Origin of the sequence: Bacillus sp. 17RED48 (genome assembly GCF_019837545.1) — a bacterium.
Lineage (GTDB): Bacteria > Bacillota > Bacilli > Bacillales > Bacillaceae_G > Bacillus_A > Bacillus_A wiedmannii.
In genome coordinates, this window is sequence record NZ_JADAXG010000001.1 from 113,009 (window position 1) to 169,136 (window position 56,128).

General features: G+C 38.0%; 66 protein-coding genes, 1 riboswitch and 1 other annotated feature (2 of these 68 cut by a window edge). Of the genes, 38 read left to right on the top strand and 28 right to left on the bottom strand.

Features of this window, described 5'->3' with window-relative positions:
- Positions 1-428 carry the 5' portion of a collagen-like domain-containing protein gene (locus tag ILT06_RS00630; protein ID WP_098101753.1) on the bottom strand. Its footprint begins 454 nt before the window's first position, so 428 of the gene's 882 nt are visible here — the first part of the coding sequence; it begins with the start codon at positions 426-428; its stop codon lies beyond the left edge, outside the window.
- 210 nt (positions 429-638) lie between these two features.
- The gene (locus ILT06_RS00635) at positions 639-803 is read right to left on the bottom strand and encodes a hypothetical protein (RefSeq protein WP_081257154.1); all 165 of its coding nucleotides are present in this window, start codon (positions 801-803) and stop codon (positions 639-641) included.
- Between the two features lie 117 nt (positions 804-920).
- Between ILT06_RS00635 and ILT06_RS00640 the strand changes: the two genes are divergently transcribed.
- A complete protein-coding gene (locus ILT06_RS00640; RefSeq protein WP_064474500.1) occupies positions 921-1,244 on the top strand; it encodes an iron-sulfur cluster biosynthesis family protein in 324 nt (107 codons plus the stop codon).
- Between the two features lie 197 nt (positions 1,245-1,441).
- Positions 1,442-2,347: a DMT family transporter gene (locus ILT06_RS00645; RefSeq protein WP_098101752.1), complete on the top strand. Its 906-nt coding sequence runs from the start codon at positions 1,442-1,444 to the stop codon at positions 2,345-2,347.
- 28 nt (positions 2,348-2,375) lie between these two features.
- Here ILT06_RS00645 and ILT06_RS00650 read toward each other — a convergent pair whose 3' ends face one another.
- The gene (locus tag ILT06_RS00650; protein WP_000639042.1) at positions 2,376-2,597 is read right to left on the bottom strand and encodes a hypothetical protein; all 222 of its coding nucleotides are present in this window, start codon (positions 2,595-2,597) and stop codon (positions 2,376-2,378) included.
- Positions 2,598-2,888: 291 nt separating this feature from the next.
- Here ILT06_RS00650 and ILT06_RS00655 point away from each other — a divergent pair, with 291 nt between their 5' ends.
- Positions 2,889-3,272, top strand: coding sequence for an ATP synthase subunit I (locus ILT06_RS00655; protein ID WP_000624934.1), 384 nt, complete (start codon positions 2,889-2,891; stop codon positions 3,270-3,272).
- A gap of 115 nt (positions 3,273-3,387) precedes the next feature.
- Here the strand turns inward: ILT06_RS00655 and ILT06_RS00660 are convergent, their stop codons facing one another.
- Together ILT06_RS00660 and pckA are read right to left on the bottom strand one after the other, a co-directional pair.
- Complete coding sequence (locus ILT06_RS00660; protein WP_064474502.1) at positions 3,388-3,585, bottom strand: hypothetical protein; 198 nt, start codon at positions 3,583-3,585, stop codon at positions 3,388-3,390.
- 315 nt (positions 3,586-3,900) lie between these two features.
- A complete protein-coding gene (gene pckA, locus ILT06_RS00665; RefSeq protein WP_048540837.1) occupies positions 3,901-5,487 on the bottom strand; it encodes a phosphoenolpyruvate carboxykinase (ATP) in 1,587 nt (528 codons plus the stop codon).
- Positions 5,488-5,715: 228 nt separating this feature from the next.
- Positions 5,716-5,837, top strand: a riboswitch (SAM riboswitch).
- A 169-nt stretch (positions 5,838-6,006) separates the two neighbouring features.
- Here pckA and metK point away from each other — a divergent pair.
- A complete protein-coding gene (gene metK, locus ILT06_RS00670) occupies positions 6,007-7,206 on the top strand; it encodes a methionine adenosyltransferase (protein WP_000163111.1) in 1,200 nt (399 codons plus the stop codon).
- A gap of 40 nt (positions 7,207-7,246) precedes the next feature.
- Here metK and ILT06_RS00675 read toward each other — a convergent pair whose 3' ends face one another.
- Complete coding sequence (locus ILT06_RS00675) at positions 7,247-7,426, bottom strand: hypothetical protein (RefSeq protein ID WP_064474503.1); 180 nt, start codon at positions 7,424-7,426, stop codon at positions 7,247-7,249.
- A gap of 6 nt (positions 7,427-7,432) precedes the next feature.
- The gene (locus ILT06_RS00680; protein ID WP_000424805.1) at positions 7,433-7,612 is read right to left on the bottom strand and encodes a hypothetical protein; all 180 of its coding nucleotides are present in this window, start codon (positions 7,610-7,612) and stop codon (positions 7,433-7,435) included.
- A 331-nt stretch (positions 7,613-7,943) separates the two neighbouring features.
- Between ILT06_RS00680 and ILT06_RS00685 the strand changes: the two genes are divergently transcribed.
- Entirely contained in the window at positions 7,944-8,453 is a 510-nt protein-coding gene (locus tag ILT06_RS00685; protein ID WP_064474504.1) for a MogA/MoaB family molybdenum cofactor biosynthesis protein, read from the top strand.
- Positions 8,450-9,052: a molybdenum cofactor guanylyltransferase gene (locus tag ILT06_RS00690; RefSeq protein ID WP_064474505.1), complete on the top strand. Its 603-nt coding sequence runs from the start codon at positions 8,450-8,452 to the stop codon at positions 9,050-9,052. Before ILT06_RS00685 ends, ILT06_RS00690 begins: the two co-directional genes overlap by 4 nt.
- 282 nt (positions 9,053-9,334) lie before the next feature.
- On the opposite strand, the gene ILT06_RS00695 is transcribed toward ILT06_RS00690, so the two are convergent.
- From ILT06_RS00695 to ILT06_RS00705, 3 genes are all read right to left on the bottom strand, one after another.
- A complete protein-coding gene (locus tag ILT06_RS00695) occupies positions 9,335-10,477 on the bottom strand; it encodes a glycosyltransferase family 4 protein (RefSeq protein ID WP_064474506.1) in 1,143 nt (380 codons plus the stop codon).
- A gap of 12 nt (positions 10,478-10,489) precedes the next feature.
- Positions 10,490-11,023 carry a phosphatase PAP2 family protein gene (locus ILT06_RS00700; protein ID WP_064474507.1) on the bottom strand — a complete coding sequence of 178 codons (534 nt, stop codon included), beginning with the start codon at positions 11,021-11,023 and terminating at the stop codon, positions 10,490-10,492.
- A gap of 143 nt (positions 11,024-11,166) precedes the next feature.
- Positions 11,167-11,679 carry a gamma carbonic anhydrase gene (locus tag ILT06_RS00705; RefSeq protein WP_000640203.1) on the bottom strand — a complete coding sequence of 171 codons (513 nt, stop codon included), beginning with the start codon at positions 11,677-11,679 and terminating at the stop codon, positions 11,167-11,169.
- 74 nt (positions 11,680-11,753) lie between these two features.
- Here ILT06_RS00705 and ILT06_RS00710 point away from each other — a divergent pair, with 74 nt between their 5' ends.
- From ILT06_RS00710 to ILT06_RS00720, 3 genes are read left to right on the top strand one after another with little or no spacing between them, the layout of a single operon-like run.
- Positions 11,754-12,557: an alpha/beta hydrolase gene (locus tag ILT06_RS00710; protein ID WP_064474508.1), complete on the top strand. Its 804-nt coding sequence runs from the start codon at positions 11,754-11,756 to the stop codon at positions 12,555-12,557.
- Between the two features lie 37 nt (positions 12,558-12,594).
- Positions 12,595-13,659, top strand: a complete 1,065-nt coding sequence (locus tag ILT06_RS00715) for a tetraprenyl-beta-curcumene synthase family protein (RefSeq protein WP_001102481.1) — start codon at positions 12,595-12,597, stop codon at positions 13,657-13,659.
- Between the two features lie 41 nt (positions 13,660-13,700).
- Positions 13,701-13,934, top strand: coding sequence for a hypothetical protein (locus ILT06_RS00720; protein ID WP_222654937.1), 234 nt, complete (start codon positions 13,701-13,703; stop codon positions 13,932-13,934).
- A gap of 37 nt (positions 13,935-13,971) precedes the next feature.
- Here the strand turns inward: ILT06_RS00720 and ILT06_RS00725 are convergent, their stop codons facing one another.
- The 6 genes from ILT06_RS00725 to mnmL all read right to left on the bottom strand — a co-directional run bounded on the left by ILT06_RS00725 (position 13,972) and on the right by mnmL (position 19,325).
- The gene (locus tag ILT06_RS00725; protein ID WP_064474509.1) at positions 13,972-15,273 is read right to left on the bottom strand and encodes a PepSY-associated TM helix domain-containing protein; all 1,302 of its coding nucleotides are present in this window, start codon (positions 15,271-15,273) and stop codon (positions 13,972-13,974) included.
- Positions 15,274-15,428: 155 nt separating this feature from the next.
- Positions 15,429-16,103 carry an aspartate/glutamate racemase family protein gene (locus ILT06_RS00730; protein ID WP_064474510.1) on the bottom strand — a complete coding sequence of 225 codons (675 nt, stop codon included), beginning with the start codon at positions 16,101-16,103 and terminating at the stop codon, positions 15,429-15,431.
- A 24-nt stretch (positions 16,104-16,127) separates the two neighbouring features.
- Positions 16,128-16,808: a hypothetical protein gene (locus tag ILT06_RS00735; RefSeq protein ID WP_064474511.1), complete on the bottom strand. Its 681-nt coding sequence runs from the start codon at positions 16,806-16,808 to the stop codon at positions 16,128-16,130.
- 18 nt (positions 16,809-16,826) lie between these two features.
- Entirely contained in the window at positions 16,827-17,660 is an 834-nt protein-coding gene (locus ILT06_RS00740) for an ABC transporter ATP-binding protein (RefSeq protein WP_098101749.1), read from the bottom strand.
- A 136-nt stretch (positions 17,661-17,796) separates the two neighbouring features.
- A complete protein-coding gene (mnmM, locus tag ILT06_RS00745; protein WP_088064619.1) occupies positions 17,797-18,369 on the bottom strand; it encodes a tRNA 5-(aminomethyl)-2-thiouridylate-methyltransferase MnmM in 573 nt (190 codons plus the stop codon).
- A complete protein-coding gene (gene mnmL / locus ILT06_RS00750) occupies positions 18,366-19,325 on the bottom strand; it encodes a tRNA modification radical SAM protein MnmL/YtqA (protein ID WP_048540809.1) in 960 nt (319 codons plus the stop codon). The genes mnmM and mnmL overlap by 4 nt, the downstream gene beginning before the upstream one ends.
- 111 nt (positions 19,326-19,436) lie before the next feature.
- Between mnmL and ILT06_RS00755 the strand changes: the two genes are divergently transcribed.
- From ILT06_RS00755 to leuS, 10 genes are all read left to right on the top strand, one after another.
- Positions 19,437-19,700: a YtzC family protein gene (locus ILT06_RS00755; RefSeq protein WP_000840869.1), complete on the top strand. Its 264-nt coding sequence runs from the start codon at positions 19,437-19,439 to the stop codon at positions 19,698-19,700.
- 15 nt (positions 19,701-19,715) lie between these two features.
- Positions 19,716-19,865 carry a hypothetical protein gene (locus ILT06_RS00760; RefSeq protein WP_001129345.1) on the top strand — a complete coding sequence of 50 codons (150 nt, stop codon included), beginning with the start codon at positions 19,716-19,718 and terminating at the stop codon, positions 19,863-19,865.
- A 168-nt stretch (positions 19,866-20,033) separates the two neighbouring features.
- Entirely contained in the window at positions 20,034-21,056 is a 1,023-nt protein-coding gene (locus ILT06_RS00765) for a DUF418 domain-containing protein (RefSeq protein WP_222654764.1), read from the top strand.
- A gap of 231 nt (positions 21,057-21,287) precedes the next feature.
- Positions 21,288-22,049 (top strand): ABC transporter ATP-binding protein, encoded by a 762-nt coding sequence (locus ILT06_RS00770; protein WP_048540804.1) that lies wholly within the window; start codon positions 21,288-21,290, stop codon positions 22,047-22,049.
- A 16-nt stretch (positions 22,050-22,065) separates the two neighbouring features.
- Positions 22,066-23,925: an FtsX-like permease family protein gene (locus ILT06_RS00775; RefSeq protein WP_222654765.1), complete on the top strand. Its 1,860-nt coding sequence runs from the start codon at positions 22,066-22,068 to the stop codon at positions 23,923-23,925.
- Positions 23,926-24,268: 343 nt separating this feature from the next.
- Positions 24,269-24,835 carry a tyrosine-type recombinase/integrase gene (locus tag ILT06_RS00780; protein WP_064474516.1) on the top strand — a complete coding sequence of 189 codons (567 nt, stop codon included), beginning with the start codon at positions 24,269-24,271 and terminating at the stop codon, positions 24,833-24,835.
- 34 nt (positions 24,836-24,869) lie between these two features.
- A complete protein-coding gene (locus ILT06_RS00785; RefSeq protein WP_048540799.1) occupies positions 24,870-25,367 on the top strand; it encodes a cation:proton antiporter regulatory subunit in 498 nt (165 codons plus the stop codon).
- Between the two features lie 3 nt (positions 25,368-25,370).
- Positions 25,371-26,594: a cation:proton antiporter gene (locus ILT06_RS00790; RefSeq protein WP_048540797.1), complete on the top strand. Its 1,224-nt coding sequence runs from the start codon at positions 25,371-25,373 to the stop codon at positions 26,592-26,594.
- A 256-nt stretch (positions 26,595-26,850) separates the two neighbouring features.
- Positions 26,851-28,044, top strand: a complete 1,194-nt coding sequence (locus tag ILT06_RS00795; protein ID WP_064474517.1) for an MDR family MFS transporter — start codon at positions 26,851-26,853, stop codon at positions 28,042-28,044.
- Positions 28,045-28,232: 188 nt separating this feature from the next.
- Positions 28,233-28,452 (top strand) — a binding site (T-box leader).
- A gap of 65 nt (positions 28,453-28,517) precedes the next feature.
- Positions 28,518-30,926, top strand: coding sequence for a leucine--tRNA ligase (leuS, locus tag ILT06_RS00800; RefSeq protein ID WP_064474518.1), 2,409 nt, complete (start codon positions 28,518-28,520; stop codon positions 30,924-30,926).
- A 26-nt stretch (positions 30,927-30,952) separates the two neighbouring features.
- Here leuS and ILT06_RS00805 read toward each other — a convergent pair whose 3' ends face one another.
- On the bottom strand, positions 30,953-31,381 hold the full coding sequence (locus tag ILT06_RS00805) for a GNAT family N-acetyltransferase (RefSeq protein WP_064474519.1): 429 nt from the start codon (positions 31,379-31,381) through the stop codon (positions 30,953-30,955).
- Between the two features lie 140 nt (positions 31,382-31,521).
- Here ILT06_RS00805 and ILT06_RS00810 point away from each other — a divergent pair, with 140 nt between their 5' ends.
- Entirely contained in the window at positions 31,522-32,577 is a 1,056-nt protein-coding gene (locus ILT06_RS00810) for a hypothetical protein (RefSeq protein WP_222654766.1), read from the top strand.
- 44 nt (positions 32,578-32,621) lie between these two features.
- Here the strand turns inward: ILT06_RS00810 and ILT06_RS00815 are convergent, their stop codons facing one another.
- From ILT06_RS00815 to ILT06_RS00835, 5 genes are all read right to left on the bottom strand, one after another.
- Positions 32,622-33,044 carry a pyrophosphohydrolase domain-containing protein gene (locus tag ILT06_RS00815; RefSeq protein ID WP_048562049.1) on the bottom strand — a complete coding sequence of 141 codons (423 nt, stop codon included), beginning with the start codon at positions 33,042-33,044 and terminating at the stop codon, positions 32,622-32,624.
- A gap of 187 nt (positions 33,045-33,231) precedes the next feature.
- On the bottom strand, positions 33,232-33,417 hold the full coding sequence (locus tag ILT06_RS00820) for a hypothetical protein (protein ID WP_000038782.1): 186 nt from the start codon (positions 33,415-33,417) through the stop codon (positions 33,232-33,234).
- 90 nt (positions 33,418-33,507) lie between these two features.
- The gene (locus tag ILT06_RS00825; protein WP_088047661.1) at positions 33,508-34,587 is read right to left on the bottom strand and encodes a Ger(x)C family spore germination protein; all 1,080 of its coding nucleotides are present in this window, start codon (positions 34,585-34,587) and stop codon (positions 33,508-33,510) included.
- The gene (locus ILT06_RS00830; protein ID WP_064474522.1) at positions 34,563-35,657 is read right to left on the bottom strand and encodes a spore germination protein; all 1,095 of its coding nucleotides are present in this window, start codon (positions 35,655-35,657) and stop codon (positions 34,563-34,565) included. Before ILT06_RS00830 ends, ILT06_RS00825 begins: the two co-directional genes overlap by 25 nt.
- Positions 35,658-35,673: 16 nt before the next feature.
- Entirely contained in the window at positions 35,674-37,902 is a 2,229-nt protein-coding gene (locus ILT06_RS00835; protein ID WP_098101737.1) for a spore germination protein, read from the bottom strand.
- A gap of 152 nt (positions 37,903-38,054) precedes the next feature.
- Here ILT06_RS00835 and ILT06_RS00840 point away from each other — a divergent pair, with 152 nt between their 5' ends.
- Positions 38,055-39,179 (top strand): homoserine O-acetyltransferase family protein, encoded by a 1,125-nt coding sequence (locus ILT06_RS00840; protein WP_064474523.1) that lies wholly within the window; start codon positions 38,055-38,057, stop codon positions 39,177-39,179.
- A 49-nt stretch (positions 39,180-39,228) separates the two neighbouring features.
- Here the strand turns inward: ILT06_RS00840 and ILT06_RS00845 are convergent, their stop codons facing one another.
- The gene (locus ILT06_RS00845; protein ID WP_000171896.1) at positions 39,229-39,411 is read right to left on the bottom strand and encodes a hypothetical protein; all 183 of its coding nucleotides are present in this window, start codon (positions 39,409-39,411) and stop codon (positions 39,229-39,231) included.
- Between the two features lie 199 nt (positions 39,412-39,610).
- Here ILT06_RS00845 and ILT06_RS00850 point away from each other — a divergent pair, with 199 nt between their 5' ends.
- The 6 genes from ILT06_RS00850 to ILT06_RS00875 all read left to right on the top strand — a co-directional run bounded on the left by ILT06_RS00850 (position 39,611) and on the right by ILT06_RS00875 (position 45,820).
- Entirely contained in the window at positions 39,611-39,916 is a 306-nt protein-coding gene (locus tag ILT06_RS00850) for a rhodanese-like domain-containing protein (RefSeq protein ID WP_064474524.1), read from the top strand.
- Between the two features lie 76 nt (positions 39,917-39,992).
- Positions 39,993-40,217: a spore germination protein gene (locus tag ILT06_RS00855; protein WP_064474525.1), complete on the top strand. Its 225-nt coding sequence runs from the start codon at positions 39,993-39,995 to the stop codon at positions 40,215-40,217.
- Positions 40,218-40,237: 20 nt separating this feature from the next.
- Positions 40,238-40,561, top strand: a complete 324-nt coding sequence (locus tag ILT06_RS00860) for a hypothetical protein (RefSeq protein ID WP_064474526.1) — start codon at positions 40,238-40,240, stop codon at positions 40,559-40,561.
- 118 nt (positions 40,562-40,679) lie between these two features.
- The gene (locus ILT06_RS00865) at positions 40,680-43,544 is read left to right on the top strand and encodes a BclA-related collagen-like exosporium protein (protein WP_088047659.1); all 2,865 of its coding nucleotides are present in this window, start codon (positions 40,680-40,682) and stop codon (positions 43,542-43,544) included.
- 232 nt (positions 43,545-43,776) lie between these two features.
- Complete coding sequence (moaA, locus tag ILT06_RS00870) at positions 43,777-44,790, top strand: GTP 3',8-cyclase MoaA (protein WP_064474528.1); 1,014 nt, start codon at positions 43,777-43,779, stop codon at positions 44,788-44,790.
- Between the two features lie 16 nt (positions 44,791-44,806).
- Positions 44,807-45,820, top strand: coding sequence for a molybdopterin-synthase adenylyltransferase MoeB (locus ILT06_RS00875; protein ID WP_064474529.1), 1,014 nt, complete (start codon positions 44,807-44,809; stop codon positions 45,818-45,820).
- A gap of 37 nt (positions 45,821-45,857) precedes the next feature.
- Here ILT06_RS00875 and moaC read toward each other — a convergent pair whose 3' ends face one another.
- The gene (gene moaC / locus ILT06_RS00880; protein WP_000094144.1) at positions 45,858-46,343 is read right to left on the bottom strand and encodes a cyclic pyranopterin monophosphate synthase MoaC; all 486 of its coding nucleotides are present in this window, start codon (positions 46,341-46,343) and stop codon (positions 45,858-45,860) included.
- An 83-nt stretch (positions 46,344-46,426) separates the two neighbouring features.
- Here moaC and ILT06_RS00885 point away from each other — a divergent pair, with 83 nt between their 5' ends.
- The 7 genes from ILT06_RS00885 (at position 46,427) to ILT06_RS00915 (ending at position 51,103) form a co-directional block, all read left to right on the top strand.
- The gene (locus tag ILT06_RS00885; protein WP_064474530.1) at positions 46,427-47,716 is read left to right on the top strand and encodes a molybdopterin molybdotransferase MoeA; all 1,290 of its coding nucleotides are present in this window, start codon (positions 46,427-46,429) and stop codon (positions 47,714-47,716) included.
- Positions 47,686-48,201, top strand: coding sequence for a molybdopterin-guanine dinucleotide biosynthesis protein B (mobB, locus tag ILT06_RS00890; RefSeq protein WP_064474531.1), 516 nt, complete (start codon positions 47,686-47,688; stop codon positions 48,199-48,201). The genes ILT06_RS00885 and mobB overlap by 31 nt, the downstream gene beginning before the upstream one ends.
- Positions 48,198-48,662 carry a molybdopterin synthase catalytic subunit MoaE gene (moaE, locus tag ILT06_RS00895; RefSeq protein WP_000185929.1) on the top strand — a complete coding sequence of 155 codons (465 nt, stop codon included), beginning with the start codon at positions 48,198-48,200 and terminating at the stop codon, positions 48,660-48,662. Before mobB ends, moaE begins: the two co-directional genes overlap by 4 nt.
- Positions 48,663-48,664: 2 nt before the next feature.
- Positions 48,665-48,898 (top strand): molybdopterin converting factor subunit 1, encoded by a 234-nt coding sequence (gene moaD, locus ILT06_RS00900; RefSeq protein WP_064474532.1) that lies wholly within the window; start codon positions 48,665-48,667, stop codon positions 48,896-48,898.
- 92 nt (positions 48,899-48,990) lie between these two features.
- Positions 48,991-49,410, top strand: a complete 420-nt coding sequence (locus tag ILT06_RS00905) for a DUF3888 domain-containing protein (protein ID WP_149173682.1) — start codon at positions 48,991-48,993, stop codon at positions 49,408-49,410.
- 36 nt (positions 49,411-49,446) lie between these two features.
- On the top strand, positions 49,447-50,304 hold the full coding sequence (gene glcU / locus ILT06_RS00910; RefSeq protein WP_064474534.1) for a glucose uptake protein GlcU: 858 nt from the start codon (positions 49,447-49,449) through the stop codon (positions 50,302-50,304).
- A 13-nt stretch (positions 50,305-50,317) separates the two neighbouring features.
- The gene (locus tag ILT06_RS00915) at positions 50,318-51,103 is read left to right on the top strand and encodes a glucose 1-dehydrogenase (protein ID WP_064474535.1); all 786 of its coding nucleotides are present in this window, start codon (positions 50,318-50,320) and stop codon (positions 51,101-51,103) included.
- 196 nt (positions 51,104-51,299) lie between these two features.
- On the opposite strand, the gene ILT06_RS00920 is transcribed toward ILT06_RS00915, so the two are convergent.
- Positions 51,300-51,794, bottom strand: coding sequence for a CarD family transcriptional regulator (locus ILT06_RS00920; RefSeq protein ID WP_000451449.1), 495 nt, complete (start codon positions 51,792-51,794; stop codon positions 51,300-51,302).
- A 255-nt stretch (positions 51,795-52,049) separates the two neighbouring features.
- Here ILT06_RS00920 and ILT06_RS00925 point away from each other — a divergent pair, with 255 nt between their 5' ends.
- Both ILT06_RS00925 and ILT06_RS00930 read left to right on the top strand, forming a co-directional pair.
- Entirely contained in the window at positions 52,050-52,286 is a 237-nt protein-coding gene (locus ILT06_RS00925) for a DUF2553 family protein (RefSeq protein WP_000533808.1), read from the top strand.
- A 1-nt stretch (position 52,287) separates the two neighbouring features.
- Positions 52,288-52,470: a sporulation protein Cse60 gene (locus tag ILT06_RS00930; protein ID WP_000621752.1), complete on the top strand. Its 183-nt coding sequence runs from the start codon at positions 52,288-52,290 to the stop codon at positions 52,468-52,470.
- Between the two features lie 34 nt (positions 52,471-52,504).
- Here the strand turns inward: ILT06_RS00930 and ILT06_RS00935 are convergent, their stop codons facing one another.
- Positions 52,505-52,732: a DUF3973 domain-containing protein gene (locus tag ILT06_RS00935; protein WP_033659785.1), complete on the bottom strand. Its 228-nt coding sequence runs from the start codon at positions 52,730-52,732 to the stop codon at positions 52,505-52,507.
- A 424-nt stretch (positions 52,733-53,156) separates the two neighbouring features.
- Between ILT06_RS00935 and ILT06_RS00940 the strand changes: the two genes are divergently transcribed.
- Both ILT06_RS00940 and ILT06_RS00945 read left to right on the top strand, forming a co-directional pair.
- Entirely contained in the window at positions 53,157-53,588 is a 432-nt protein-coding gene (locus ILT06_RS00940) for an SRPBCC family protein (protein WP_064474536.1), read from the top strand.
- Entirely contained in the window at positions 53,589-53,912 is a 324-nt protein-coding gene (locus ILT06_RS00945) for an ArsR/SmtB family transcription factor (protein WP_000098837.1), read from the top strand.
- A 32-nt stretch (positions 53,913-53,944) separates the two neighbouring features.
- Here ILT06_RS00945 and ILT06_RS00950 read toward each other — a convergent pair whose 3' ends face one another.
- Positions 53,945-55,381 carry an MDR family MFS transporter gene (locus ILT06_RS00950; protein WP_064474537.1) on the bottom strand — a complete coding sequence of 479 codons (1,437 nt, stop codon included), beginning with the start codon at positions 55,379-55,381 and terminating at the stop codon, positions 53,945-53,947.
- A 242-nt stretch (positions 55,382-55,623) separates the two neighbouring features.
- Positions 55,624-56,128 carry the 3' end of a BaiN/RdsA family NAD(P)/FAD-dependent oxidoreductase gene (locus ILT06_RS00955; RefSeq protein WP_000558876.1) on the bottom strand. It continues 767 nt past the right edge of the window, so the window shows 505 of its 1,272 coding nt (coding positions 768-1,272); the start codon falls outside the window, past its right edge — the gene reads right to left on this strand; its stop codon occupies positions 55,624-55,626.

Here is a 56,128-nt window from a genome sequence, read left to right on the forward strand (position 1 = left end):
TGAAAAACAATACTTTTTGCTGAAGGACTACCTGCAGTTCCAGAAGGCCCGGTAATGCCAGAAGGCCCGGTAATGCCAGCGGGTCCGGTACTACCAGCAGGTCCGGTGTTCCCAGTAGGTCCACTTTCTACTAATACGATATAATCTGAAGATACATTTGGAAATCCTTGAGGTGCATCTTTTTTTACAACATAGCCGCTGCTCGTATAAGTGACAACTTGTCCTTTTTTATAGGTGGGAGCGGCTGCTAGACTAAAGGCCGTAGTACTTTGGAAACCAGCTCCGGAAGGCCCGGCAGAGCCAGTAGGTCCAGTACTACCAGTGGGTCCGGTGTTCCCGGCAGGTCCAGTGCTACCAGTGGGACCAGTGTTTCCGTTAGAGCCACTGTTGCGTCTGCCGTCGCAACTAAAACAATTACGTGGGTACATGTATGTTCTCCTTTCTATATTTTGGAAAATTCGTTTTAAAAATAGAACTACTATATACATATTATGAATTCTATATTTTTGTGTGTTCGATCGTATTGTGTATAGATTTCAAAAATAGAGAGGAGAGTGGAATCGTTACAACGTTTCTCTTTTGGGCCGAAAGTAACACCTAAGTCAAAATTACACTGCAAATAAATCTTAAAGTGATTTTTATTTTTTCACATCAAGATAGGAAGCGGATAGGAAACAAATAAAACCTGAAATCCAGCCAATAGAAGGAGAATAAGGAAGTATATATTGTAATACCATTCCGCTAGAAATAAAAAAGCTACCGAGTAGACCTAAGAAGATGGGGTATCGCAGTAAGTTGAACATAGTGATACAAAACCTCCTTTATCACATAGATTAGTCTTAATTTTCAGTATACTACCTTTTAGAAAAATAGTGGTACAATATAGGAAGGATACGAGAAGAGAGGATGAAGATTAACGTATGTACGTTACTGTAACAGAAGCAGCATATAAAAAGATTATGGATACGATTCCAAATGAAGCGAAATATATAAAGTTATTTTACGATAATGAAGGTTGCGGTTGTGTAATGAGCGGAATTATCGATTTAGTCGCTGTAGCAGAAAAAGATGAGCGCGATGTAGATATCGAATCTAGCGTAATGAACTTTATCGCAGATCGCACAAAGCTTGTATTTATGGATGATAAGTTAACAGTTGATTGGCATGAAAGTGGAGGAACTTTTCAGCTGAAGAGCCCGAGTCAATTTTATAATCCGAATATGAAGTTACACGTTCGAGTGTAAGAAAGAAAAGGTGATTCCAAAATATTTTTGGAGCCACCTTTTTTTATTGTATAAGTCGCTATATTTAAAAAATCGCCGATATAATTTCATGTATCAAACAAAGCAAACCTCTCCATACAATACAAAGATTTTTTCACATAATGAAATGTACATGTGATTGAATTTTCTGTATAATCTTATTTGCGGAGGGGATACGCATGAGAAAATGGGGGATGGAGTTATTAATTTTAAGTGTGGTTATTATTTGGGGGATTAATTTTACGATTGCGAAATATGGACTTTTAGAATTTACAGCAATTGAGTTTACTGCACTTCGGATGATATCAGCGGCACCGCTTATGTTACTCCTTACATTTTTTATTGAAAAGTCGGTTTATATGGAACGAAAGGATATACCTAGATTAATCATCGTTAGCGTTGTAGGTATTGTACTGTATCAAACATTATTTATGGAAACTGTCCAATATACATCCGCTACAAATGCCTCTTTACTCATTTCTATTTCACCTATTTTTACAACTGTATTTGCTATTTTTTTGAAACAAGAAAAGTATTCTTCGCGAAAGCTCATCGGTTCTATAATTGCCTTTGGTGGTGCTGTATTAGTTTTAGTAGCAGGGCATTCGCTTGCTAGTTCTTTTTATGGTAACGGAATTGGACTTATTACATCAATATGCTGGGGGCTTTATCCTGTTTTAGCAGGTCCATTAATTAAAAAATATTCAGCACTACGTGTTACCGCATGGTCAGCATTAGTTGGCGCGATTCCGCTTTTATTGTTAAGTGGACCACATGTATTTATAATGCCATTTCACATTACACACGGAATGACACTATTCGCTTTACTATATTCCATTTTCTTTGTGACAGTATTTGGTTTAGTGATGTGGTATGTTGGTATTCAAAAAATTGGCGCATCACATACGATGGTATATATGTATATAACGCCACTTGTAGCTGTTTTATTTGCAGCTGTATGGGCAAATGAATATGTATCATTTCAACAAATAATCGGTGGAATTATTATTTTCTTCGGTCTATGGTTTGTGAAATCAGAGAAAGTAAAAATTCATTCTACTGCGAGGGAATCTATATCAAAATAGGAAAACAGATCACCTATGATCTGCTTTCCTATTTTTTTATTTTTGGTAAGAAGATGAGAAATAAGATAGCAGTAATAAGTGGAATTAAGTTTAAAAATGGAATACGGAAGAGTGTGATAAGAATAATACCTGGAAGAAGAACACCGAGGACAGCGTAGAAAATACTATGATTTTTCGTGTACCAATACAATGAAAGTCCAATAAGTGCAGGGATAATGAGGTGAATGAGAGCCATTAGAAAATAAATCATTAGACGCCCCCTTTATTTGTGTACTTATTACATCATATCCGTATGTTCATAGATTGATATCACTTTTTTCATAAATGGACGAAAATTGTTTGGAAAAACGTCACAAATTATGAGAATATGATGTTTGAAATCTTGTATAATATTATTTCCTGAAAACATTTGAACAACATAAACACACTGTTTATGTTGTTTTTAATTTGAGTGAAATGAATTTTAAGTAGTATGAACTCGAAAGAAATGAGTTATACAGCTTTTGTTGGATAGATAAAAATTACTGAAGAGGAGAACAGCATGATTAGTATGTCATTAAGATCGTTTAAAATTCAATCGTATTATTTACTAGGTTTTCTTTTACTAGGATGGATGTTAACGCCATTTTCAGCTCATTTTCTAGGTGCTGGAATTGGACTGATTGTAAGTATGTATTGTGTTTGGCTTTTAGGGAGAAGAATTGAGAAGCTTGGAGATAGTATCGTAAAGAAAACGAAAGCACCGACGCTCGGTATGTTTAATCGTTTTGCAGCTGCTATTTTGGGTGCTGTTATTATGTACGAAATTGAACATCATATGGTTATGTGGGCATTTGCAGTAGGGATTCTGGGTGGCTATTTCTTAATTGTTGTGAATTTAGGCTACTATAGTATGAAAGATGAGGAAGAATTAACGAAGAGCTAAAAAGATAAAAAGCCTCTTTTTAGATGAAATAGAGGATCCGGTGGGGGGATAGTACAATTGGAAGCGTAACTTTGCATAAAATATAGGTTTCCGCTTCCAATAAGTTAACATGAAATCACTTAGTAGTATAACTCTCAGGTTCTTTAAAAAAGTTAGATACAATACAACAAACTATTCCGGTAATTAGAATAATGTATTTTATCGTTTCACTTGTATGCTCAAATAAATTAACGTTAAGCATCACAAGTCCCCAAAACATTTGAATGACTCCATAACTGAATAATATTTTTCCTGTACGAGAAAAATTATTCATAGCCCTCTTCCTTTCCTGTATATGTAAATTTTATCGTAAAAAACTATAAAACGAATGATTATAAAATGATTTTTTTGTAAATTTTTGGGTTATTAGTATGCAATTTTATGAGCTAAGTCACAGATGAAGAGATTAAAGTTGTACTTTATATAATATATAGAAAGAAGCTTACGTCAAAAACGTAAGCTTCTTTTTTATGTAAGTGTGTATAACCGTTAAGCCGCATTGGGTTTTGTCGGTGAGTACGCGAAACTTTACGGTTACACGACACTTATTCATATGAGTAAAAGGGTTATTCCAACAGAAAGTTTGTACTTAAGCGATTGGACCGCCTAAGTTAATAATATCTTCAGAAACGCTGTCGAACTTTTTGAAGTTCTCTTTGAATTCGCTTGCAAGTTCGATTGCTTTCTCTTTATAAGCAGCTTTATCAGCCCAAGTTTGTTCAGGCATTAATACTTCATCAGGTACACCTGGTACGTGAAGTGGAACTTCAAGGCCGAAGATGTCATGTTTAGCTGTTTCAGTTTTCGCAAGTTCGCCGCTTAATGCTGCTTGAATCATTGCACGAGTGTAACCTAAGTTCATACGTTTACCAATGCCGTATTCGCCACCAGTCCAGCCAGTGTTTACTAAGAATACTTTCGCATCGTGTTTCTCGATTTTTTCACCAAGCATTTCAGCATAGCGAGATGCATCAAGTGGTAAGAATGGTGAACCGAAGCAAGTTGAGAATGTTGCTTGCGGAGATGTAACGCCGCGCTCTGTTCCTGCTAGTTTACTAGTGTAACCACTTAAGAAATGATACATAGCTTGTTCTTTTGATAACTTACTGATTGGAGGCAATACGCCAGATGCATCAGCAGTTAAGAAAATGATTGTATTTGGGTGTCCAGCAACACTTGGCAGTACGATATTGTCGATCGCATGCATAGGGTATGCAGCACGAGTATTTTCTGTTAAAGTAGTATCGTTATAGTCTGCGATACGCGTTTGGTTATTAATGATAACGTTTTCTAAAACAGATCCAAATTTGATTGCATCGAAAATTTGTGGTTCTTTCTCGTGAGAAAGGTTTACACATTTTGCGTAGCAACCGCCTTCAATATTGAATACACCGTTATCAGACCAGCCATGCTCATCATCACCGATTAATTTACGGTGTGGATCAGCAGATAATGTTGTTTTACCTGTTCCAGATAAACCGAAGAATAGTGCTACGTCGCCTTCTTCACCTACGTTTGCAGAGCAATGCATAGAAAGAATATCTTGTTCAGGTAGTAAGAAGTTCATAATAGAGAAGATTGATTTTTTCATTTCTCCAGCGTATTCTGTACCACCAATTAGTACGATACGTTTTTCGAATGAAACCATAATGAATGCTTCAGAGTTTGTACCGTCAACAGCTGGATCAGCTTTGAAATTCGGTGCAGAAACAATTGTGAACTCTGATTCATGAGTTGTTAATTCTTCTTCAGTTGGACGAATGAATAATTGATGTACAAATAAATTGTGCCATGCATATTCGTTAATAACTTGAATTGGTAGGCGGTAATTGCGGTCAGCGCCTGCAAATCCATTGAAGATGAATAACTCTTCTTTTTCTTTTAAGTATTCTAAAACTTTAGTATATAATTTATTAAAATGTTCTTCAGAAATCGGTTGATTCACTGCTCCCCAAGCAATTTTGTCAGCAACCGATGCTTCTTTCACAATAAATTTATCTTTAGGAGAACGTCCTGTATATTTTCCTGTTGAAGCAGAAACGGCACCAGTAGAAGTTAATTTCCCTTCATTTCGCATTAATACTTTTTCCACTAATTGCGGAACACTTAGTTGAATCTGTGCATTGCTTCCGTTCAATAATTCGTGTAAACCAATTTGGACATTCACAGTACTCATATTTATATACCATCCTTTTCATTTAATGAAATATTTCTCGTAATCCCCAACAAGAGTATAACACAATTATATAAATAATGTATACTATTTATTTCTTTTTGTTTGTGTGAATGTATTATTTCCTTATTAATATTTCATTCCAGGCGTATTGAGAAAAACTTTCAGGAAAATGTGAATATTAATTGACAAATGAATATCATTTCTTTAGTATAGGTTGGGACGGATACTCTCTTATCCCGAGCTGGCGGAGGGACAGGCCCGATGAAGCCCAGCAACCTCATTTGTAGTGGTAAATACAGGTGAATAGGTGCTAAAACCTGTGCGAGGCTAACGGTCTCGAACGATAAGAGCAAAGGGCAAAAAGCAGTATGCAAGTAGCAAATTAAACCTTTCCTCTATGTAAAGTAGGAAAGGTTTTTCTGTATGCTTGTGTGGGAGAATAAATGTATGTCGCAGTTTGTGGCAAATTAAGGATGAGTTCCGTACAATATATACAATTACTGTAGGGAGGTTTACCACATGACAAAAAAACGTCATCTGTTCACATCTGAGTCTGTAACTGAAGGACATCCAGATAAAATTTGTGACCAAATTTCTGATTCAATTTTAGATGCGATCTTATCAAAGGACGCAAATGCACGTGTAGCTTGTGAAACAACTGTAACAACTGGTTTAGTATTGGTAGCGGGGGAAATTACGACTTCTACTTACGTAGATATTCCAAAAATCGTTCGTGAAACAATTCAAGGCATTGGTTACACACGCGCAAAATACGGATTCGATGCAGAAACTTGTGCAGTTTTAACATCTATCGATGAGCAATCTGCTGACATCGCTATGGGTGTTGACCAAGCGCTAGAAGCACGCGAAGGTCTAATGACTGACGCTGAGATTGAGGCAATTGGTGCGGGAGACCAAGGTTTAATGTTTGGCTTCGCATGTAATGAAACACAAGAATTAATGCCACTTCCAATCTCACTTGCTCACAAATTAGCTCGCCGTTTAACTGAAGTACGTAAAGATGACACATTATCATACTTACGTCCGGATGGAAAAACGCAAGTTACAGTTGAGTATGATGAAAATGGTAAACCTGTACGTGTAGATACAATCGTAATTTCTACACAGCATCATCCAGATGTTACATGGGAAGAAATCGATCGCGATTTAAAAGAGCATGTAATTAAAGCTGTAGTTCCAGCAGAATTAATGGATGGAGAAACGAAATTCTTCATTAATCCAACTGGCCGCTTCGTAATTGGTGGACCACAAGGTGATGCTGGTTTAACAGGACGTAAAATCATCGTTGATACTTACGGTGGATACGCTCGCCACGGTGGCGGTGCATTCTCTGGTAAAGATGCAACGAAAGTTGACCGTTCTGCAGCATATGCAGCTCGTTATGTTGCGAAAAACATCGTAGCAGCTGGTCTTGCTGACAAAGCAGAAGTACAACTTGCATACGCAATCGGTGTAGCACAACCAGTATCAATTTCAGTTGATACATTTGGCACTGGTAAAGTATCTGAAGACGTACTAGTAGAACTAGTTCGTAACAACTTCGATCTTCGCCCAGCTGGTATTATTAAAATGCTAGACTTACGTCGCCCAATTTACAAACAAACAGCAGCTTACGGCCACTTCGGACGTACTGATGTAGATCTATCATGGGAACGTACAGACAAAGCTGCAGCTTTAAAAGAGCAAGCTGGTCTATAATATATGAAAAAAAGCTTTGCGCGGTGAGCGCAAAGCTTTTTTATTTTGTTTTATTTACTACTTGGATGCAAGAACCACAATAAACTTCTCCATCTAGCTCAATATACTTTCTCACATTTGTCATACCACTTGCCGGAAATGGCATATGAATCCATGCTTTTTCATATGTTTGTATTTCCTTTTTACATGATTTACAAAGGATTGGTTTCTTCTTGAACATATGTAATCAACCTTTCATTTGACGTGCTTTACCCGCGCAAAAGGCACTGCTTAGTAAAAATAGGGTTGCGAATATAATGCTTACTAATGTAGCGTATGGAATTGCGCCTTTTAGAGAAAAGCCAACAGTAATGGAAGCGACGAATAAGAGGATGAATGTTGTTGTTAATTTTTTATAAAGTTCCATAATATGTAGACCTCCTTATTTAGAGATAGAACGTTTAAAAATAAAATCTATTATATAGGCAAGTACGAGAGGAATTAATGTGCTAGTCAAATAGTAAAGAATACCACCATCAGGCAAAAGTACATACAATTTTAAAAAGTTAATATCGAACCCGTAAGCGATGCATTGAAAAAGGGATAATATGATTAGGAATGGTATAATGGGTACGTATCGTTTTATGTTATAAAACATAAAAAAACTCCTGTATATGGATAAATATACTTATATTGTATCATGTTGAATTCTTTGCTTCATACATAATTTCACAAGAAAATGAAAGGGAAGATGAAAAATGAGTGTCAATGAACATAAAAAACAAGCACCAAAAGAAGTGCGTTGTAAGATCGTGACGATTTCCGATACACGTACGGAAGAGACAGATAAGAGCGGACAACTATTACATGAATTGTTAAAAGAAGCAGGTCATACAGTGACCTCTTATGAAATTGTAAAAGATGATAAAGAAAGTATTCAGCAAGCGGTGTTAGCTGGTTATCATCGGGAAGATGTTGATGTCGTATTAACAAATGGCGGTACTGGTATTACGAAACGTGATGTGACGATTGAAGCAGTGTCAGCGTTATTAGATAAAGAAATTGTCGGGTTTGGTGAGTTGTTCCGCATGATTAGCTATTTAGAAGATATCGGAAGCAGCGCGATGTTAAGTAGAGCAATCGGCGGTACAATTGGGCGCAAAGTTGTCTTTTCAATGCCAGGGTCTAGCGGAGCAGTTCGCCTTGCGATGAATAAATTAATTTTACCGGAATTAGGTCATATTACATTTGAGTTGCAACGCCAATGAGTAAGTATGCTGGAATTGTATTGGCAGGCGGTATGTCGAGTCGATTCGGTGAGCCGAAAGCGTTAGCGAGCTGGCAAGGTAGTACTTTTATTGAGCATATTTTGAAAGTGATGACAACTGCGTTACAAGAAGTTGTGGTCATTAGTAACTCCGATATAAAAGAGCGAGTAGAGCAACGCGTACAAGTTCCTGTTATAGAAGATATTCCTCATTATAAAGGAAATGGACCACTTGCTGGAATTGTATCAGGAATGGAATATATAGAAGCAGATTGGTACGCTATTATGCCTTGCGATGCGCCGAATGTTTCGCATGAATGGTTTACCATTTTGCTAGAGCAAACGAGTAATGAATATGATGCGGTTGTACCTATTATTAATGGAAGAAAACAACCGTTACTTGCAGCGTACCATAACCGTGTGAAAGAAAAAATGTATACTTTACTTCAGGAAGAAAAAAGAAGTATGGGCCAGCTTTTATCGCAATGTAATGTGAAATATATTGCTGGTGAAGATATACAAGCGAATGCGGATTGGTTTATAAATGTAAATACGAAAGAAGAATATGTGCAGGCTCAAAAAAACCTTTCAAATGAATGAAAGGTTTTTTGATATACAGAAATTGGGGAACAATTACTGTATAAAGGTATGTGAGTAAGTTGATTTTAAGGGGAATTTCTTAAAATCATTATACAGTAAAAAATACTGTATAACCATATATTTATTTTTATGGGTTTTTATTACAAGTCTGTTTAGTTATGTATCTTTTTGTTATAATGAATATAAGAATAATGTGATACTTCACCTTATGTATCATTTATTAAACTAAAATTTCCAGTTATGTAATAAACCCTCTTCATGTTATGAAGAGGGTTTTTCTGTTTAAGCGAGTAATTCTGATGCAGTGCTCTGAAGGACTTCTTCATATTGGTCAAGTAAGCCACGAAAGATTTCATCCCAGCTTTTTGATTTCGCATAAGATGAAGCTGCTATGCCCATTTGCGTAAGTTGCTCTTCATTTTGCAATAAAGAATAAATGGATGATAGAAATGCATCCGCATGTTTGGAGGGGCAAAGAACTCCCGTTTTTCCATCTGTAATAATATTTTTAACCCCGCCACTATTTGCACCAATGACAGGTGTTCCGCATGCAAGTGATTCGAGTACGACATTTCCGAACGTTTCAGTAGCGGATGGAAATACCATGATGTTAGAACAAGCATATGCTTCAGCTAAATCCTTACCTTGTAAATATCCAGTAAAAGTGACATTTGTTTTCGGAACAGCTTCACGCAAATTTGTTGCTAGAGGACCGTCTCCTGCGATGAGCCAATGAATGTCGTTTCGAGTATGTGCTGTTTGTACGATAAGGTGTTGCAACGTATCAATATCTTTTTCAGGGGCAATCCGTCCAACATAGGAAAGGACATACTTTGCTGTAATATTATATTTTTTTCGGAATAGCTCTGTATTGTAAGATGGATGAAAGAGTGTGCAATCTACACCCCGTCCCCATATGGAGAGGGCTTGAAAGCCTTTATTTTTTAGTTGGTGTAACGTTTCAAAAGAAGGAACGAAATTTTTTTGCATGTGACTATGAAACCATTTTAAATAGTTCCAAAGCATATTAGAGAGAAATTCAATTTTATAATAGCGTAAATAAGCATCGAAATCAGTATGATAAGAACCGACAACTGGGATGTTTAACTTTTTTGCATAATACAATCCACAAAGTCCCATGTTGAAAGGTGTGGCAATGTGAATAATGTCAGGTTTAAAGGAAAGAAGTTCTCGTTTAATGCGCGGAGTAGGAAAAGAAAATCGGCATTCTGGATATAATATTGTTAACGGGATACTTCTCATCTTGTTCACATTAGCTACGAAATTATCTTCAGCTGTATGCTGAGGGGCGAAAACAGAATAGGCGATCTTTTCTTTCTGAAAGTAACGTGTTAATCGTTCTAGTGTTTTCGCAACCCCGTTGACTTGTGGCGTAAAAGTATCGGTAAAAATGGCGACTCTCATCATATCACTCCTTTATGTGAAAAGTGGGATGAATTGATAAAAAGAGATGATGCCAGAGCAAGTGCCGAGGCACATACCGACGAATACATCAGACGGATAGTGAAGCCCTAAATAAATACGAGAAATACCAACGCATAATGCTAACGGTAATAGAAAAGCAAATAAGCTTGGATTATAGCAAATAAATGGAATAAGGACAGAGAAAACGGCTGTTGTATGACCAGACGGGAAAGAGTGGTCTTTTAATGGATGGACTGGATATTTCGCCTCCTGAATTGTTAAATAAGGGCGTTTTCGCGGATACCATCTTTTTAATATTTGCACAGGAATATGGCTAATTGCCAAAGAAATAGCAGTTGCGATTGCAGCTTGATGCAAAGTCCCTTTTGCAAAAATTAAAAAGAAAAGTGTGAGTGCGATTGAGAAAGTAGCACCACCGATATGAGTAATATTGCTGAAAAAGATATTTAATGTTTTTTGATCAAAGTATCGGTTAATTCCTTTGAAAATGTAACATTCTATTTTATACAGTCCACTGACCTTCATGAAAATTCTCCTCCCTCGTTTACATATATATGGAGATATTAGCTTTTATTTTAATAAGATTTTATTGAGGAAGTAATAATGTTTTGTAAAGAAAAAGTTAGTTTTTATATAAAAAGCTGCCACTTTAATGGCAGCTGGAAAAGTTACTTCTGTAATGATTTATAGTACTGACCTTTTTCAACATATTGTGTGCGAATTCGCTCCATGTCTTTACGGTCTTCCTCTGTTAACTCACGAACGACTTTCGCTGGGCGACCAAAAGCTAACGTGTTTGGCGGGATTTTCTTTCCTTGAGAAACGAGGCTTCCTGCACCGATAAAGGCTCCTTCACCAATTTCAGCACCATCTAATATAATAGATCCCATTCCAATTAAAGCATCTTTTTTAATATGACAGCTATGTAAAATAACTTGATGCCCAACTGTAACATCGTTTTCTAAAATAAGAGGGTACTGGGGGCTTTGATGAAGTGTACATTGGTCTTGTACATTTACTCGGTCTCCAATGATTGTTGGTGACACATCGCCGCGTATGACTGTATTAAACCAAATACTTGATTCCTCACCAATGGAAACATCGCCTGTAATCGTAACATAGTCAGCGATAAAAGCACTACTCGCAATTTTCGGATTTTTTTCTTTGTAAGGGTATATCATGTAAAGCCTTCCTTTCCTAGAGACTAGTTTTAGTGTATCAAATTATGAGAAAGAGTGAAATGGAGGAGAGTCGTATGTGGAATTATGAAGCAGAGGAAGCAAAGGCTGTAATCGTTATCGTGCACGGCGCAATGGAATATCACGGACGTTACGAAGCCGTTGCGGAAATGTGGAATCATATCGGCTACCACGTCGTAATGGGGGACCTTCCGTCACATGGAACGACTTCAAGAAATAGAGGACATATTGATTCATTTGATGAATACATAGAGGAAGTTAAATTATGGGTGAAAGAGGCACGAAAGTATAGGTTACCTATTTTTATATTTGGTCATAGTATGGGTGGTCTTATTGTCATTCGTATGATGCAAGAAACGAAGAGAGAAGATGTAGACGGTATTATTTTAAGTTCGCCTTGCTTAGGGGTAGTGACTGGACCTTCTGCTCCGTTTCGAGTTGCTTCAAAAATATTAAATGTTATCGCTCCAAAATTGCAATTTGCAACGAATCTTACAGTGGAAATGTCAACTCGTAATCATGAAGTTCGGGACGCGATGGAGAATGATTCATTGTTCTTGCGCAAAGTATCAGTACGTTGGTATAGTGAATTGATTAAGTCTATCGAAATTGCTCATAAAAAAATAGATGATTTTCCAGATGTTCCGCTCTTGCTAATGCAGGCGTGTGAGGATAAACTTGTAGATAAAACACGTGTCCGCATGTGGTTTGATAATGTTAAAATAAGTGATAAGGCTTTTAAAGAATGGCCGAATTGTTATCACGAGTTATTAAATGAGTATGAGCGTGATGAAATTTTGAATTATATTCAGTCATTTACTGAAATACGCATCAATAACATAATAGAAACAAATAAGTAAATTATTTGTACATTGAATAGAGGAGATGAAGGAAGAAGTGAACGTACCGAGTAATCCCATAACGCTCATGGCGAAAGTATACCGTGATGTGTTTCCGGTAGTACACCATGAGCTAGCGGTGTGGAAAGAGCGTGCCTACCATATTCCGAATGATGAGCTTCATAGTCAGGCAATCGCAAGTATTGAGAATAAAACGTTTCATTGCGAAGGCGGTGGTATTTTAGCACTGTTAGCAAATGAGCACCGAGAGGAATGCATTCGTTTTATCGTAGCGTATCAAACAATCAGCGATTATTTAGATAATTTATGTGACCGCAGTACATCACTTGACCCAAATGATTTTGCCGCACTGCATGAATCTATGTTAATGGCATTATCACCTGAAGTAGAAGGTGGCGGTAATTATTATCGCTATCGTGATGATCAAGACGATGGTGGTTATTTAGATGAACTTGTTGAAACATGCCAAGATGTTTTAAAGAAAACGAAGCACTATGACAAAATTGCTCCTGTTCTTCATGAACTTGCTTGTTATTATTGTGATTTGCAAATTCATAAACACGTGAAGTTAGAAGAAAGAGAACCACGCTTAAAAACATGGTTTGAAGCACATAAAGAAAACTTACCAGAGATGAGTTGGTTTGAATTTTCAGCATGTGCCGGTTCTACACTTGGAATCTTCTGTCTTGTCGCATATGCATTTCATGATGAATTACATGATGAAGATATTGCGAAAATTAGACAAGGGTATTTCCCTTACGTACAAGGACTTCACATTTTACTTGATTATTTCATCGATCAAGAAGAAGACCGTATAGGCGGGGATTTGAATTTCTGTAGTTATTATGAAAACGAGCAAGCGATATTGGATCGTATGAAACACTTTGTAGAAGAAGCAGAGAAGAGCATTGGTGATTTACCTCATGCGAAGTTTCATCGTCTCATAAGCCGAGGGTTACTTGGTATTTATTTATCAGATCAAAAAGTATCAGCACAAAAGAATATGCACAAAATGGCACGGCGCATTGTAAAATACGGAGGGCTTACTTCACGATTCTTCTATTGGAACGGGAAGATGTACCGAAAGAAAATGGCGCAGTGATGAATAAAACCACTCTTGTAGAGTGGTTTTATTGTTATAATATGGTAAAAGTGATGGCGGAAATGAAGAGATTGTTTCAAAAGCTATATGACCATATTGAGGTTACATTACTCGTGCTACTTTCCATTTCATTTGTAACAGGAACGTATATGATGATGAATAAAGCCGGTGGTCCTACAACGATGGATTATGTAGCCCAAGTTATTATTGCATTGATTATTATAGTAGATATTGTCTTTTTAATAAGTGGTAGAAAAAAAGCAAACAGTAAATAAAAAAGCATTTGTACACGAGAGTACAAATGCTTTTTCATTATGGTCGTATTTTTGAAAATACATATATAAGAAGTTCAATCGCGAAAATAACTAACACAGATAGTCCGAATAAAGGCATGACAGCGCCTAGTATAACCATCATGATAAAGAAAACGATTATGCTTTTCTTATCTCTTTGTTTTGGCGGTGCTGCTAATTTTCCTTTCGGCCTTCTTGCTAACCACATTTTTATTCCGTAATAAATGAGAAGCAATAAAGATAATGTCGTTAGTAAGCATAATATTTTATTTGGCCATCCGAATAAATGTCCTTCGTGAAGCGGGATACCGTAAGTGAACCATTGTGCAAATAATCCATAATCACGATAGTCCGTTTTGGAAATAAGTTCTCCGCTATATTGATCAAAATAAGCTGTTATTTCTTCATTTGGTGCGACATGCATACCCGTAATACCAGAACCGCTCGATTTCGAAACGGTGAATACACCTTTCGGATCAGCCGGTAATGAGATAACGTATGGCTTCTTTATTTCAATTCCTTTTTGTAACTCATCAATTGGAATGGCTTTTGGCTCATTTGAATTCGATTCAGGAGGAGCTTCTTTTCTTGTTGCCCACGGCAATTCCTTTACCTTTGATTCAGGCGGTGCCATATACAACTTTGGATATCCAATCGATTCATTCGACGATGCGATTTTATAAATTTGGTTACCCATAAATCCTGACCAAGGCAATCCAGATGCGACTAGCAGAACGAGTGGAATTGTAAATATAATACCGATAATAGAATGACGTCGTTTTGCTTTTTCTCGCTTATTGGATGCTGGTGTGTTTTTGAACTGGCGTATACTCATATACAAACCAGTAAAAATTAAAAAGATTGTCCAGCATGCCGCAAGCTCTACGATGTAGTTAACGACAGTGCCACCAACTAAAAGAGAACTATGTAATTCCCTCATTATATTCGCAAACGTTTCACTTGCGTTTTGATCTCCAACAATTTGATTGTTGCTATCTAAATACACATATTTTTGTTGCCCAGTATATTCATTTGCAATAGTAAGCCTCGTATTATAATCCCTGTTAAACTCACTAATTTTCGCCACACTATAATGTGGATATTTTTTCTCTGTTAAGAAAAGCGAATCAGCCATCGAAATAGACTCTGTTTGGGCGCTCTTCCCAAAATACAAATCTTTATAGATGAAATCTTCAACCTCTTCTCGAAATAAATACCCAATTCCGCTCAGTGACAAAGTAATAAGAAGCGGCGTAATAAAAAGCCCAGCATAAAAATGCCAACGCCAAAAAATGTAATGAAGCGAACGATTTACTTTCATACTTTCAGTTCCCCTAACCTTCCCTATATGAATAACTACTTATTTAATATAGCGAGATTAAGTGTGGATACTTTGAAAGAATTGTGAAGAAATTTAAAAGTTTTGGGGATTTCTAGCAAACAAAAAACACATTTTAAAAGGGCTGTTTTCTATGTTTATGAAGATCTCTTAGTATTTGATAGATACATCCTAACAACCGCCTCAGCAAGACATTGAGCAGAATCCACAAAATCCTCACTCGCCACAACATTCAAATCAGTACATGCGATGATAGCAGTATCTATTTCATCTTTTAATTGTAAAACGAGCGCGCTCCATAATTTGCGGGCTTCTTCAACTTCTCCGCTTTTAATACAAGTAATAATTTGATTAATCATTGTCTGCCATTTTTCATGATGAATGTACTCTATATTACGCTTTGTGATCCCATCTTGGTAAATACCAGCTTGAATTGTCGCTTCTGTTGCGAGAAGAGCGACTCTTTTTGTATTTTCAGGAATTGCTTGTAACGTCTCATCGACGATATTTAAAATCGGAATGGACAGAGAATGCTGTAATTCTTCAAAATAAAGATGCGCCGTATTGCACGGCATAGCGATAAATTCTACGCCAGTACTTTCAAGTTTTTGTGCCCCTTCAATAATCGCTTTTTTCATCGCTTCGTGATCAATAAGGCGATCCATGTAAAATGGTGTTGGGCACGAATAAATCATCATATGAGGAAAGTCCATATCATGCTTTGCTCCATATATTGTTTGGCACGTTGCTACAACTGTATCAACGAATGGCCCAGTTGATTTTGGCCCCATTCCTGCTAGTATTCCGATCATTGGTTTGTCTCCTTTAATATGTAATTAAAAACGTTTTTTGCGAACGACAAAAAGAAATAAAGTAAGTAATAAAAATGAATATACGATAGCCCAAGCTGTGAGCCATAGCGTGTGAGTAAGTATATTAAATTTGTATTGTCCAAGCATTAGAAAGCTTTCGACAGGTGGTAAAAACCATAGTAACTCTTTTTTAAACCGGATGGAGGCGATCGTTATAAGTAATATAAATGTCAGGCTAAGCCAAGCTGTGCTTGCTTTTGGAATAATATTTCTAGTAAATAAAGTTGCAATTGAAATTCCTAGTATAGAAAAAGACATGTGAGCGAGAAATCCGACTAAAAATAAAGAAACTGTCATTTCTTCATTAAACATTTGCAAAATAATTGGGTAGATTACGGATATAAAAGATAACATAGTACAAATGAGAAAGGCCGTAATATATTTACCAACATATAGTGCAGAAATATTATTTGTGTGAGAAATAGTAATTTGTTCTTGTACAGGATCTTCAGTATGAAAAATTGTGACCGTAATCCAGGCAGATAATAAATAAAGCGCGAGAGCTGTTTCTAAGTATGTCGGTACAATAGGAGTCGGTTTATATGTATATACAAAAAGTAAGCTCATAAAGTACATCGCAATAGGAGGGACGTATTTATACGACTTTGTATAGTCGAGAAAATGGTAACGAATAAGCGCAAACATAATGAACCTTCTTTCGATTTAAAAGTTAGGTTGTAGCAGTGTGATAGATGCTTTTTTATGTAATAAAAACTGAAGCATTTCGTTTGTATATTCTTTTTCGATTTGTAGTTGAATAAGGTTTCGATTTGAATTGTGTACAACGTGTATAAATCCTAATTGTTTCCGTAGTTCTATCGCTGAAAATGTTTCATGAACGATTGCTTCAATATAGACTTGTTCTGCCCTTTTTTGCACAGCGGTATCTTCTGCGATTGTATGATTTGCTAACGTCACAATTCTATCGGCGAAGTTTTCTAGTAGTTGCTTTTCGTGACATGTGAAGAGTATAGATATGCCTTGTTGTTTTAATGAGAGTAAAATATGTTCTAATTCTTGCTGAGAGTTAGGATCAAGCCCAGAAAGCGGTTCGTCTAAAATTAATAAATGGACGTCTGTAAGTAATGCTTGCATAATACCAGTTTTTTGTTTCATACCTTTTGAAAAGTTTCGTACAACGGAATGTCTTGCATGATGTAAATGAAAAGATTCAAGAAGCATCGGAATTTTATCTTTTAAATATTTTGTTGATAAACCGTGAATGTGGCCGAGATGATATAAATAATCCTCTAATGTAAAACGAATCCCTTCAGGAAAATGTTCAGGTACATAGCCAATTTGTATATGTTCTTTTCTTTGAAGTGTCCCTGCCGTAGGTGAAATAAATCCTGCAATTATTTTGAGTAAAGTACTTTTTCCAGTCCCGTTCCCGCCAATAATAGCGAGTGCCTCTCCTTCTGGAACGGATAAATCAATGTTGTCTAGTATAAGTGAGTTGCCGTACTTCTTTTGAATTCCCCTTAGTTCTACTAGCAAAGTTCTATCCTTCTTTCTTCAAATAGTGTATACATCCATTATATAGGAGAATAAGAAAAAGACGTGCAATGAGTGCACGTCTTTTTTTGTTATGTTTTGTCGAATCGTCGATATATCGAAAAAATCGTTGATATAATTATCGCTTCTCAATCGCCACAATAAATGGCGGGTTATTTTGCTGGTTAATGAAGCCGTATCGCAAAACGTGAGCTTGTTTTTGGTCAAGTTCTTCTGCAAATTTGAGAACAGCGTCGCGTTCTACTTGTCCTTCTGGGTGTCCGTGGTAAATGACAAGGACGATGATTCCTTCAGGTGCCATTACTTCTAGTAATTGTTCAATTGCCGAGAGTGTTGAGTTCGGTTTTGTAACGATATGCTTGTCACCACCAGGAAGGTAGCCTAAGTTGAAGATAGCGCCTGTTACTTTTCCTTTTGCGTCTTCTGGTAGTACAGATAAAAGTGTGTCGTGACTGTCGTGAACTAAAACAGTACGTTCAAAAAGCTCTTTTTCTTTTAGGCGGATAGTAGAGCTTTCAATTGCTTCTTTTTGAATATCAAATCCAAATACTTTTCCGTTATCTCCAACGATTTCAGCTAGGAAGCAAGTGTCATGTCCATTTCCTAAAGTTGCATCTACAGCGTAATCGCCTTCTTTAACAGCCGTTTGCAAGAGTGTGCGAGCAAACGGTAATACACGTTCTAATTTCATTTTTGTTTCTCCTCATTTGCATATTTTCCTTGCCAGCTTCCGCGGCGTACAAATTCTGCATCGATGGAATTTAATACTTCCCATTTATTTAAGCTCCACATTGGGCCAATCATTAAATCAGGCGGACCGTCACCTGTGATGCGGTGCACAATTACGTCTTCTGGAATCATTTCAAGTTGGTCAACAACGAGACTTACGTAATCTTCAAGAGAAAGGAACTCGAGTTGTCCTTTTTCATATTGCTTCACCATTGGCGTTCCTTTTAATAAATGAAGTAAATGAATTTTAATTCCTTGTACGTCAAGCTTTGCTACTTCACGAGCTGTTTCCATCATCATGTCGTAATCTTCAAGCGGAAGACCATTAATAATATGAGAGCACACTCTAATACCATGCTTACGTAATTTATTTACACCTTCCACGTAAGATGGGTAATCATGAGCGCGATTAATAAGGTTTGCAGTTCGTTCGTGAACAGTTTGTAAACCGAGTTCAACCCAAAGGTATGTGCGTTTATTTAAGTCCGCTAAATATTCAACGACATCGTCTGGTAAGCAATCTGGACGAGTGGCGATAGAAAGACCGACAACGTCTTTTTCTGCTAGAAGCGGTTCGAATTTTTCTTTTAAAATTTCAAGTGGTGCATGTGTATTTGTGTACGCTTGGAAATAAGCGATACATTTTCCGTCTTTCCACTTCGAGCGCATTTTTTCTTTCATTTCATGATATTGCGTTATAACATCATCGCGGCGATCACCAGCGAAGTCACCAGATCCGGCAGCACTGCAAAATGTACAACCGCCGTAAGCAACTGTACCGTCACGGTTCGGGCAATCGAAGCCAGCATCTAATGAAACTTTAAAGATTTTTTCACCAAATTCATTTCGTAAATGGTAATTCCATGTATGATAACGTTTATTGTCGTTTGTATATGGAAAAGGGTTTTGAACCTTCATTACTTTCCCTCCTAAGCCGAGTCAAAATGAAACAAAATCCATTATAACATACTCATAAGGTAGAGATGGAAGGGACACACTAAAGGGGAATTGAAGCAAGGAGGGACAATTATGGCAGAGCGTCAATCACTTGAATCGTATATTACACAAGCAGAACAAGCGGTGGAATACGCGAAAGAACAATTAGACCAAGGCATGAGACAAGAGCATTACAATACGATGGAGTATTCAGATGCGCAGTTACAATTAGAACAAGCATATAACGATTTACAAACGATGCAACAACATGCGAATGATGAGCAACGTGAGCAATTAAATAGAGCACGTATGGCAATTCGCCAACTGCAACATCAAATGATTATTACACCGCACTAATAAGGAGTGAATGTAATGGCGAAACGTTCAGATCAAAATAATCCAGAGCAAAAAACACAAAATGGACATAACGCTGAGTTTTCGAATGAACTTGATCCAGTTGTTCAAGTGAAACAGCGCAACAGTAAAAAAGGACAGCCTCAAAGATCGAAGCAATCAGAGTAAACCAGGTCGCAATATGACCTGGTTTTATTTTGTATCGCAAAAGTCTGATTAAAGCTTCATTTTACTATATGACAATAATGTAAGATTCCTGTAAGGTTTGTCGATAGTTGTAAGATAACATGTCCAGTAGAGTAAGGGAGGATTAAATTTTGGACAAGGAGTTGCATTATGGGGAACAATATTACAAACAAACGAATCAATGAGTTAGATTACATTCGTGGCTTCGCATTACTGGGGATTATTTTAGTGAATATTCTTGCACTACTTAATATTAAAATTCCAGATCCTAATACAGTAGATGCTAGCTATCAAAGGTTTCTATACTTATTTGTAGAAGGTCGTTTTTTCTCGATTTTCTCATTCTTATTTGGAGTAGGATTCTACATCTTCATTACAAGAGCAATTGCGAAAGGGAAGAATGGATACGTTCTATTTCTACGCCGCGTAGTTGCACTATTTATTTTTGGTTTAATTCATCAAATGTTTCAGCCTGGAGAAGCACTAGCGTTATACGCAATTTGTGGATTAGTCGTTTTACCGTTTTATAAAGCGAAAAAAGAAGTGAATGTAGTAATCGGTCTTATTCTTACGATAGCTTTTAGTATTATGGCAACTAAGGAATTATTACCATTAGGTTTAATTTTATTAGGTCTTGCTGCGGGTCAGTATAAAGTGTTTGAAAATCTTTCAGCAAAAATCAAACAAGTCGCTATTTTTACAGGTGTCATGTTTGTTTTAAGTGTTGTAGCGTTATGGTATCAATATGGGCACGTTCCTGCTGAGCCATTCGTAAATATGATGCTCATGAATGAGGATGGAACAATGGACGCTGCAGGTCAATTCTTAAAAATTGGCGTTACAGTTGGATCAATTATTTCAGCTTTCTATGTAGGAGCATTAATTTTATTACTTCAGTTAAAACCAGTTCAAACATTGTTAGCACCACTGAAATACTACGGTCGTATGGCTTTAACAAATTATATCGGACAAACTGCAATGATTTTAATTGCTGGTAGCGTATTTAACTTTGCAGGAAACTTAACGTACATACAGACGTTATATGTATGTATTGCAATTTACGCTATTCAAATTGTGTTTAGTGTGATTTGGATGAAAATCTTTAAAATGGGTCCACTAGAATGGATTTGGCGTGTTATTACGTATTGGACGGTAACACCTTTAAAGAAATAAAGAGAGAAGTGGGCTGTTCCTTTTGTGGAACAGCTCATTTTTATTGTTATCTTTTGTCGGTAAGTCGATATATTTTGAGAATCGCTGATAAAATTTCATTTACGAACGAACCTTACACGTGCATCTTTTTTATATTACAAAAGTGTAAGGTAATTGTAATGTTAACAAATAGCAGTTCCTTTCCAAAAGGCGCAAAATAGGTAATGGAAAAACAAGCGTAGGAGGATATATATGACGAAACCAGTTGTAGACGTGAAAAACGTTCAAAAAGTGTACGGTAAAAAGGGTGAGAATCAATCACAAGCGTTAAAAGGTGTTTCATTCTCAATTCAAGAGGGTGAGTTTGTTGGGATTATGGGACCATCTGGTTCTGGTAAAACGACATTGTTAAATGTAATTTCAACGCTTGATAAAGCAACGGGCGGCGTTGTTGAAATTGCGGGTACGGATATTACGAAAATGAAGCAAGGTGAGCTTTCTGATTTCCGTTCACAAAAGTTAGGATTCATTTTCCAAGACTTTAACTTATTAGAGAACTTATCTATTTATGAAAACATTGCACTTCCGCTTTCTCTTCAAGGTGTTCCATCACGTAATATTGGACCGAAAGTAGAAAAAGTAGCGGATATGTTAGGGATTACAGAAATTCTTCAAAAGTATCCATCTGAAGTATCTGGTGGACAGAAACAACGTTCAGCAGCAGCGCGCGCGCTTGTGCATGAGCCGGCAATTATTTTAGGGGACGAGCCAACAGGAGCTCTTGATTCTAAAAATGCAGCGAGTTTACTTGATGCGATGACAAACTTAAATGAAGAACAAGGCGTATCTATTATGATGGTTACACATGATCCGTATAGTGCAAGTTATTGTCAGCGAATTTTATTCATTCAAGATGGTGAGCTATATAAAGAAATTCATCGTGGTGGTACGCGTGAAGAGTTCTACAAAGAGATTTTAGATGTACTTGCAGATTTAGGTACACAAAAAGCGTAAGAAAGGAGGTTCCAGTATGTTATTTAAACTTTCCATGTCGGGGCTGAAAAGTAAGCTGAAAGATTATATCGTCTTACTTGTCGGTCTTGTCATGTCGATTTCAATTTTTTACATGTTCCAAACGTTAGCGCTGAATAAAGCGTTTATCGAATCTAACTCAGTTATTCAATCAATTGGATTCGTATTCCAAGCAGGTTCATTTTTACTAGCTATTATAACGTTCTTCTATATTTTATATGCGAACTCTTTCTTATTATCTCTTCGTCAAAAAGAGTTCGGTATGTATATGATGTTAGGTGCAAAAAAGCATAAAGTTACATTACTTATGTTTATTGAAACGATCGTATTAGGCGCTGCGTCTCTTGCGATTGGTATTACAGTTGGTGTAGGACTTGCAGAAGGTATCGGACAGTTATTAATGAAACAGCTTGAATTTGCTGGTGAAGGATATAAAGCATTTTACCTTCCATCTATGACTGTTACTTGCATCTTCTTCTTTGCACTATTTGTATTATCAGCAATTATGAACAGTATTAAATTATCACGTATTTCTGTACTGCAACTTGTACATGCGGATGCACAAACAGAGCGTGTTACGGTAAAAGGAAAAATGACAGGTGTCGTTGCAATCCTTGCTGTTATTTTATTAGGAATTGGCTATGCATCAATGATTTACATGGAAAAACTAAGAGAAATGGGAATCCTTATTGCATTATTTACAACAACAGCTGGTACTTACATGCTATTTGGATCACTTCTTCCAGTTATTATTAAAAAGTTAAAAAGTAATAAAAAGCGTAGTGAAAAAGGAATTAACGCTTTTACTTTTGCACAATTAAACTTCCGTATTAATAGTTTAACGAAAGTACTTGCGACAGTAGCGATGTTAGTAGCGCTTGGAGCTGGTGCGATTTCAGGTGGTATGGCATTTAAAAATAACGTTATAAAAATGGTTGATGGTTTAGTAATATATGATTCAGTTGTTCATAATCCAACAGCTGAAGAAAAGAAAATTTTAGACGGTATTACATTTAAAGAGAAAAGCGAATATCGTTACAAAGTAGATGATAAATACGTTTACTATGTAAAAGAAGATTTAGAGAAAAATCGTCCTTTAATAAAAGATATGGCGAATATGAAGTCAATGAAAGATTTAGTGAATACGAAGAACGTTTCAGAGGAACTACCAGTAGGTGCAGTTTCTAGAGAAATGAATGAAAAAGGTGCGAACGATAAAGAACTTCCAGAAGAATGGAACGAGGCTTTCAGAACAATCCAGCCGTTTTATGTATATGAGAATCATGCAATTAAAATTGTAGATCAAAAAATGTACGATGGGATAAATGGTAAAGAAGGTATAGCATTTATCGGAAAAACAGAAGACTTTTTAACATATAAAAAAGAATGGAAAAAACTTGACGAGTTGCAGCTAGATAAATATAAAAATGTAACAGCTGAAAGAATGAGCAGTAAATATCAAACTTACGATATGTTCTATGGGATTGCGAGTGGAACAGTATTTATGGGGTTCTTCCTTGGAATTGCATTCTTAGCAATGATGGCAAGTTGTTTAATGTTTAAAATTCTTTCTGGTGCATCAAAAGATATTACGCGTTATCAAATGCTTCGTAAAATCGGTGTGCGCCGTGAGTTATTAACGAAATCGATTTATAAAGAGTTATTTTTAGTATTCTTATTCCCGGCAATTGTGGGTATCACTCACGTATTAGTTGGTATGAATATTTTCGGATTTATTTTAGTTGATCCGTACTTCCGTATTTGGGTGCCAATCGTAATTTTCGTAGTTATTTATGCGATTTATTACTTCATTACAGTTCAATTGTATAAAGGTATTGTTCTTCCGAAAGAAGATTAATACGTAAAAAGCCGAGTGAAAGCACTCGGCTTTTTGTATTTTCAGAAAAAATACTTTAATGTTACTGAAATATATAATATAATGTAAATAAGTAACATAATATATGAGTATCAGCAACCGAAAAGTGAAAGGAGGAATCCGATCTATAGGAAGAAGCTGAATTTGTACCCCCTATTTTTTCTACCCACACCGTATTTGTACAATCATAAATTTCCAAATGAAAAATTGTCGTAAGAGTATATTGTGAAAATAATGGATAATACATGGAAATCTCATAGCATGATAAGGTAAAATGGACAGGATAATGAGAAAATTACCGTTCATAAGATGAGGAGATACATGTATGGAAGTTGTAGAGGCATTAAAAGATATAAGCCAAATTGAGGATATGAAAAAGTATTTAAAAGAGCACTCGCAGCGAGATTATCTTTTATTTGTTATTGGGATCAACACTGGATTAAAGATTACTGAGCTACTTAGTATGAAATTTGAAGAGGTATTAAATGAAGATGGAACTGTTAAAGAGTTTTATTCTCTTCCTGTAAAAGATGAAAAATTTAAACAAGATATTTATTTAAATACAAAAGTAAAAGAAGCCCTTTTAGAGTACGCACAATCTATTGATGCTCGAAGAGAAAACTACGTATTTCAATCTAATAAAACGACAAATTCAATCTCACGCCAACAAGCGTATCGTGTTATCCATAGCGCAGCTGAAGCGGTTGGGATTGTTGGAAAGATTGGAACGAACTCAATGAGAAAAACATTTGGATTTCATGCGTACAAAAGAGGAATAGCGATTGCGCTATTGCAAAAGCATTTTCATCACGCGACTCCATCAGAGACGCTCAAGTATTTAGGAATCTCAAAAGATGAGAAGTTTAAAACAGAGATTGATGTAGATTTGTAAAAGCCGTAACTAAAAAATTTAGGAGGCGGAAAATATGAATATTAGAGAGAGTGAACTACCGGGTATTGGTTGTAAGTTTGAAGTAATCACAAAAGGTAATGAAAAAATGGTTATCGTTATTCATGATGATGGCCGAAGAGAAATGTATCATTTTGATGCGGATCACGATGAGAGTATTTCAAGCATTTCTCTTCGTGATTCTGAAGCGAGACAAATTGCGGCTATATTAGGCGGAATGGTATATAGGCCGCAAGCGCTAGACACAATTGAGATGGCTTTTGAAGGATTATCAATTGAATGGTTTAAGGTGGAGAATCATGCACCAGTAGTACAACAAACAATTGGTAGCTTACATGTCAGAAAAACATATAACGTAACGATTATTGCTATTTTGAAAAAGAATATGAAGAAATTCTTTAATCCAGGTCCAGACTCTATTATTGAAGCTGGCGATATGCTCGTATTATCGGGTGAAAGACATGAAGTGAAAAGAATTATTAATGAATTGCTTTCAGCAGGAGGTGATTCCTAATCGATGGATACTTTAATCTTTGAAGTTGGAACTGCGTTAGTATTAGTAGCTTTTGCAGCTATCCTCGCTGCGAAGTTAAAGTTCTCGATTATTCCGTTTCTCATTATACTCGGTATGTTAGTGGGGCCTCATGCCCCAGATTTAGGACTTATCGATTTAAGGTTTATTGAAAGCGGAGAAGTTATTTCCTTCCTAGGCCGTGTTGGCGTCATATTCCTCTTATTCTATTTAGGTTTAGAATTCTCAATAAAAAAATTAATTAAATCAGGAAAGTCGATTGCTTTTGGGGGTAGTGTTCATATATCGCTTAATTTCATATTAGGTTTACTTTATGGATATGTTATGGGCTTCCCTTTATTAGAAACGTTAATTATTGCTGGAATCATTACAATTTCATCGAGTGCAATTGTTGCGAAAGTAATTGTTGATTTAAGAAGATCTGGTAATAAAGAGACTGAATTAATATTAGGAATCATTATGTTTGATGATATCTTTTTAGCTGTATATTTATCAGTCGTTTCAGGGTTAGTACTCGGTGGTGCAACATCATTTGTAGGTGCTCTTACATCGGTGTTAATCGCGGTAGGGTATATGCTACTATTCTTTGTAATCGCTAGAAAAGCTACGCCGTTTCTAAATAAAGTATTAGATATTTCGTCAAATGAAATTTTTATTATCGTAATATTCGCTATTTTATTCTTTGTAGCAGGATTTTCAGAAACGATTCATGTTGCTGAGGCAATTGGAGCATTATTGTTAGGACTCGTCTTTTCTGAAACAGAGCATAGTGATCGGATTGAGCATCTCGTCGTTCCGTTTCGTGACTTCTTTGGAGCCATATTCTTTTTCAGTTTCGGTTTAAGTATAGATCCGTTTTCACTTGGAGGAGCAGTGTGGTTGGCATTAGGAGCAGTTTTCATTACGCTCATCGGTAATTTTACAGCTGGAATGATGGCGGGACGTAAAGCCGGGTTATCGCATAAGGCTTCTACGAATATTGGTTTAACACTCGTATCACGCGGAGAGTTCTCCATTATTGTAGCCAATATCGGCATTGCGGGTGGTTTAATGGCAACGATTAAACCGTTCTCTGCACTGTACGTTTTAATATTAGCATCGTTAGGACCGTTATTAACGAAAGAGTCTTGGAGAATATATTCCTTACTAGATAAAATCTTTAAATGGAGTGCGAAAGAACGTGCGAAGCGAGAAAAAGAAGTTGGATAGTATACAAAAAGGGAGACTGCATGAACGTCATGCAGTCTCCCTTTTTTATATATTGTTGTTGATGTCGTTTTTTTTCGGTAAGTCGATAGATTCCCAAAATCACTGATATATTTTTAAGTGACAATTTATATAATTTCATTTACCGAAAAACCATTATCTGAATTTCATCAACTATTAATCAGTTGCCTTCCTATTTAAAAACGACTACAATTTTACTGTTATAGATGAACGAAAAAATAGAATAGGAGGGGAGACTATGCCAAGGAAAGTATGGCTATTAGTAGCTGGGATGATTATTAATGTCACGGGTGCTTCTTTTTTATGGCCTTTTAATACAATTTATTTGCATGATCACCTAGGGAAATCTTTATCTGTGGCCGGAATGGTATTAATGATCAACTCGCTTACTGGTGTAATCGGAAACTTGCTCGGCGGTGTTTTATTTGATAAATGGGGCGGTTATAAATCAATTTTATTAGGGATTATTATTACACTCGTATCGATTTTAGGTCTTGTGTTCTTCCACGGTTGGCCGTTATATGTTGTGTGGCTAGCATTAATCGGCTTTGGTTCTGGAATGGTCTTCCCATCGATGTATGCGATGGTCGGTACGGTTTGGCCAGAGGGCGGAAGACGAGCATTTAATGCGATGTATGTTGGACAAAACGTTGGTATTGCGATCGGAACAGCGTGCGGTGGTTTAGTTGCATCTTACCGTTTTGATTATATTTTCTTAGCTAATTTTATTTTATACTTTGTTTTCTTCTTAATTGCTTTTATTGGATTCCGTGGTATGGAAGACAAGAAAGAGCCAGGAGTGCAAAAAGAAGTCGAAACGAAAAAAGGCTGGACACTTACACCTGGATTCAAAGCACTTCTTATCGTATGTGTAGCATATGCTTTATGCTGGGTTACATATGTACAGTGGCAAGGGGCAATTGCAACACATATGCAGGAATTAAATATTAGCCTCCGCCATTATAGTTTATTATGGACGATAAACGGAGCGATGATTGTTTGTGCGCAGCCACTAGTTAGTATGCTAATTCGCTGGATGAAGCGTTCTTTAAAACAACAAATTATGATTGGAATCGTCATTTTTGCGGCGTCATTCATTGTATTAAGTCAAGCGCAGCAATTTACGATGTTCCTCGTTGCGATGGTAACATTAACAATTGGTGAGTTATTTGTATGGCCAGCAGTTCCGACCATTGCAAATATACTTGCGCCAAAAGATAAGTTAGGATTTTATCAAGGCGTTGTAAATAGCGCAGCGACTGTAGGGAAAATGTTCGGACCGGTCGTTGGCGGAGCAATTGTTGATTTATACAATATGGAAGTATTGTTTATAGCGATCATGGTAATGCTTGTAGTAGCGATTATTGCAACGAGTATGTATGATAAACGAGTAAAAGTAGAAGAAACAGTTGAAGAAAAAATTGCAGTTTAGTTTGACGGAACATGTAACATGTTTTAGAATATATTTAAATAAAACAACCTTTGGAACAAGGGAGATAGCTCGGCTGTCCTAAGACTAATTCGTTAGTTATGAAGAGTAACGATTAACCGAGAAGCCTTAGCTTCAAGTAAGCTCTTTAGAGATACGAAGTGATGGGTAGTTCACATTAACTTATATTTGTAATAACAGTGAGAAGGAGTAGTAGTAATAGAAGCTGGTTTAGAGAGTTGACGGTCGGTGTAAGTCAATCCACGTTTCGTTATGAACTCGCCTTTGAGTTGCAGTTGTGAAACTAATAGTAGCAATTGCCGTTAATCCACGTTACGGATCTAAGCGAATGTATATTTGTACATTAATTTAGGGTGGTACCGCGGGAATCTATAACCTCTCGTCCCTTTCTAGGGATGAGAGGTTTTTTGTATTTTGGGCGGTGAAAATAAATAGAATTTCAAGGAGGGTATCTCATGAGCTTTAATCATCAAAATATTGAGAAGAAGTGGCAAGGGTACTGGGAAGAGAATAAAACATTCCGTACGCCAGATGAGACAGAAAAACCAAAATTTTATGCACTAGATATGTTCCCATATCCATCAGGTGCAGGCCTACACGTAGGACATCCAGAAGGTTATACAGCGACAGATATTTTATCTCGTATGAAGCGTATGCAAGGATATAACGTTCTTCATCCAATGGGATGGGATGCATTTGGTCTTCCAGCAGAGCAATATGCACTTGATACTGGAAACAGCCCGGCAGAATTTACAGAGCTTAATATTAATACGTTCCGTAATCAAATTAAAGCATTAGGTTTCTCTTACGATTGGGATCGTGAAGTAAATACAACAGATCCAAACTACTACAAGTGGACACAATGGATCTTCCTAAAACTATTTGAAAAAGGCTTAGCTTACGTTGATGAAGTACCTGTAAACTGGTGCCCAGCACTTGGTACAGTACTTGCAAATGAAGAAATCATTGACGGTAAGAGTGAGCGCGGTGGACATCCAGTTGAGCGTCGTCCGATGAGACAGTGGATGTTAAAAATTACAGCTTACGGAGATCGTCTATTAGAGGATCTAGATGAGCTTGATTGGCCAGAAAGCTTAAAAGATATGCAACGTAACTGGATCGGTCGTTCTGAAGGTGCAGAAGTACACTTCAACATCGATGGTACAGACGAGAAATTCACAGTTTTCACAACGCGTCCTGATACACTATTTGGTGCGAGCTACTGTGTACTTGCTCCAGAGCATGCGCTTGTTGCAGACATTACAACAGCAGAGCAAAAAGAAGCTGTAGAAGCTTACATTAACTCTGTTAAAATGAAGAGCGATTTAGAGCGTACAGAACTTGCGAAAGAGAAAACTGGTGTATTCACTGGTGCTTACGCAGTTAACCCAGTAAACGGTGAGAAATTACCAATCTGGATCGCTGATTACGTTCTTGCAACTTACGGAACAGGTGCTGTAATGGCAGTTCCAGCTCACGATGAGCGTGATTATGAATTCGCATCAGTATTCAATCTTCCAATGAAGGAAGTTGTAAAAGGCGGAGACATTACGAAAGAAGCATACACAGGTGATGGTGCACACGTAAACTCAGCATTCCTTGATGGTTTAAATAAAGAAGAAGCAATCGTAAAAATGATTGAATGGCTTGAAGTAACGAGCGCAGGAAATCAAAAAGTAACGTACCGTCTACGTGACTGGTTATTCAGCCGTCAACGTTACTGGGGTGAGCCAATTCCAGTAATCCACTGGGAAGATGGCACAATGACAGCTGTGAAAGAAGAAGAATTACCATTAGTTCTTCCGAAAACAGAAAACATCCGTCCTTCAGGTACAGGTGAATCACCACTTGCTAACATTGAAGAGTGGGTAAACGTTGTTGATCCTGAAACTGGTAAAAAAGGTCGTCGTGAAACGAATACAATGCCACAATGGGCTGGTAGCTGCTGGTATTACCTACGTTACATCGATCCAAACAATAGCGAAGCACTTGTAGATCCTGAAAAAGTAAAACAATGGCTTCCAGTTGATATTTATATCGGCGGAGCAGAGCACGCTGTACTTCACTTACTATATGCTCGTTTCTGGCATAAAGTATTATATGATATCGGTGTAGTTCCAACGAAAGAGCCGTTCCAACAATTATTCAACCAAGGTATGATTCTAGGTGAAAACAACGAGAAAATGAGTAAATCAAAAGGTAACGTTGTAAACCCTGATGATATCGTAGCAAGCCATGGTGCAGATACACTTCGTCTATACGAAATGTTCATGGGACCGTTAGATGCTTCGATTGCTTGGTCTGAAAATGGTCTTGACGGAGCTCGTCGTTTCCTAGACCGCGTATGGCGTCTATTCGTTCAAGATAATGGTGAATTAAGTGAGAAAATTACTGATGCACCAAATAAAGAGCTTGAAAAAGCTTACCACCAAACAGTGAAGAAAGTAACAGAAGACTATGCAGAGCTTCGCTTCAACACAGCGATTTCTCAAATGATGGTATTCATTAACGATGCATATAAAGCTGAAACACTTCCGAAAGAATATGTAGAAGGTTTCGTAAAAATGATTGCACCAGTTGCACCTCACATCGGGGAAGAACTATGGAGCAAACTTGGATACAATGAAACAATCACATATGCAAGCTGGCCAACATTTGATGAGTCTAAACTTGTAGAAGATGAAGTTGAAATCGTTGTTCAAATTATGGGTAAAGTTCGCGCAAAACTAACAATGAGTAAAGACGCATCAAAAGAAGAAATGGAACAACTTGCACTTGAAGCAATTCAAGACCAAATTGAAGGGAAAACAGTTCGTAAAGTAATTGTTGTTCCTGGAAAACTTGTTAACGTTGTTGCAAACTAATGTATTTTTAAAAAAGCTCAGAGCATCTATGCTCTGAGCTTTTTTGTGTAGAAAATAATTTCAGGATCTCCTTCATCTAAATTTTCAACTATTCCACTACGTACAAATCCATTCGTACTAAAAACTTTCTGCATACTATCGTTTGATTCGTTTGTCGAAGAAAAGATTTTTTGAGTAGGAGAATGACTTAACATATATGAGATTAACGAGCTTGCATAGCCGTGCCTTCTTTTCGCTGGCGAAACGATGATTAATGAGAGGAAAGTACAATCAAAGAAATTTGTATCGTATGTTAGAAAACCAGAGATAGAATTGTTCTCTTTTACAATGATGCATCTGCCCTCATTGATAGTATGTTTAATATAATCTCGTCTACTATCATCTCCGATTACATCAATATCTATATGTAAGATTGCATCTAAGTCATTGATAGAAGCCTTTGTTACGTTTTTCAATGGAAATACCTCCTAAAAAAATATTCAGTTAATTAATTTTAGCATGAAAGAAGAAAAAGGAGCGGAATTCCCATACAGACAAACACCTATTTTTCTATAGGAAATATGATAAAAAAGGTAGGCTAAATTGAGTAGAAGAGGTGAAAGGAATGAAAGGGATGGACAATAATGCACCACATGGTTTCTTCGGAGGCGAATCGGACAGTTATACACAAATGATGTTAATGGGAGGAGCTGGCCAACAAGGGTACGGTGGAATTCCGAGCTGGATGGGAGGGGCTGGCCAACAAGGATACGGTGGAATTCCGAGCTGGATGGGTGGAGCAGCAGGAGGATTCCCAACATCGGTAGCTGGCATGCAAACTGGAATGCCTACATCAATGGGGGGATTTTCGACATCAGGGGCTGGAATGCCTACAGTAACAGGAGGATTTCCGACATCAGTAGCTGGCGTACAGACAGGATTTCCAGTAGGAGCACCAACTACATTTCCTTCTTTCGTTGGAGGAGTGCAGACCGGATTTCCGGTACCGGGAGTAGGTGTTGTAGCTGGAGGAATAGGTGGGTATCCGCAAGTTGTTCACGGTCATCATGGACATCACCACCATCAAGGTCAACACGGTCATCATGGACACCATCATCACCAAGGCCAACATGGCCATCATGGACACCATCATCACCAAGGTCAACACGGTCATCATGGACACCATCATCACCAAGGTCAACACGGTCATCATGGACACCATCATCACCAAGGTCAACACGGTCATCATGGACACCATCATCATCAAGGCCAACACGGTCACCATGGTCATCAACAACAAGTACATCACCACGGTCACCACCACATTCATCCGCAAGCTGTTCTTTATCAAACGCACCAAGGCCAGCACGGTCATCAAGGTCAGCACGGTCATCAAGGTCATCAAGGTCACCACGGTCAGCACGGTCACCATGGTCATCAACAACAAGTACATCACCACGGTCAGCACGGTCATCAAGGTCAACACGGTCACCAAGGCCAACACGGTCAACATGGCCAGCAGGGTCAACAACACCCACAATATCAGCAATATCAACAACAGCAACAATCTTCTCCTTGGGCAGGTGGAATTGGAACGGGAGCAGCAGGAGCAGCGGCAGGAGCAGCTAGCATTAGTGGAGCAGCAGGACACGCGGGACACGTGGGTCATTAATGAATCGCAGGAAAAAAGACATAATAAAAAACTGCTAGGAAATCCTAGCAGTTTTTTTCAGCTTCTTTGCGCTGACGTTCGATTTCAGCACGAAGTTGTGGTTCTGGTGCTTGCCAGCCTTCTGGTTTTAGAATTTTGCCGTCACCTTCACGGAATCGAGGTTTTCCATCAGGGAATAGTTTTGCCATGTTTGCGTTATTTACAATTTCGAATCCTTTATCAGGACGTACGCCCATTTCGGCAAACGTTCCGAATGCAAAGTAAATAAGGTCAATTAGTGCATCATATTGATCTTCAACAGTCGTCGCTTCTAGAAATTCTTCTAGCTCTTCTTGCATAAAACTTGCACGGATTTTTGCACGCTCTTCTGTTAGTTTTGTTGGAGTATTTGTCACAGGATGTCCGAACTCTTCATGCATTTTTGCAACAAGTTCGTACCCTTTATCTAAACCTTTTTCGTTTGTCATGTTGTTTCATCCTTTCTCGCTTTGTCCGAATCTCATTGTAACATAGGGTGATTATGAAATGAAAAGGGACTGTTCAAAAGTTTCATCTTTTAGTTAAGATAGCGATAGTGAAAGATTATATCGACTTAATGACAAAACCCGTTAAAAAGAAAGCCATCCCGCAATACTCTTGGGACAGCCCTGCTCGTTATTTTTCTTCTTTTATTAAAATGGATAAAATAAGATCGATGCCAAACATACCAACGAGCAACATTGGTATAACGACAAGTAAATAACGTGTGAAGGAAACATTTTTTAAGTATGTATGAGCAAATAAAAAGACGCCGAGAAATAAAATACCATTTAAAATAGGCTTTACTAATTTTTTAGACATAAGCTCCCCCATAAATATCTTCTCTCTCTATCTAAAATAAAAACTCCTCTATCCGTTGTATCATGCTGGAGAGAGGAGTTCAATCATTTCTCATTCGATTACACCAGAATTTGTAATATTAACGGTGTATTTTACTTTAATTGGCACATCTTTGTACATTTTTCGCCACTCTTCTAATTTAAATGGACGATAATGTTGTCTATATTTTGCTCCAAGTCCAAGAGGGTCAACATTTAAGGATTTAAACTGTTTAATTAGTTTTGTAGCTTTTGCATCTAACTGTTTCTCAACCGCTTTCGCTATTTTTTGCGTGTTCTTTTTATTTTCTAAGTTGAATTTTCGAGATAATTCTTGAATACGAGCTTCCATTTTCACATGAATATAGAAAGACGGTTTTCCATTTTTTATAGTTACTTCGTAGGTAGGAACGGAACGGATGTTATTAATCATTGCATAGCCAGGATTGGTTTTAAATTCATGTGAATCTAGGCGGTGCTTTTCTAGCAGTCCTTTGAAAACAAACATATCGTGGTACTTAATTGTGCCGACTAACTTATCCTTTTTCAAGAGACCGATACCAGTAATCTTTATTTTATCTCCATGTTTTTTTAGGATAGGCATATAGGAATCCTGTCCTTCACGGTAGTACCTGAAGGCACCTAAATACAAATTGTCAGTTGGCAAAGGCCCAGTGTCCATATTATGTTCTAACATTTTTTTTATATAAATCGCAACATTGTAAGAGGTACTATATTTTCCTTTAAATAGTTCAGTACCACTGCCTTCTAATAGTCCAACATACAGTGAGTTACCAATATTCACATCTCGAATCAATGTATCAAAGGAAGTTGATAATCCTTTTTTAGCAATCTTTGTTGTGAATAAGGCAACACGCATTTGACCGCTTGCGAACGGTTGCGAAGATTCTAAAGATGTATCTGCCTTTACTTGTTTTACTGCGTTTCCTGTTCCTTCATAGACTTGAACTTTATTTCCCTTTTTTTGTACGGGGCAAACGAATGTAACTTTTACTTTATTATCTTTTGCTGTATCGAAGGCAGTTCCTTGAATGAGCTGAACATCATCAATAATATTTTTTTGTAAACAACCAGTTAGACTGAAGACACTGATGCAAATAAGAAGTATTAATTTTCTTTTGATTTTTTCCATTGTTTTTTCACCCACACAATAATAAATAGAATTGGGATGTATACATAGATAAGCCAAAAACTAACTTTAGATACATTGCTAATAAAATCATTAATATCATGCCTGTTCGTTAGAAGTTGTGAAACAACTAAGGTGATAAGCATAAATGCGATTAAAATACCTCGTTGCTTCACACGAAAGATTTCATGCGTTCCTCTAGTTGCGGCCCATAAAGGTAGGATAAAGCTGGTAATAATAACGAGAGCATAACCAGAAATAGCAATATACTCAAGTCGCTCAATAAAAGGAAGCTTAATAACTTGTGTCATGGACAGTTGAGACCAGATTGTTTTGAGTAGTTGTTTTTCGCTAAAGAATGTAAAAGCGAGAATGGTACTAAACAAATATAGAATATTGGAAAATAATGCCCCGTATTGTGCGAATTTATGGGATTTCTCTGGCTCTTTAACAAATGGATAAATCATCAGGAAAATTTCAAATCCTGTCATGCTATAAATAGATAGTTGAGCTGCTTTCAAAATATCGGTAAAAGAATGTGAAAATATTGGAAGTAAGTTATCCCAATGTGAGAATTTTAAAATGAAAAGGCTTAGAAAAAGATAACCTAATGTCCCACCAACAGAAATAACACAAATTCCTGCAATAACGCGAAAACCTGATGAAATAATGTAATAACTTATTAAACATAAAAAGAATGTGAGCATCCAGGTGGATGCACTAGGAAACATCCACACTTGAATGATTTCGACATAAGTTCTAACAACAGAAATGCTTACAATAAAAAAATAAATCATAAAAAGGATACTAATACCATTTCCAATCCATTTTCCAAAAAGTTGTTTGTGTAAATCAATTAAGTTTCCCTCTACATTTTTTAATGAATAATACATCATCCAGATGAGAATATGAATAATGATTCCTGTGAGGAGAACCCCCATCCAGCCGTCGTATCCAGCAGCTTTTGCAATAATTCGAGCGAACCCGAGAACACCAGCACCAAACTGTGCACTGTGAATTAAGAAGAAAACAAAGATAGGAGATATTTGATATTTTTCTTGAACTTTACTCATCAATGCACCTCATTTCTTACTCATCGAAGTCTGATCTATGTTTTGTTGAAATTCCTTTTGCTGCTTTTTTTACATGTTGTGGTCTTGCTTGTACATCTCTTGTATCAATCATTGTTAAAGGAAAACGAATCCAAGAATCCTTAACGGATTGTTGTCTTGTCGGATAAAACAAAGCGTACGGTTTACGTAAGGAAGTAAGCCTGAATAGATGAGTAAATAAAAAGATAAATCCAAGAGAAATCCCGAAGAGCCCTCCTATTTCTGCGAATGCTAGAAACGGAAAACGTAGTAATCGAACTGCATTACCCATTTTATAAATAGGTGTAATAAAGGAAGCAAGTGCTGATAAGGCAACGATAATTAATAAAATGTTACTCGTTAAACCAGCTTGTACAGATGCTTGTCCGATTACGATACCCCCTACAATACCGAGTGTTTGACCAACTTTCATCGGTAACCTCGCGCCAGCCTCTCTTAATAAATCGATTGCGAGTTCTAAAAAGAGTGCTTCAATTAAAGGTGGGAACGGTACTTGCGCCCTTGATAAAATCAAAGTTTCAAGTAAATCACTCGGAATGAGTTCATAATGATAATTTAAAACTGCAACATATAAAGGTGTAGCACAGATTGAAAATAGAACAGCGATAAGGCGTAAAATGCGTGAAAATGTAGCGTATAACCAAGAGACGTTATAGTCTTCTGGTGAAATGAAAAAATCGAAATAGGATACAGGTGTTAGTAAAACGCTTGGAGAACCATCCACAAAAATAGCAATTTTCCCATCAATGAGTGCTTTTGTCACTCTATCAGTACGTTCTGTATTGATATAGAGAGGGAAAATCGACTTTTCACCCATTAGTTCTTGTATATAAGCACTATCATTAATTTGATCATATTCAAGAGCACGTAATGACTCCTCGAGAAAATCTACATTATCTTTTTCGGCGAGGTTGTCTAAATACATCATGACAACTTTCGTTTTGGAAAATTCGCCGACAATCATTTCTTTTGTTTGTAAATCTAAAACAGGAAGGCGTTTTCGTACTAAATTAATATTCGTATCAATAGCTTCTACAAAGCCTTCTTGTGGACCGATAACTGTTGATTCATTTAATGGAGGGCTTGGTGCCCGGTAAGTATCAATTGCAATGTTTGCAAGCATACACTTTTGATCTTGCTGATTCAATTGAATAATCGCATGTCCCTTTAAAACCATGTCCTCAATTTTTTGTAAGTCGTTCGTAATTGTAATACCACTCATCGGAATATGTTCTTTTAGCTCTTCTAATGAAGTACAAGGTCGTTCTAACAGAATAGGCATTAAATATTTCTGTAATTTCTCTCCATCAAGTGAAGGACGATAGTAAGAAATCCAATAAGGCATCGTTTCATCATCAGATGTGTGATAATTAACAAAATCACTAGACTGTTTAAGCTTTGCTATTAAATCTTGTAGAGAATGAATACGGTCTTTTTCTGGTTTCGTAAAATCATAAATACTATTATTTCCAGAGTTTTGCTGTTTATCTTGAGATGAGTTATCTTGCTTAGAGCTTTGCTGTTGATCTTGGGCCGAGTTGTCTTGTTTAGAATTTTGTTGCTGATTCTGATCCGAGTCGTTTTGCTTAGAGTGTTGTTGCTGATTCTGATCGGAGTCGTTTTGTTTAGAGTGTTGCTGATTCTGATCCGAGTCGTTTTGTTTAGAGTGTTGTTGATTCTGATTCGAGTCGTCTTGTTTAGAATTTTGTTGTTGATTCTGATCCGAGCCGTTTTGCTTAGAGTGTTGTTGTTGATTCTGATCCGGGTCGTTTTGTTTAGAGTGTTGCTGATTCTGATCGGAGTCGTTTTGTTTAGAGTGTTGTTGATTCTGATCCGAGCCGTTTTGCTTAGAGTATTGTTGTTGATTCTGATCCGGGTCGTTTTGCTTAGAGTGTTGTTGCTGATTCTGATCGGAGTCGTTTTGTTTAGAGTGTTGCTGATTCTGATCGGAGTCGTTTTGTTTAGAGTGTTGTTGATTCTGATTCGAGTCGTCTTGTTTAGAATTTTGTTGTTGCTGCGGATCCTGAGAAGGCTCTTTGTGTTCCTCTTTTTTTTGTTCGCTATTGCTATCTTTATTATGTTTCATACTTCTAGTCTGTTCTTTGTTATCATCCTCTTGATTGTTAGGCTGTTGCTCCGAGTTATCTGTTTCGTTTTTCTCTGTCGTATTTGATTTTTTTTTCTTACGTAGCCAATTCCAGATCATATGTATGCCCTCTTTGATTGTGTAATATAGTGCTATTTTGTGGCTAATTTTGTATATTATTCATTTATTTATGAAAAGAAGGAGGAGAATGGTTTGCATAGAAAAAATCCTTTAGTAAGCAGTTCATACTATGACGGGAAGAGGGCGAGTCTGTGCAATTTGTAAAAAAAGAAAAATTTGTTTTAAGAGAGTTTACGTTTGAAAATGGTAGGGGAATTCCTGTTCAAATGGGGTATGAGACGTATGGTACTTTAAATAGAGAAAGGTCAAATGCAATTTTGGTATGCCATTATTTTAGTGCAACGAGTCACGCGGCAGGAAAATATACAGCGCATGATGGGGAGTCTGGTTGGTGGGATGGTTTAATTGGGCCGGGAAAAGCAATTGATACAAATAAATATTTTGTTATATGCACTGATAATCTTTGTAATGTGCAGGTGAAGAACCCTTATGTGTTTACAACGGGACCGAAATCGATTCATCCGAAAACTGGAGATGAATATGCGATGGATTTTCCGGTTTTTACATTTCTTGATGTAGCTCGTATGCAATATGAGTTAATAAAAGATATGGGAATCTCAAGGTTACATGCTGTAATGGGACCGTCAGCTGGTGGGATGATTGCGCAGCAATGGGCTGTTCATTATCCTCATATGGTAGAGCGGATGATTGGTGTTATTACGAACCCGCAAAATCCAATTATTACGTCGGTAAATGTAGCACAAAATGCAATTGAGGCTATTCAACTGGATCCAAGTTGGAAGGGCGGAAAATATGGAGAAGAGCAGCCAATGAAGGGACTTCATTTAGCAAATAGAATGATGTTTATGAACGCATTTGATGAGCATTTTTATGAAACAACATTCCCTCGTAATAGTATAGAAGTAGAACCTTATGAAAAATTTTCGATATTAACATCATTTGAGAAAGAAATAAATAAAGTGACATATAGAAGTATAGAGTTAGTAGATGCAAATTCGTGGATATACACTGCGAAAGCAGTTTTATTACATGATATTGCGCATGGATTTTCGTCTTTAGAAGAGGCACTGTCTAACATAGAAGCAAATGTACTTATGATTCCGTGCAAACAAGATTTGCTTCAGCCGTCACGTTATAATTATAAAATGGTAGACATTTTGCAAAAACAAGGGAAGTATGCGGAAGTGTATGAGATAGAAAGTATAAATGGGCATATGGCGGGAGCATTTGATATTCATTTATTTGAAAAGAAAGTTTATGAATTTTTAAATCGGAAAGTATCTAGTTTGGTGTAGAGAATAAATGGTGTGAAAAAGGTGCGATGTATGTAGTAGGCACCTTTTTTTACATGATTTGTAGACGGAAAATATAAGTGGCAATTGCTATACCGAAGAATGCGATACTAAGCAATAGAAATAAGAATGACATTTCTTGTGGTGATTTTATCTTTTTATTATTCTTCATACTAAGTGCAATAATTGCGGCGATTAAGAAAATGATGCCCGTAATGAAAAGAAAAAGTGTCATTTTCATTGGCTCCTTTCATAAAACAAGTATATTGAGGATACAATGCACGAGTTATGTTTGTAAAGAATAAGTTTTGCAGGAAAATTGAGAAATAAAATTTCCAATCTTTGCGTTCTTTCTTTCGCATGCTAAAATTGATGAGAAATGGTTGTTTAAAGAAGAGATTAAAGGTTTTATTGTATATAAGGAGGAACGACATATGACAGAAGTTAAAATAATTACTACAGAAGAAGTGCAAGAGCGTTTAGAAAGTGGAGAAACGTTATTTTTAGTAGACGTAAGGGAAGATGAAGAAGTAGCAGCAGGGAAAATTCCAGAAGCTGTACATATTAAAATGGGTGATATCCCAAATAAAGTAGATTTCTTTGATAAAGAGAATGAATATATCTTTATTTGTCGCTCGGGAATGCGCAGTGAAAATGTATGCCATTATTTAAATGAGCAAGGATTTAAAACAATGAACATGGTTGGCGGTATGCTTCAATATGAAGGTGAAACGAAATAAGTAGCTAAAAAACTTGAAACGTGTTTGTTTCAAGTTTTTTTCTTTTGCATACAGTGTACAAAAGGGGGATAGGTAAATGGGGATTAACTTGCGGAAAGTAAAAATTATTAATAATACAGGGGCTGTTAATGTTGGTGACTGTTATGATATCTCACCTTTAGCTGTAGCGAAAATATATGCAGGTGCTGGAGGATCGAGTGCAGCTATTTTTTTAAATGGGAAAAGACAGTCAGAAGCAGTGATTAGAACATCAGTGTTTCTTCCGCCATTAGCAACGAGTACACGTACATTAGGTTCATAGAGGAAAGGTAGAGTGTAATTATGCCTGCTCGTATAAAAGAGTTTATTATTGTGAATAACACTGGGAATATATTTACCGGTGATAATTTGAGTGATACGTCCTTTACTGCTACGAAATCGTATAGTGGTTCAATGGGGTGTACTTGGATTGATGTTGTTACAGTAATAGGAACGGAGACAAAGCTTTGTTTACAGCCTGGAGATTCGGTGACGACAACATATACACGAGGTACTCCGGCTGGTACTGTAACAGGAACAAATATGGGGCAAGGTACAAATGTATCGGGTATAGCACAAGCCGTCCCAAATACAGATAATTTGGATTCAACTGCTGGACTCCCTTAAAGAATTAAGGGAGTTTTTATTATTTCAAATAAAAATAGTCTTGGAGATTGTTTTTGTAAATACACATTAAGAAGAGGTTTGTTTAATGTAAAAAAGATAGTGTGTAGGTGGTGAAAGTGTGAGAGAGCGCGATAAACAAAATTCATTAAACTCTAATTTCAGAATTTCACCAAATCTTATTGGGCCTACCTTTCCTCCCGTTCCAACGGGATTTACTGGTATTGGGATTACTGGTCCAACCGGCCCGCAAGGTCCGACTGGACCACAAGGACCAAGGGGATTTCAAGGTCCGATGGGAGAGAGGGGCCCGACAGGACCTCAAGGAGTGCAAGGGATTCAAGGGCCAGTTGGACCAATGGGGGCAACAGGACCAGAAGGACAGCAGGGGCCACAAGGATTGAGGGGACCAAAAGGAGAAACGGGAGCGACAGGACCAGAAGGAGTGCAAGGGTTACAAGGTCCGATTGGTCCGACCGGAGCGACTGGGGCACAAGGTATACAGGGGATACAGGGGTTACAGGGGCCGATTGGAGCTACCGGGCCAGAGGGACCTCAAGGAATTCAAGGAGTGCAAGGGTTACCGGGAGCAACAGGTCCACAAGGAATACAAGGAGCGCAAGGGATACAAGGCCCACAAGGACCGAGTGGAAGTGCGGGGACAACAGGAGCAACTGGTCAAGGGGTTACAGGCCCAACTGGAATAACAGGTCCAACAGGGATAACGGGTCCATCTGGAGGACCACCAGGTCCGACAGGGGCAACTGGTGCGACAGGTCCAGGAGGTGGACCGAGTGGAAGTACAGGTGCGACGGGAGCAACGGGAAATACAGGGGTAACAGGAAGTACAGGTGTAACTGGAGTAACGGGAAATACAGGACCGACTGGAAGTACAGGAGAAACAGGAGTACAGGGATTGCAAGGAATACAAGGGGTTCAAGGGCAAATTGGACCAACAGGTCCAGAAGGTCCGCAAGGTATTCAAGGTATTCCGGGTCCGACGGGCATAACTGGTGAACAAGGAATACAAGGAGTTCAGGGAATTCAAGGGATAACAGGGGCAACTGGAGATCAAGGTCCGCAAGGTATACAGGGGGCTATTGGACCACAAGGTGTGACCGGAGCAACTGGTGATCAAGGTCCACAAGGAATTCAAGGGGTACCAGGTCCAACAGGAGAAACGGGACCACAAGGAGTTCAAGGGATTCAAGGCCCGATGGGTGAGATCGGACCAACAGGACCAGAAGGACCAGAAGGACTTCAAGGTCCGCAAGGAATACAAGGGGTGCCAGGACCAGCTGGAGCAACCGGTCCAGAGGGTCCGCAAGGTATACAGGGAATTCAAGGGCCAATAGGAGCAACCGGTCCAGAAGGTCAACAAGGAATTCAAGGAATTCAAGGGGTTCAAGGTGTAACAGGAGCAACAGGAGCACAAGGAGCAACTGGAATTCAAGGTGTACAAGGGAATATAGGTGCAACAGGTCCAGAGGGCCCGCAAGGAGTGCAAGGTACTCAAGGGGAAATAGGCCCAACAGGTCCAATGGGAGCACAGGGCGTGCAAGGTATTCAAGGAATTCAAGGTCCAACGGGTGCGCAAGGAGTGCAGGGGCCACAGGGAATTCAAGGGGGCCAAGGTCCGACGGGAGCAACAGGAGATACGGGCGTAACTGGTGCGACAGGGGAAGGAACTACAGGCCCAACTGGAGTAACCGGTCCAACAGGGGTAACTGGTCCTTCTGGAGGACCAGCAGGACCGAGTGGTCCAACGGGGCCATCAGGTCCGACGGGAGTGACAGGTCCATCCGGTGGACCACCTGGACCGACAGGAGCAACCGGGGAGACAGGAGCAACTGGAGATACCGGGGCGACAGGCTCAACTGGAGTGACAGGAGCGACAGGAGAAACAGGAGCAACTGGGGTGACGGGCTTACAGGGACCCCAAGGAATTCAAGGTGTGCAAGGAATCCAAGGTCCAACAGGCGCGCAAGGAGTGCAAGGGCCTCAAGGGATACAAGGAGTAACGGGAGCAACAGGAGATCAAGGTCCACAGGGAATCCAGGGTCCGCAAGGAATTCAAGGTCCAACCGGTCCACAAGGAATTCAAGGAGATCAAGGCCCCCAAGGAATCCAAGGTGTGACAGGGGCAACCGGAGCACAAGGTCCGCAGGGAATTCAGGGGATACAAGGGGTGCAAGGTCCGACTGGTCCACAAGGCCCAACCGGAATTCAAGGTGTTCAAGGAGAAATAGGGCCAACCGGTCCGCAAGGCGTGCAAGGATTGCAAGGTCCACAAGGCCCAACAGGGGATACTGGGGCAACCGGAGCACAAGGCCCGCAAGGAATTCAAGGAATTCAAGGTCCACAAGGCCCAACGGGATCCACTGGAGAAACCGGAGCGACAGGTCCTCAAGGGATTCAAGGCCCCCAAGGAATCCAAGGTCCAACGGGAGTAACAGGCTCCCAAGGCCCAACAGGGTCCACTGGTCCAACCGGTTCGCAAGGAATTCAAGGTCCAACAGGCCCAACTGGAGCGGGAGCAACCGGGGCCACGGGAGCAACGGGTGTGACCGGAGTTAGTACAACTGCAACGTACTCATTTGCAAATAATACATCAGGAAGTGCTATTTCTGTTCTGTTAGGTGGTACGAATGTACCGTTACCGAACAATCAAAATATTGGACCAGGGATCACTGTTAACGGTACGAATACTGTATTCACAGTTGCGAATGCAGGGAATTATTATATAGCTTATACAATTAATATAACGGCAGCTTTACTCGTAAGTTCACGTATAACTGTAAACGGGGTTCAACTTGCAGGAACCGTTAATTCACCAGCAGTAGCTACAGGTTCGTTTAATGCGACAATCATTGCTAATTTGCCTGCTGGAGCCGCTATTAGTCTGCAGTTATTTGGATTACTTGCAATAGCTACATTATCTACGACAACACCAGGAGCTACGCTAACTATTATTAGGTTAAGTTAATAGGGAGAAAACCTTGGGGCTTTTATGCTTCAAGGTTTTTTATCTCGCATTAATTGCCCGTAAAAGCCCGATTGGTGAGGGCTGATTAAAGTTTCACTTTATCTAGTTATTTGTAGGTAGTCTAATTGGTTAGGAAAGTTTCACTTTATTCACTTGAGCAAAAACATCGCAGTTCGAAAATATATTATAATAGAATGAAAAGAGAGAAATTTGGCAGAAAGGGAGGGTGGCGATGCAGGAGATGGTTACAGATTTTTTTGGACGCCCACTTCAAGATTTGCGCATATCTGTCATTGATCGTTGCAATTTTAGATGTACATATTGTATGCCAGCGGAAGTTTTTGGGCCAGATTATGCTTTTTTGAAAGATGAGTTTTTACTGACGTTTGATGAAATTGAACGTTTGGCAAAACTATTTGTTAGCATCGGTGTACGAAAAATTAGACTTACTGGTGGCGAGCCACTGCTGCGTAAAGATTTAACAAAACTTATTGCACGTCTCGTGAAAATTGAAGGGTTAGTAGATATAGGGTTAACGACAAATGCAATTCATTTAACGAAACAAGCAAAAGCATTAAAAAAAGCTGGATTACATAGAGTAAATGTTAGTTTAGATGCAATAGATGACGATGTATTTAAGGATATTAATGGCCGGAATATCAATACGAAACCTGTTATAAAGGGAATTATGGCTGCAAAAGAAGCTGGGCTTGATGTAAAGGTAAATATGGTTGTGAAAAAAGGAATGAACGACCATCAAGTACTTCCGATGGCTGCTTATTTTAAAGAGCAAGGAATCACACTTAGGTTTATTGAGTTTATGGATGTTGGTAGTACAAATGGATGGAACTTTGACCAAGTCGTTACAAAGCAAGAATTAATTGAAATGATTCATAGTGTGTATCCACTTGAGCCAGCTGAAGCGCATTATTTCGGTGAAGTTGCGAAGCGATATCGTTACGTTGGAACAAATGTCGAAGTCGGTTTTATTACTTCTGTTTCAGAGTCATTTTGTTCCTCTTGTACGAGAGCAAGAATTTCGGCAGATGGAAAGTTTTATACTTGCTTATTTGCGACAGAAGGATTGGATGTAAGGGAGCTTCTTAGAGGAAATCTTTCAGATGATGAGTTAGTAAGCGTTATACAAAATGTATGGATGAATAGAAAAGACAGGTATTCGGATGAACGGACAGAAGAAAGTGCAAAGAATCGTCCGAAAATTGAAATGTCTTATATAGGAGGATAAGAAAGGGGGCTATCGTATGCAGGAGCGATATTCAAGACAAATATTATTTTCTGGTGTTGGAGAAGAAGGACAGAGAAAAATTAGAGAGAAGCATGTGCTTATTATCGGCGCTGGTGCTCTCGGTGCAGCGAATGCAGAAGCAATTGTTAGAGCAGGTGTTGGCAAAATAACAATTGCGGATCGTGATTATGTAGAATGGAGTAATTTACAAAGACAACAATTATATACAGAAGAAGATGCAAAGCAATATAAACCAAAGGCGGTAGCAGCGGCGGAGCATTTAAAAGCGATTAATTCTGAGGTGGAAATAAACCCGGTTGTGACGGATGTAACAGTGCAAGAAATGGAAGCGTTAGTGAATGATGTAGATTTAATATTAGATGCGACAGATAATTTTGAAACACGTCTTCTTATTAATGATATTTCACAAAAGTATAATATTCCGTGGATATATGGTGGTTGTGTCGGAAGCTACGGAGTAACATATACAATTTTACCAGGAAAAACACCGTGTTTCCGCTGTTTAATGGAACATCCAGCGAGCGGGGCAACATGTGATACGGCGGGTATTATACAGCCGGCCGTGCAATTAGTAGTTGCACATCAAATAACGGAAGCGCTGAAAATATTAGTAGAAGACTATGGGGCGCTTCGCGAAACGATGTTATCGTTTGATCTTTGGAATAATCAACAGATGGCATTTAAAGTGAATAGGCAGAAAAAAGACACATGTTTATCTTGCGGAAGATTACGTACATATCCGAGTTTAACATTTGAAGCACAAACGAAAACAGAAGTGTTATGTGGCCGAAATACAGTACAAATCCGTCCAGGTGTGCGGAATGAATTTAATTTAGAAGAAATTAAAAAGCGCTTACAAAGAAGTGTGAATGTAAAAGCTACTCCGTATTTATTATCCTTTCCGGTGGAGGAATTTCGTTTTGTTTTATTTACAGATGGCAGGGCGTTTATTCATGGGACGAATGATATAAATGTAGCAAAACGCTTATATGCAAGATATATAGGTTGAACCTAAAGGGAGCCCTTTAGGTTCAACGGAGAGAAGATTAAGACTTTCTCGTATAATCTCCACTTTTTCCACCTGTTTTTTCAAATAAGTACGTTTCGCCAATAATCATACCTTTATCAACAGCTTTGCACATATCGTACACAGTAAGAGCTGTAGCGGAAGCAGCTGTTAAAGCTTCCATTTCAACACCGGTGCTACCTTCTGTTTTAACTTTTACTTCAATAAGTAATCGATATTGTTCTTCGGATTGTTTCCAATCGAAAGAAACGTCAACACCTTTTAATAATAAAGGATGGCACATTGGGATAATATCAGAAGTGCGTTTCGCAGCCATAATACCTGCGATTTGTGCAACTGCTAGTACGTCACCTTTCCCAATTTCATTGTGAGAGATTTTATCGTAAATTTCTTTTGTAACGACAATGCTAGAGCACGCAATTGCTGTTCGAACGGTTGCTTTTTTGTCACTTATATCAACCATCTTCGCGCGTCCTTGGTCATTAAAGTGTGTGAATGAAGACATGGAATTCCTCCTTGAAGTAATTTCTATTTAATATATAAAGTTTAATCGAGATAAAAAAAATTGCAAATATGGGGTGAGAAACGATGGTAGAAAAACGAATTCCGATTCAAGTTGCTGAGGCAGTAAAGAGAGTAATGGAATATACGAAGAATGGTGAAGTAGAAGAAGTTTCTATTGCGGAAAGTTACGGGAGAATTCTTGGAGAGGATGTTGTCTCTGATCATGACGTTCCTCATTTTGATCGGTCTCCTTACGATGGTTTCGCAATTCGAGCAGAAGATACGAAAGAAGCAAATCAAGAGAATGCGATTGAGTTTGAAGTAATAGGAGAAATCGGAGCAGGATCTGTTTTTTTAGATGAAGTAGCGCCTTTTAAAGCGGTTCGTATTATGACGGGAGCAGCTATTCCAGAGGGATGTAATGCAGTCGTAATGCTAGAGCTGACGGAGGGGTTTGAGAAGAACGGAAAAACATATATGAAGGTAAAGCGTCCTTTTCATAGTGGTGACAATGTGTCATTTAAAGGGGAAGATATAAAGCAAAATCAAGTTCTCGTTAAGAAAGGTGTTGCAATTAATCCAGGTGTTGCGGCCTTATTAGCGACGTTTGGATATAGTACTGTGAAAGTTGTAAAACAGCCTGTTGTTGGTATCGTGACGACAGGAAGTGAATTGTTAGAAGTACATGAGTCGTTACAGCCGGGGAAAATTAGAAACAGTAACTCTTATATGATTGCAGCTCAAATTATGAAAGCCGGAGGGAAAGTTCGTTATTATGGCCAACTTGCTGACGAGTTAGATGCATGCTTTGCAGCTGTTCAATCGGCGATGGATGAGGTTGATATTTTAATTACGACAGGCGGTGTGTCGGTAGGAGATTATGACTACTTGCCGGCCATTTATGAAAGATTACAAGCGAATGTACTCTTTAATAAAATAGCAATGAGACCAGGAAGTGTAACGACAGTAGCTGAAGTTGATGGGAAGTTACTTTTCGGTTTATCAGGGAATCCATCAGCTTGCTACGTAGGCTTTGAGTTATTTGTGCATCCGGTTATAAAAACATATTTGTATGTGAAAGAGCCTCACGTATATAGAGCTGATGCTATTTTGCAAAAAGATTTTCCAAAGCCAAATCCATTTACTCGTTTTGTAAGAGCAAAGGTAACAATCGCGGAAGGGGTATTACAAGCGATGCCGGTCGGTTTAGATAAATCGAGTGCGGTTTCTTCACTTGCCGATGCGAATGCTTTTATTGTGTTGCCTGGAGGAACGAGAGGATTTGAGGCAGGGATGAAAGTAACTGTATTGTTGTTAGAGCACGCCGAGGGATGTGATTGGCCATGGGAAAAACCCCTTCAATCTTACAAATAGTAGGGTATCAAAATAGCGGGAAAACAACGCTTGTTGAGAAAATAGTGCATGCGTTAGCTGAACAGAAAATGAAAGTTGCTGCCATTAAACATCACGGGCACGGAGGTTTTCCAGAAGTAGCGCAAAAAGATAGTGAAAGGCACCGAAAGGCTGGTGCTGTTGTCAGTAGTGTAGAAGGCGCTGGATTACTTTCACTGTCGTCATTAAGAGAGGAATGGTCCTTGCAAGAAATTATTCGCTTATATGAGTTTTTTGAAGTGGATACAATTTTAATAGAGGGCTATAAAAAAGAGAGCTATCCGAAAGTAGTGTTACTTCGTTCTGCGGAAGACGTTGAACTTTTACATAAAGTAGAAAATATAGTAGCGATTATTACGTGGCATGATGCTCCCGCAAACTTACGAGAAGAATATAAAGTATTTCATATAACAGAAGAAGAGTTGTATATAGACTGGTTTATACAAACGGTAAGGAGTACGAAATGACAAATACGTATTATGAAGTAATTGATACAGAAATCTCGATTGAAGAGGTAGCGAAGAAGGTTATTCGCCGCGAATGTGGTGCTGTTACAACATTTATTGGAACGGTTAGGGAGTTTACGAAAGGGCGTCGTACATTATACTTAGAATATGTCGCTTATAAAACGATGGCAGAAAAGATGCTAGAGAAAATTGGCTCAGAAGTGAAAGAGAAGTGGCCAGGTACACACGTTGCGATTACACATCGCATCGGTACACTGCAAATTTCTGATATCGCGGTTGTTGTTGCTGTTTCAACACCGCATCGTAAAGCGGCTTATGAGGCGAATGAATACATTATGGAACGCATAAAACAAATTGTTCCGATTTGGAAAAAGGAGTTTTGGGAAGATGGAGACTCATGGATTGGTGATCAATTAGAGAAAACACCATATCCGGCGGGAGAGCCTGGGAAGGAGCTATAAGTATGATTCGAGTATTGTTATTTGCGTACTTGCAAGAGGAAGCAGGAACAAGTGAGTTACAAATAGAGAAAGAAAATATTACGGTTGCAGAGTTAAAAGATGTTGTTGCTAAAGAATATAATGTACCAATGGCAGCATCAATTATGGTTGCGATTAATGAAGAATATGCAAATGAAGATGACACGATCCGAGATGGTGATGTTGTTGCACTAATCCCACCAGTGAGCGGTGGTTAATATTGGATTCATTAAAACGACTTTCCTACATAGGGAAGTCGTTTTTTTATGGAAGTTTTGCGAACACTAACTTATAGAACAAGGAGGGTGTTATGAAAAAAATATGTGTAGTTATTACAACGCTATGTGCAATCTTTTTTTCTTCTCCAAGTGATTCTTTTGCGAAAGAATCTAGGGAACAGCTGTTAGAGAGTGCATTATCGAATAGGTACTATTCAGTTATTAGGCAAGTGACAGAAGATCAATATGAGTGTGCTTCAGTTATAAATATAAAGCGTCTCGGTAAGAAAGATGAGTTCGTTCCTAGATTTGAAGTCACGCTACAATTTCTTACGTTCCAAGGTGCACATAATCCGCCGAATGATAAAGTTACACTTACTTTGGAAGATCATTTAGATCACGTGAAAATAAAGAAGGTGGAGCGAGAAAAGAATGTTTCTGGTGCTATTGAAGAAAAGGTTTGTGAACGGGAAAAAGAAAAAATAAAAGCGCACTCTAATGATTCAGAGTGATAACTTATGACATTTAGTAAAGAAAGGTAATGAGCGATGGACATACTTTTAGCGATTTTACCGGCTATATTTTGGGGAAGTATTGTGCTATTTAACGTGAAACTGGGCGGGGGGCCGTATAGTCAAACGCTTGGTACAACGTTTGGAGCACTTATTTTCTCAATTGCTGTTTATATTTTTGTGAAGCCAGTATTAACTCCTACTGTTATTGGAGTTGGAATTGTGTCAGGTTTATTTTGGGCACTTGGTCAGGCGAATCAATTAAAAAGTATTGATTTAATGGGCGTTTCGAGAACGATGCCCATTTCAACAGGACTGCAATTAGTTGCGACGACTTTATTTGGAGTCATCGTATTTCATGAGTGGTCCACGACTATATCAGTCATCCTTGGCGTCTTGGCTCTTATTTGTATTATTATCGGTGTTATTTTAACATCACTTCAAAGTGAAGAAGAAAAGAGTGCAGAACAGGCGGGGAATTTCAAAAGGGGCATTATCATTTTATTGATTTCAACAGTCGGTTATTTAGTTTACGTGGTAGTGATTAGACTATTTAACGTAGATGGTTGGTCAGCTTTATTGCCACAAGCAGTTGGTATGGTGTTAGGGGGCATTTTGCTTACGTTTAAACATCATCCATTTAATAAATATGCAATACGAAATATTATTCCAGGATTAATTTGGGCAGCTGGTAATATGTTTTTATTCATTTCGCAGCCGCGTGTTGGAGTGGCAACAAGTTTTTCACTATCGCAAATGGGAATTATTATTTCAACGCTTGGCGGGATTCTTATATTAGGTGAAAAGAAAACGAAACGTCAATTAACGGGGATTGTCGTCGGTATCGTTTTTATTATCGCGGCGGGAATTATGTTAGGTGTTGCAAAAAGTTAAAGGAGGTATTGAAATGTATAGTGATTTAGCTGGAAAAGTTGTCGTTATTACAGGGTCAGCAACTGGTCTTGGAAGAGCGATGGGAGTAAGGTTTGCTAAGGAGAAAGCAAAAGTAGTAATTAACTATCGCTCACGAGAGTCAGAAGCGCATGATGTATTAGAAGAAATTAAAAAAATAGGCGGAGAAGCGATTGCTGTAAAAGGGGATGTGACAGTTGAATCTGATGTTGTGAATCTCATTCAATCTGCTGTGAAAGAGTTTGGTACGCTTGACGTTATGATTAATAATGCAGGGATAGAAAACGCGGTCCCGTCGCATGAAATGCCGTTAGAGGATTGGAATAAAGTAATCAATACAAATTTAACAGGTGCTTTTTTAGGAAGCCGTGAAGCGATTAAATATTTTGTAGAACATGATATTAAAGGTTCTGTTATTAATATGTCGAGTGTTCACGAGAAAATTCCGTGGCCACTATTCGTGCACTATGCGGCGAGTAAGGGCGGTATTAAACTAATGACAGAAACGTTAGCGTTAGAGTATGCACCAAAAGGTATTCGAGTAAATAATATTGGGCCAGGTGCAATAAATACGCCAATTAATGCCGAAAAGTTTGCTGATCCTAAAAAACGTGCTGACGTAGAAAGTATGATACCGATGGGCTACATTGGAAAACCGGAAGAAATTGCAGCAGTCGCAACTTGGCTTGCTTCCTCAGAAGCGAGTTACGTAACTGGAATTACGTTATTTGCAGATGGTGGAATGACTTTATACCCGTCGTTTCAAGCAGGGCGCGGGTAATATAAAAGGGCAAAGAGGTTTATCCCGCTATTTGCTGGGCAGTAAGACCACCACCTCAAAATTCAGCGGAAGCAAAGAAGTTAGGTGGGAGCTGATAATTAGTGGGGGATGAACAAAACCCCCACTGATTAAAGTTTTACTCTATCTCTTTGTCCTTTTTTCTGCAAAAAAAAAATAGCGGTCGGCTATTTTAAATTTAATGATTAATTGTATCTTGAAGAAATTCTGTTGCTTGATGTTCAGAAACATTTTGCACAAGTGCAACTTCGCTAATCATCATTTTGCGTGCATTATCTAGCATTTGTTTTTCGCTCGCATTTAATGCTCTCTCTTTATTACGGCGAAGTAAATCGCGAACAACTTCTGCGCTATCTTGCAGATTGCCGTTTTTCATTTTTTCCATATTCATTGTATATCTCTGTTTCCAGGAAAGTGATGTGTCTGATTCCCCGTTTTGAAATTCAAGAAGTATACCATCTAACGTACCTTTATCTACGATATAACGAATACCTGATTTTTGTAATTGATCCATAGGAAGCATTATTTGCATGTCTTTACTAATGATACGTATCACACAATATTGACGTGTTGTTCCTAATATTTCTTTCTCTTCAATGGCTTCGATGACTCCTGCGCCGTTCATTGGATAAACGATTTTATCGCCAATTTGAAACAAATCATCCACCTCCATATGTGGTAACCAATTTTAATGATAGCACATATGAGTAAAAATGTCAAATTTTATATAATACCATAATGTTTATATTATAGTCAATAAGTAAAAACTCTTTTTTTTATATATTTTTTTGCTCTTATTTATTGATGATTTTTTTTGAAAAATAGTACAGGCGAAGAAAGAAGGCATATCCACTTATTTTTAAGCATAAAATGTAAAATCGCTAATACAATATACCTAAATCCGTTCTTTGTAGAGGAGGGAGAGAAGGTGGGGCGCACAATAAGAATTGATATTACAAATAAAGTTGTAGCTAAATTTAGACCGGATTATTTGGAATTATATACGAGTAAATTTATGATAGGTAAGTTTTATGTCTATACTGAAGGTAAACAATATGTGTTAGAAGACGGATATATATATGAAGATGGAAAATTTTATCGCATCATAGATACGCACCGTGGCAATAATCAAGCGGCGGAGGGCTGCGATCTAGGATGGTGTTAACATGATTCGTGTGAAAGTGTTTGATGAAAGTCACGAAAAAGACTTAGAAGACGCTGTAAATGTTTTTTTGAAAAAGATTGATGATAGTAATTTTGTAGATATTAAGTACCAAGTCGGTGTTTCCATTAATGATGACGAAAACCAAATTTATTGTTTTTCAGCGATGATTGTTTATAAAACATAAAAAAGAGCTGGGTGAGCCAGCTCTTTTTTATGTTTTATGTTGGGACGACATGTGTCGGTAATACGTTCATAATAGATTGGGGTGTGCCTAATTTCTTTGTCGTTAAAAGAGGCTCCCCAGTTTCATGATTTTGGGCATCTGTACACATACCAAGGTGATAACGATCACCTAAAAATGGATCAATATAAAAACCGTTTTTGAATACTTTATCATTCGGATGTTTTTCATGATGAATGTCAGAGCAGTTAATGCAATAGAACATAGCTTTCATCCCCTTTTTATGTTTGTTTGAAAAAAGTGAGTCGGTAGTCATTTCGCTCCTAAGGAAATGTTGAGGAGAAGAGAAATAACTACCTACTCAAATGGTGGGCATATTCCTTCTGATTTTTCATATCTCGCGTAGTGTCTCTGAGGGAAGGAGGAGAGACGAAATACGCATGATATACGTAAGGCGCTTCTTTCAAGATGAATGATGGAGTTTCATGTTGAGAGAAGTTTTTATTTTTTGTTGCCTTTGTGAGTATATTATGAGGAAATGCTCAGAGGGTGTTTGTCCTGTTGAAAAAATGTTGAGAATTTCTCAACATTAAAAAATAACTAGCGTTGACATGAAACTAAAAGGTGTTATATTATCGAAGTGTAACCAAAAGGTGTTATATTTAATTGGCGAATAAAGGAGAATGAAAATGGAACAACAAAATACATTAACTGATATTAAACAAACGATCGTTTTTAACGCGTCTATTCAAAAAGTATGGAATGTAGTATCAACTGCAGAAGGGATTGCGTCATGGTTTATGCCGAATGATTTTGTATTAGAGGTAGGACATGAATTTCATGTGCAATCACCATTTGGCCCATCACCATGTAAAGTGTTAGAAATTGATGCACCAAACCATCTATCTTTCTCATGGGATACAGATGGCTGGGTCGTTTCATTTACTCTGAAAGACCTAGGAGATAATAAAACAGAATTTACGTTAATTCACGGCGGCTGGAAACATCCTGATGAAATTCTTCCGAAAGCGAATGCGAAGAGCTCTATTATTCGCGATAGAATGAGCGGAGGCTGGGTAGCGATTGTAAATGAAAAACTGAAAAAGGTTGTTGAAGGCTAAGTGTCCTCATCAGCAGCGAAATATGATGTATTTCAAGCAATTGCTGACCCAACCCGCCGAGAAGTAATACGGTTATTAAGTGATAAAGAGTTACCGATTTCCAAAATAACGGATCATTTTCCGATGAGCCGTACTGCGGTTGTAAAGCATCTTCATATTCTTTCAGAAGCGAATTTAGTAAGCGGAAGAAAAAGCGGAAGAGAGAAGATATATCGTTTGCATCCAGAACCATTAGAGGAATTACAACAGTGGCTCTCATATTATGAACGTTTTTGGGATAATAAATTGTCCATGCTGAAACATATTGTGGAGAATGAAGAGTAAAAAGAGGATGACCGAAATGGTCATCCTCTTTATTATTGCTCACTTGTTTGTGTAGCTGGTTTTAATAAAATCCAAGCGATAATTAGTGTAAATACTGCTAATACGAAAGTACTCATATAAATGACGTGTACACTTGATGCTAATGCCTCTTGCGATTCGGTTGCTACATTTGCTGTAGTTCCGCCGTGTCCACCAGATACAAGGTCAAGATTTTTAATGCCGCGTGCGTGAATCATCGTATTGAAGATTGTTCCAAAGATTGCAGCACCTAACGTTTGACTAAATGTATTAATAAATGTGTTTAAACCAACGGCTGTTCCTCGTGTATGAGCTGGTACGGATGCTTGAATTGTTACCATATAAATTGGTGTCACAAGCCCCATTCCTAATCCGAATAATCCGACTGCTACATAAATAAGGAACGATGGTGAATTTGTTGATAATGTAAATAATAAGAACGTAGCCACTGATAAAATGCTAGCTCCAAGTAAAATGATTTGTTTCGTTTTTAATTTTCCTACTAAGTTACCAGAGAAAATAGCGCCAAATGTCCACATAACAGGGATTGGCATTAAAATAAGTCCGGCTTCTGTCGCATTTTTTCCTAATACACCTTGGCTCCAAATTGGCAGGTACATTGTAATGCTAATGATCATCGCGCCAGCAATAAGCGTTAATATGTTTATCGTAGATAATGTACGGTTAGAGAAAAGTGCTAGCGGAATTAATGGTTCCGGAGATTTTTTCTCGATAAATAAGAAAATAATGAATGAAACGACGGCGAAGATTAGTAGGCCGATAATTGTTATGTCTCCCCAGTTTTGCTTGCTGCTACCTGTTAATAATGCATATAGTAGAGCGATCGTACTTAATGAGAAGACTGTTGCACCAAGATAGTCGATATGGTGTTTAGCTGGCTTAATAGATTCTTTGTAGTAAATTACAATCATTAAACAAGCGATAATTCCGAATGGAACGTTTAAGAAGAAAATATAACGCCAAGATAGGGAATCCACTAAAAATCCACCTACTAACGGTCCGATAACACCAGATACACCCCAAACGGCACTCATCCAACCTTGTGCTTTCGCGCGGTCTCTCGCTTCGCTATATAAGTCTCCAATAATCGTCATTGTGATCGGCATAACAGCACCAGCACCTATACCTTGAAGAGCACGGAAGAAAATTAATTGTTCCATTGACGTAACGATTCCGCAAAGCGCAGAACCGATTAAGAAGATTGTAGCTCCGATGAGTAAAACTTTTTTACGGCCGAATAAATCAGCTAGCTTTCCGTATATTGGAGTCGAAACAGCTGTTGCAAGCATATAAATTGCATATACCCAACTAACAAGTTCGACGCCTGACAAATCACTCGTTATACGAGGGATCGCTGTACTAACAATCGTTCCTTCTACCGCAGAAAGAAACGTCATTAGCATTAAAGACATCATGACTTTTTTTCTCATATTTTTTCCCCTTACCCTTTTTCAAATATTCAACAATATAAAATATAAAGGTACTAAGGTATATAAAGCAACAAAAAAGCAATGGGAAGTTACGTGGAGCGGATATTTGTCGCTTCTTGTCGGTAAGTCGATAAATTCGGGAAATTGCCGATATAAGTTGAAGAATCGTTGATAAATTCGGGGAATCGCCGATATAATTTCATGTACCTATAAAAAAAGAAACAGGAATCCCTGTTTCTTTTCTAGTATTGCATTTTCGCGTTTTCTCCAGCTGTTGTTCCGGCAATTCGACCAGTAACGAGAGCAGATGTAATATTATAGCCGCCAGTATAACCGTGAATATCAAGAACTTCTCCGCAGAAATATACGCCGTTCGTGAATTTAGAAGACATTTCTTTCGGGTTAATTTCTTTAACGGATACACCGCCGCCAGTAACGAATGCTTTTTCAATTGACTGCGTACCATTTACATTCACAGTAAACTCTTTAAAGTCTTTCACAAGTGCACGAATCTTCTCGTGAGAAACTTGTCCAGCTTGTTCACTACCGTCAATTTCATTTTTTTCTAATAAGAATAGGAAGTAACGTTCAGGTACATAACCTTTTAAAACATTTTTAATTCCTTTTTTCGGATCTTCTTTCATTTGTTTCAGCATGCGCTGGAATAGTTGTTCACTATTTTCTTCAGGCAATGCATCGATGCTCATTTGAATCGTGTTCGTTTTAAACTTTTTCAGTGCTTTCACG

Coding starts and splice junctions, on each gene's coding strand:
- metK (WP_000163111.1), top strand. CDS start 6,007: ATGACAAAAAAACGTCATCTGTTCACATCTGAGTCTGTAACTGAAGGA.
- mobB (WP_064474531.1), top strand. CDS start 47,686: ATGGGAAAAACCCCTTCAATCTTACAAATAGTAGGGTATCAAAATAGC.
- ILT06_RS00845 (WP_000171896.1), bottom strand. CDS start 39,411: ATGACACTTTTTCTTTTCATTACGGGCATCATTTTCTTAATCGCCGCA.
- ILT06_RS00685 (WP_064474504.1), top strand. CDS start 7,944: ATGAGTGTCAATGAACATAAAAAACAAGCACCAAAAGAAGTGCGTTGT.
- ILT06_RS00790 (WP_048540797.1), top strand. CDS start 25,371: ATGGATACTTTAATCTTTGAAGTTGGAACTGCGTTAGTATTAGTAGCT.
- ILT06_RS00725 (WP_064474509.1), bottom strand. CDS start 15,273: ATGAAAGTAAATCGTTCGCTTCATTACATTTTTTGGCGTTGGCATTTT.
- ILT06_RS00720 (WP_222654937.1), top strand. CDS start 13,701: ATGGTAAAAGTGATGGCGGAAATGAAGAGATTGTTTCAAAAGCTATAT.
- ILT06_RS00645 (WP_098101752.1), top strand. CDS start 1,442: ATGAGAAAATGGGGGATGGAGTTATTAATTTTAAGTGTGGTTATTATT.
- ILT06_RS00700 (WP_064474507.1), bottom strand. CDS start 11,023: ATGAAGGTCAGTGGACTGTATAAAATAGAATGTTACATTTTCAAAGGA.
- ILT06_RS00920 (WP_000451449.1), bottom strand. CDS start 51,794: ATGGAGGTGGATGATTTGTTTCAAATTGGCGATAAAATCGTTTATCCA.
- ILT06_RS00930 (WP_000621752.1), top strand. CDS start 52,288: ATGATTCGTGTGAAAGTGTTTGATGAAAGTCACGAAAAAGACTTAGAA.
- ILT06_RS00650 (WP_000639042.1), bottom strand. CDS start 2,597: ATGATTTATTTTCTAATGGCTCTCATTCACCTCATTATCCCTGCACTT.
- pckA (WP_048540837.1), bottom strand. CDS start 5,487: ATGAGTACTGTGAATGTCCAAATTGGTTTACACGAATTATTGAACGGA.
- ILT06_RS00735 (WP_064474511.1), bottom strand. CDS start 16,808: ATGTTTGCGCTTATTCGTTACCATTTTCTCGACTATACAAAGTCGTAT.
- ILT06_RS00915 (WP_064474535.1), top strand. CDS start 50,318: ATGTATAGTGATTTAGCTGGAAAAGTTGTCGTTATTACAGGGTCAGCA.
- ILT06_RS00950 (WP_064474537.1), bottom strand. CDS start 55,381: ATGAGAAAAAAAGTCATGATGTCTTTAATGCTAATGACGTTTCTTTCT.
- ILT06_RS00875 (WP_064474529.1), top strand. CDS start 44,807: ATGCAGGAGCGATATTCAAGACAAATATTATTTTCTGGTGTTGGAGAA.
- ILT06_RS00820 (WP_000038782.1), bottom strand. CDS start 33,417: ATGTCTAAAAAATTAGTAAAGCCTATTTTAAATGGTATTTTATTTCTC.
- ILT06_RS00860 (WP_064474526.1), top strand. CDS start 40,238: ATGCCTGCTCGTATAAAAGAGTTTATTATTGTGAATAACACTGGGAAT.
- glcU (WP_064474534.1), top strand. CDS start 49,447: ATGGACATACTTTTAGCGATTTTACCGGCTATATTTTGGGGAAGTATT.
- ILT06_RS00660 (WP_064474502.1), bottom strand. CDS start 3,585: ATGAATAATTTTTCTCGTACAGGAAAAATATTATTCAGTTATGGAGTC.
- ILT06_RS00850 (WP_064474524.1), top strand. CDS start 39,611: ATGACAGAAGTTAAAATAATTACTACAGAAGAAGTGCAAGAGCGTTTA.
- ILT06_RS00835 (WP_098101737.1), bottom strand. CDS start 37,902: ATGATCTGGAATTGGCTACGTAAGAAAAAAAAATCAAATACGACAGAG.
- ILT06_RS00635 (WP_081257154.1), bottom strand. CDS start 803: ATGTTCAACTTACTGCGATACCCCATCTTCTTAGGTCTACTCGGTAGC.
- ILT06_RS00830 (WP_064474522.1), bottom strand. CDS start 35,657: ATGAGTAAAGTTCAAGAAAAATATCAAATATCTCCTATCTTTGTTTTC.
- mnmM (WP_088064619.1), bottom strand. CDS start 18,369: ATGAAATTAGAACGTGTATTACCGTTTGCTCGCACACTCTTGCAAACG.
- moaE (WP_000185929.1), top strand. CDS start 48,198: ATGACAAATACGTATTATGAAGTAATTGATACAGAAATCTCGATTGAA.
- leuS (WP_064474518.1), top strand. CDS start 28,518: ATGAGCTTTAATCATCAAAATATTGAGAAGAAGTGGCAAGGGTACTGG.
- ILT06_RS00730 (WP_064474510.1), bottom strand. CDS start 16,103: ATGATCGGAATACTAGCAGGAATGGGGCCAAAATCAACTGGGCCATTC.
- ILT06_RS00775 (WP_222654765.1), top strand. CDS start 22,066: ATGTTATTTAAACTTTCCATGTCGGGGCTGAAAAGTAAGCTGAAAGAT.
- ILT06_RS00765 (WP_222654764.1), top strand. CDS start 20,034: ATGGGGAACAATATTACAAACAAACGAATCAATGAGTTAGATTACATT.
- mnmL (WP_048540809.1), bottom strand. CDS start 19,325: ATGAAGGTTCAAAACCCTTTTCCATATACAAACGACAATAAACGTTAT.
- ILT06_RS00885 (WP_064474530.1), top strand. CDS start 46,427: ATGGTAGAAAAACGAATTCCGATTCAAGTTGCTGAGGCAGTAAAGAGA.
- ILT06_RS00705 (WP_000640203.1), bottom strand. CDS start 11,679: ATGATATACCCTTACAAAGAAAAAAATCCGAAAATTGCGAGTAGTGCT.
- ILT06_RS00825 (WP_088047661.1), bottom strand. CDS start 34,587: ATGGAAAAAATCAAAAGAAAATTAATACTTCTTATTTGCATCAGTGTC.
- ILT06_RS00655 (WP_000624934.1), top strand. CDS start 2,889: ATGATTAGTATGTCATTAAGATCGTTTAAAATTCAATCGTATTATTTA.
- ILT06_RS00770 (WP_048540804.1), top strand. CDS start 21,288: ATGACGAAACCAGTTGTAGACGTGAAAAACGTTCAAAAAGTGTACGGT.
- moaA (WP_064474528.1), top strand. CDS start 43,777: ATGCAGGAGATGGTTACAGATTTTTTTGGACGCCCACTTCAAGATTTG.
- ILT06_RS00855 (WP_064474525.1), top strand. CDS start 39,993: ATGGGGATTAACTTGCGGAAAGTAAAAATTATTAATAATACAGGGGCT.
- ILT06_RS00695 (WP_064474506.1), bottom strand. CDS start 10,477: ATGAGAGTCGCCATTTTTACCGATACTTTTACGCCACAAGTCAACGGG.
- moaC (WP_000094144.1), bottom strand. CDS start 46,343: ATGTCTTCATTCACACACTTTAATGACCAAGGACGCGCGAAGATGGTT.
- ILT06_RS00780 (WP_064474516.1), top strand. CDS start 24,269: ATGGAAGTTGTAGAGGCATTAAAAGATATAAGCCAAATTGAGGATATG.
- ILT06_RS00690 (WP_064474505.1), top strand. CDS start 8,450: ATGAGTAAGTATGCTGGAATTGTATTGGCAGGCGGTATGTCGAGTCGA.
- ILT06_RS00940 (WP_064474536.1), top strand. CDS start 53,157: ATGGAACAACAAAATACATTAACTGATATTAAACAAACGATCGTTTTT.
- ILT06_RS00935 (WP_033659785.1), bottom strand. CDS start 52,732: ATGTTCTATTGCATTAACTGCTCTGACATTCATCATGAAAAACATCCG.
- ILT06_RS00815 (WP_048562049.1), bottom strand. CDS start 33,044: ATGACAAACGAAAAAGGTTTAGATAAAGGGTACGAACTTGTTGCAAAA.
- ILT06_RS00710 (WP_064474508.1), top strand. CDS start 11,754: ATGTGGAATTATGAAGCAGAGGAAGCAAAGGCTGTAATCGTTATCGTG.
- ILT06_RS00795 (WP_064474517.1), top strand. CDS start 26,851: ATGCCAAGGAAAGTATGGCTATTAGTAGCTGGGATGATTATTAATGTC.
- ILT06_RS00640 (WP_064474500.1), top strand. CDS start 921: ATGTACGTTACTGTAACAGAAGCAGCATATAAAAAGATTATGGATACG.
- ILT06_RS00755 (WP_000840869.1), top strand. CDS start 19,437: ATGGCAGAGCGTCAATCACTTGAATCGTATATTACACAAGCAGAACAA.
- ILT06_RS00905 (WP_149173682.1), top strand. CDS start 48,991: ATGAAAAAAATATGTGTAGTTATTACAACGCTATGTGCAATCTTTTTT.
- ILT06_RS00675 (WP_064474503.1), bottom strand. CDS start 7,426: ATGTTCAAGAAGAAACCAATCCTTTGTAAATCATGTAAAAAGGAAATA.
- ILT06_RS00760 (WP_001129345.1), top strand. CDS start 19,716: ATGGCGAAACGTTCAGATCAAAATAATCCAGAGCAAAAAACACAAAAT.
- ILT06_RS00785 (WP_048540799.1), top strand. CDS start 24,870: ATGAATATTAGAGAGAGTGAACTACCGGGTATTGGTTGTAAGTTTGAA.
- ILT06_RS00680 (WP_000424805.1), bottom strand. CDS start 7,612: ATGGAACTTTATAAAAAATTAACAACAACATTCATCCTCTTATTCGTC.
- moaD (WP_064474532.1), top strand. CDS start 48,665: ATGATTCGAGTATTGTTATTTGCGTACTTGCAAGAGGAAGCAGGAACA.